Source organism: Heliomarina baculiformis, from assembly GCF_019966545.1.
Classification (GTDB): Bacteria; Pseudomonadota; Alphaproteobacteria; order Rhodobacterales; family Rhodobacteraceae; genus Heliomarina; species Heliomarina baculiformis.
Window position 1 is genome coordinate 228,638 of record NZ_JAIMIC010000003.1, and the last position, 55,799, is coordinate 284,436.

A 55,799-nucleotide genomic window follows, 5' to 3' on the forward strand; every position below is an offset into this window, starting at 1 on the left:
GCCTGGACCGGCTGCCAGTCCGCAACCCATTCTCCGTCTCGAAGCATGATCGTCTCCTTAGTTCCTGAGCGTGATGCCGGTGCCCCAGGGGTCGTTCAGGGTCAGTCCATCCGCGGTGCGGGTGCTGGCAATGTCGGCGCTTTCGGCGCGGGCGGCAATGCCCGTGATGTCCCCGGCGTTCTGGACAATAATCTCGACGGAATCGAGACCCGCCATTCCCTCGGGGCGTTTGCCGGCCCGGCGGCTGTTCCAAATATTGCCGGCAAGCTGGTGGTGGTAGCCGCCGCTGCCGTAGAAGCTGGCGCCGGGATAACTCGCGGCGATATCGAGGCCGAGCACGTCGCGGTAGAAGCGGTCGGCCTCGCCCGTGTCGCCCACCTGCAGGTGGACATGGCCGATGCTGCCATCCTCGGGGAAGCCTGACCATTCAGTGCCTTCGGCGCTTTGCAGCAAGTCCTGCAGGTCCAGCGGATCGGTGCTCATCCGGATCTCGCCGTCGTCGCCGTGCCAAGCCGAGACCGGGCGGTCCGCATAGACCTCGATTCCGTTGCCCTCGGGATCGACGAGGTAGAGCGCCTCGCTGACGAGGTGATCCGACGCGCCCTGGAGCGGCACGCGCGCCTCGGCGGCATGCCCGACCCAACGGGCCAGGTCGGACCGCGTCGGCATCAGGAAGGCGGTGTGAAAGAGCCCGGCCTGCCGCGGATCGAGCGGGGAAAGGTCCGGGTCACCCTGAAGCTCCAGAAGCGGCACGTCGCCGGTGCCGAAGGTGATGCGATCATCGTCGGTCGCAACCGGGACGAGCCCGAGCACTCTCTGGTAGAAGGCGGAGACCGCATCGAGGTCACGCACCTTGAGCCGGACCGCGCCTATGCGCATCGGCGCGGTCGTCATGTCGAAGAAGTGGGTGGCGGTGGTCATGGCAAGGTCTCCTTGGGATAGAGTGCGGCCGCGGGAGGATCCCGGCGGCCGACGGGGAAGGTCAGGCGAACTGGCCGAGACGGCGGTCGGGTTCCGGGATACGGAGGGCGAAAGCGCCGCGTCCCAGGACAGCAACGACGCCTTGCACCACCGTCCAGAAGAGCGGGTATTCCCAGCCGCCCCCTTCGTTCGAGTAGCTCCAGCCGAAGCCTGAATGGGCCCAGACAGAGCCGAGCAGAATCGCGACGAGCGGGATCGAAACGGCGCGCACACCGACGCCAAGGATCAGCGCGAGCCCGCCGCCGAGTTCTCCGAGAATGGTCAGATAGGCAAAGAAGCCGGGCAGGCCGAGGCTTTCGAAGAAGGCCACGGTGCCGGGGATGGTGAAGAGGCTCACCTTCATCCAGCCATGGGCGAGAAAGGCCACGCCACTCGTAACGCGAAGGACGAAAGCAGCATAGTCTGCATTGGTTCGGGTCGTCATGTCATTTGCTCCGCTCAGAAGGTTCAGGAAAACTGCCAGCGCGGCGCGATCCCGGTGCCGTGACCGAAGACGTAGCCGAACTGGATGTTGAGGAAACCGATGGGCTCCAGGTAGCGGGCGTTGGCGAGCGGGCCGGCATCGACCGGCTCGAGGCCGATCTCGGCGGCCAGGGCCTTGACCCTCTCGCGTGCGGCCTCGTCATCGGCTGCGACGAAGGTCTGGATAAGCCGGCCATTCACCTTGAGGCCCGTGCCGTAGTGCTGGGCGAAGACCGTGTTGAACGCCTTCACCACCGTCGCGCCAGGCAGCCGGGAGGCGATCTCTTCGGCAGCCGAAGTCTTATGACCGACCTGGAGACCCGAAAAGTCCTCGGTCACCGGGTTCGAGACATCGATGACAGTCTTGCCGCTGAAGTTCGCCTTGCCGGCAAGATCCGCCACGGCCCCATAGGGCGTGGCCAGGACCACCAGTTCCGCCTGGGAGACGGCGGCAGAGAGATCGTCGTTGCGGCCGATGGTGGTTAACTCATGGCCGGCCTGGCTCAGCACCTTGGCGAGACCGGAGCCGACGTTTCCGTTTCCGATAACTGCGATACGCATTGCATTCTCCTTCAGTTTCCCGCCCCTCGGGCGGCCTGTTGTTCACTGAAGTCAAAGTAAGGCTTCCCCATCTTCCATAAAATGACGATGTTATTGAATGACTATCGCGATTTTGTTCTTAAAGGGGGCGATATGGATATCGTGGACGAACTCAAGGCTTTCGTGGCCACCGCGCGGACCGGCTCCTTCACTGCCGGAGCCGAGCAACTGGGGGTCTCGAACCGCCTGACTTCGAAATACGTGGCCGAACTGGAGGCGCGCCTCGGCACGCGGTTGCTCCAGCGGACGACTCGGAAGGTCGGGTTGACACCGGCCGGGGAGGATCTCCTTGCGCGGGCGCCGGCCGTCCTCGACGAGCTTGATGCTCTCCTGAGCAATGTCTCGGAAGGATCGCGCGGCCTGAGCGGGATCGTCCGGGTCTCGGCGCCCGTGACCTTCGGCGAAGTCTACGTGGCCGGCATGCTGGCCCGGTTCGCCGAAGCGCACTCGAATCTGACCTTCGACCTGAGGCTGGATGATCGCTACGTCGACCTGGCCGCCGACGGCATAGACCTGGCGTTCCGGATAGGCGTGTCAGAGACACTTTCGCTCAAGACCCGCAAGCTTGGTGTCTTCCATAGCTGCCTGGTGGTCCATCCCGACTACGTGAAATCCCAAGGAGCTCCGCAATCACCTGACGAACTCGTGCATCACGCCTGCATCGTCGACATGAACCGTCGCCAACCGCATCGGTGGGTGTTCAAAAAGAACGACACCGAGATTGTCACCCAAGTGCGGGGCCGGTTTCATGTCAACTCGGCCAGGGCAGCAATCGAGCTGGCCGCGGCCGGCATGGGGATCGCCTTTCCGCCCCGGTTCGCCATTGCGGACATGCTTGAGACGGGCCGCCTCGTTCCCCTGCTGGAGGATTTCGACATGGACATGGGACCGGTCAGCGCCGTCTATCTCGAAGGTCGGACCCTGCCTCGAAAGATACGAGCCCTTATCGACTTCGCCGCCGAGGATATGCAGACCACTCACTTGCTTCAAAAAGCGACGACAAGCTGATCAAGGCTGGCGGAGCTACACGTGGGCAACCTTCGAGATGTGCCGGTGAGCGTCTGCTTTTCTTCGAAGCCTTCGTTTCCGAGGTTGTGCAATATTGGGTCTTGTTCCGGATGTGTCCCGCCGATGACCCAGACATTTGCCTTGCCGCGACCAGACACACATCGGGTTGCAGGCTTCTGCAGCCCCGCCGTTTCCGGGTCAGGCCGGACGAATGAACATGCGGTCATCCTCATGCGCGGCAGCGTCGTCTGAGCGGATGGCGCGGTAGCAATGCCACGTCGCATGTCCCAGCAACGGGAACACCAGGATCAGCCCCAGTCCGGCCGTGAGTAGGCATAGGACAAACAGCACCACCACGATGGCACCCCAGGCGATCATCACCCCGAGGTTGTTCCAGACCATCGCCATGCTGATCCCGAGCGCGGAGAGCGCGTCGGTCCGTTCCGTCAGCAGCATCGGAAAGGCGAAGACGCTGATGGCGAAGGAGAAGGCGGCGAAGAGCGCACCGACGGCAGAGCCGACCAGCAGCAGGGCCCAGCCAGTGGGAGTCAGGAGAAGCATCGGCACGATCTCCTCGGTGCCGGGAAAGGCCACCATGCCGAAGAACAGCGCATAGATCAGAACCGCCGCGCGCATCCACAGCAGGAAAAGCCCCAGAAGCATGACCCCCATAAAAACGCCGGCCCGGCCGGACCGAAGCCGGACGAAGAGCATCGGCGCGAGGCCGACGGGTTCGCCTGCCTCCAGTCGCCGACTTTTTTCATAAAGCCCGCCGGCGATCAGCGGCCCGACCACCATGAAACCCGCCAGCGCCGGGAACAGCGCATAGTCGAACTCCAGACGAAACAGGAACCAGACCACGGCGACCGAGACGAGGAAAACGCCGAGGCCGTAGACCAGACTCGGAAGCGCGTGGGTCCAGAGATCGCGCCACCCGGTACGCAGCCATGTGAAGGCGGTGCGCCACGGCAGATCGCGGGCGTGCGGGCTCGGGCGCGCCAAGGGTGGGACAACCTTCGGAATGACGCCGCCGGCGTGCGGATTGTCGGGCGGCGGCGGGGTGTTGTTCTGGCTCAGCATGACGGTTTCGCCGGGCGGTGGGTGCCGGCGCCTTCCTTGGCGGTTTCAACGCAGCTCGGTTGCGACGACAGCGAGACCGAGACGAGATGGATATTGGCGGCCACAAAGACGGCCACCACCAGCAATGCGGCGGAGATCGCCAGAACACGAGGCCGCTCAATGGTCATTCCGGGTCCCCGTCAGCCAGCGAGGTGATGTAGATGGCAAGCATCTTGCGCTGCGCCTCGGTCAGACGGTTTTCCCATGCGGGCATCCAGCCCTGTCGGCCACCATAGATCGTCTCGAACAGCGCTTCATCCGAGCCGCCGTAGATCCAGTGGGTGTCCGTGAGGTTCGGGGCACCGAGGTCCTGCATGCCCGCACCATCCTCGCCGTGGCAGCTTGCGCAATTGTCGGCAAAGAGCGTGGCGCCTTCCTCCAGCCGCTCGGGCGAGGCGCCGCTGTCGAGGCCCGCCAGCGACTGCACGTAGTCCGCTGTGATGCGGATCTGGTCCCGGTCGAGCATGCCGTCGCGGCCGAACGCCAGCATCTCGGCATAGCGTGTGTCGGGATGCGGAGCGTTGATGCCGACACGCAGGGTTTCGAGGATCGTTTCGTCGTCGCCGCCCCAAAGCCAGGCGTCATCGATCAGGGAGGGATAACCGGGGCCGCCTTCGGCGCGGCTTCCGTGGCAGGCCACGCAATTGTCACCGAAGAGTGCGGGTGCTGTCCGGTCGACGTGGGCCATGAGCAGGGTGTCGTCACGGATTCTGTCCAGCGGGAGCGCGGCGATCCGGTCCGCCCAGACGCCACGGGCGGCATCTGCGGCTGCCACGCGCTCTTCTACCTGTTCCTGCTGATCAATGCCCAGCAGCCCGCGGGTATAGGTGTTCACCAGAGGCCACGCCGGCATGAGCACCCAGTAGACCAGCGCCCAGACGTGCGTGACGATGATGAAGAACCAGACCGCCCGCGGCACGCGGGTGTTCAGCTCGGTGATCCCGTTCCATTCGTGACCCGTGGTCTGGTGCCCGGTGAGGGGATCGCGCTCCTTTACCGACATGGCCCATCCTCGTCATCCAGGATGCTGTTGGCGGCTTTGTCGAAGCGTTTGCCGAGCGACGGCCAGTAGGCGTAGACGGTGATCCCCACGGACAGGGCGATGAGGTAGAACAGCCCGAAGGACTTGGCGATCAAAGAGGTCAGGTCATGGGTAAGATCCATCCTGTCACTCCTCCCCGAGTGGCTGATTTGCGAAGGCGGCGTCCGTGAGCCCGCCGAGGATCTGGAGGTAGGCCACCAGGGCATCCATCTCCGTGACGCGGTCCCGCTGTCCGTCGAAGTGGCGGACGCTGGTCGCGTCGCCATATCGCTCGCTTACCACGTCGGCTGCGTCGGTGCCGGGCCGCGCCTGGCCGCGGGCGTCGGCATCGGCATTGGCGATCTGTTCGTCGCTGTAGGGCACGCCCACCGCCCGCAGGGCCGCAAGGCGATCCGGCAGGCTCTCTGTCTCGAGCGTCCTTTCCAGCAGGAATGCATATTGCGGCATGACCGATTCCGGCACCACGGCGCGTGGATCGACGAGGTGTCGCACGTGCCAGTCGTCGGAATACTTGTTGCCCAGCCGGGCAAGGTCCGGCCCGGTCCGCTTGGAGCCCCAGAGCATCGGGTGGTCGTATTGGGATTCCACAGCCAGCGAGTAGGGCCCGTAGCGGTCCACCTCGTCCTGAAGCGTGCGGATCATCTGGCTGTGACAGGCATAGCACCCCTCGCGGATGTAGATGTCGCGCCCGGCCTGTTCCAGAGGTGTGTAGAGCCGCATGTCCGGTGCGGCCTCGACCGTTTCGTCGATGGTGAAGAGCGGCGCGATCTCGACGAAACCGCCCACACCGGCGGCGACGATGATCCCGAGGGTCAGGGCCATCGAGTGCCGCTCGGTGCGGTAATGGGTCCGGGCGTGGAACTCGAACAGTCGGGCGAAGGGGGAGAGGATCTTGCGAAACATCAGGTCACTCCGCTGCCGGAACGGCAGGCTCGGCCGCTTCGGACGAGGTGGGGTAGTCGCGTTCCGGGTGTTTTTCGGGGGCGTGCCGGATCGTCATGTAGACGTTGTAGGCCGCCAGGATCGCGCCGGTCAGGAACAGGGCACCACCGCAGGCCCGCGCGACGTAATAGGGATGCATGGCCACCAGCGTGTCGGTGAAGGAATAGGCCAGCGTGCCGCTGTCGGTGTAGGTGCGCCACATCAGCCCCTGGATGATGCCGCTGTTCCACATCGCGAAGACGTAGATCACCGTGCCGGCCAGCGCGAGCCAGAAGTGCCATTCCACCAGCTTCCAGGAATACATCGTCTCGCGCTTCCACAGCAGTGGGACGACGGAGTAGATCGAGCCAAAGGTGATCAACGCCACCCAGCCCATCGCGCCGGCATGGACATGCCCTACCGTCCAGTCGGTGTAATGCGACAGCGAGTTCACCGCACGCACAGCCATGAACGAGCCTTCGAAGGTGGACAGCCCGTAGAACACCGCCGCCACCATCATGAAGCGCAGCGTGGCGTCGTCGCGCACCTTGTGCCAGGCGCCGTTCAGCGTCATCAGCGCGTTCCCCGCGCTGGCCCAGGAGGGCACCAGCAGCATGACCGAAAAGGTCATGCCCAGCGTCTGCACCCATTGCGGCAGGGCGGTGTAATGCAAATGATGCGAGCCGGCCCAGATGTAGAAGAACACGATGCCCCAGAACGACAGGATCGACAGGCGGTAGGAATAGATCGGCCGCTCCGCCCGCTTGGGCAGGAAGTAATAGAGCATGCCGAGGAACCCGGCGGTCAGGAAGAAGGCGACCGCGTTATGGCCATACCACCATTGCGTCATCGCGTCCTGGACTCCCGCGAATGCCGAGTAGCTCTTTGCTCCTGTCAGGCTGGCGGGGACGGCGAGGTTGTTGACGATATGAAGGATCGCCACCACCAGGATGAACGCCATGTAATACCAGTTCGCCACGTAGATATGCGGCTCGTTCCGGCGCGCCAACGTGCGGATGTAGAGCACGAAGTAGACCACCCAGACGATCACCAGCCAGATGTCGGCATACCATTCGGGCTCGGCGTATTCCTTGGATTGGGTGACGCCCATCAGGTAGCCCGAGGCGGCGACGATGCAGAACAGGTTGAAGCCCAGCAGCACGAACCACGGTGAGACATGTCCCGCCAGCCGGGCCCGGCTGGTGCGTTGCATGACATGATAGGACGTCGCGATGAGGGCGTTGCCACCGAAGCCGAAGATCACCCCCGACGTATGAACGGGGCGAATGCGGCCAAAGCTCGACCACGCCGCATCGAAGCGCAGGTCCGGCCAGGCCAGTTGCGCCGCGACCCAGACGCCCATGCCCATACCGACGACGGCCCAGAACAGGGCAATTACCAGCCCGGCCTTGGTCGGGTCGTCATAGTAGTTGACCGTGCGATCCTCGGCCGGTTCGGGCTCGCCAATCGCACGCAGGACGAAGAAGGTCGTGATACCGGCTGCAATCAGCACGATCGCGCCGTGGCTCCCCATCGGATCGCCTCGACCCGCTGCGGCCATCACCAACCCGACAGTCGCCATGACGACACAAATCATCAATGCGATCTGGCGTTCGGCACCTGTCAACCGCTCCATCATCTGGCAACCTCCCGGTCAGTTCTATGTCTTGGTGGCAGCGGACGGTCCTCCGTCTGGAGTATCCGGCGGGCATCGCCTTCCGGGTCGTCGAACTGGTCGGTCTTCATCGCCCAGAAAAATGCTCCGAGGCCGATTGCACCCATCATCAGCGTCACGGGTATCAGCAGTAGAAGGATGTTCATGTCCGCCCCACCGGCGTTTGCCGGCCTGATGCGAGGCGAGCTTGAGCCTCGGCACACAGGGTGTTCAGGCGCTGCGCCGCCGGGACAATCTCGTCGATCTCACCCGCTCCGGTGCCGCAATAAAGCGGCATCTGTTCAAGATCTCCGGTCGTGGTGCGCAGGGGCGAGTCCGTGCTCTGGCGCAGCCGCGGGATGAGGCCGTCGCGGGCGATCACCTCATGTGCGATCCTCTCGGGGTCATGTCCCATCAGGGCCGGGCCAAAGGTCTCGGTGACGCTGTTGCGGAGGACGCGCACGACCGATCCCTTGGGCCAGTTCAGCACGAAGCCGTCGGTCAGGACGGTATCCTCTCCCTGGGCGGTCACGACCCGTTGCTTGTGGTAGTCGTGGGCGAAGGATTCGGCCGTGGCCAGGAAGGCGGTACCGCACTGGACGCCCTGCGCCCCGAACGAGAGCGCCCGGGCCAGCCCCTTGCCGTTGCTGATGCCGCCCGAGGCGACAACCGAGAGAGCCGTTGTTTCCAGCACGGCCCGAAGCAGGTCGAATGTCGGGGTGCGCCCGTGAACGTGGCCGCCAGCATCCTGCCCCTGTGCGATCAACACATCCGCCCCGGCGGCTTCGGCCTCCCGTGCCGCGCGCAGCGTGCCCACCTGGTGCAGCAGGAGAGCGCCTGCCGTCTTCACCCGGGCAACTGCCTCGGGCACCACGTCCCAGAAGAACGAGAACACCTCGACCTCCATCGCAAGGCAAGTTTCGATTTGCTGGTCCAGCAGGCCTGGGTCGGTGGCTGCGGGGATGAGGTTGACGGCAAAAGGGCGGTTTGACAGCCGGCGATAGGCCCTGATCTCCGAGGCGATCAGTGAAGGCGCTTCGCGCACCATCCCCAGCGTCGGGAAACCGCCGGCATTGGCGACCGCGGCGGCCAGTTCGGCGCGCGCGACGCCTCCCATACCGGCCAGGATGATGGGATACTCACATCCCAGCAGATCGCAGAGGGGGGTGCGAAGGGACCCGGGTTCAAGCGTCATGACTTGCTCCCCTTGAGTCGCTGCTTCAGGTAGTCCCGCAGGACCACAGCCTGGTTGTGGTCCCGGTCCTTCGCGGCGAAGAGCAGAGTAACGGGGCCAGCTCGGCACCATGCGAGGCAGTGCTCGACAGCGTCCGTGTTGTCAGCCAGTTCTTGCAGGTAGCGGTTGCGGAATTCTCCCCATTTGTCCGGGTCGTGGTCGAACCATTTCCTGAGCTCGGTGGTCGGCGCGATGTCCTTGATCCAGTCATCGTGCCCGAGACAGGTCTTCGAAATACCTCGCGGCCAGATCCGATCCACGAGCAGCCTCGCGCGGTTCGTGCCGGACGTCTCGTCGTGAACGCGGGCAATATCGATATCGAATTGCTTCGCCATGCGAGGGTCAAACCAGTTTCGGGATGCCGGTGCCTTTGGCATCCTCGACCGCGAAGTTGAGCGACCGGGCGATGCGTTCTGCCCGCTCGATGACATGGGAGGCGCCTGCGGGTGTGCAGATCTCCTTCGCGGTCTCGCGAAAGATGGTGAGCCACCGCTCGAAATGGCCCCAGTCAATCGGCAGACCGACGTGCTTGGGTACCGGGGCGCCATGATAGCGGCCTGTCATAAGGGCAACGGAGGACCAGAATGCAGTCATCCGCTCCAGATGCGGTGGCCAGTCATCGATGCGCGCCGCGAAGATAGGGCCAAGAACAGGATCCTTGCGGACCTTGCCATAGAATGCATGGACCAGCTCGCGCAGCACCGCGTCATCGAGTCCGGTCCGTGCCTCGAGATCGGCGGTGATCTCCGGGCGCGCGGAGGGGCTGCGCGATGAATAAGGCTGGATGGAGGTCATCGGTGTGGCACCTTGGTCGCAGTTGTATTGACGGGGTACGTCACCCAAGTGGTATTGTAAATACCTATTGTGGTCGAGCGCAATCGCGCGAAACCGCGCAGAGCTTGACTGGCGGAGATCGGCGCGGGATCAGGGCATGGGAGACGCTGGGATGAGTGAAGTATCCAAAACCGACAGCGGGTTCGTTGTGGAAGCAGCCGCCATCGCGCGGGCCTTCAAGATCACGGAAGAGCAGGTCCGGGAAGAGATGCGGAACGGACTCATCAGCAGCCGCTCCGAGAGCGGGGCGGGCGAAGACGAAGGACGTTGGCGCATGACCTTCTACCGTGCAGACCGCGCGTTCCGTCTCGTTGTCGACGCAGAGGGAGAGGTGCTGTCGCGGGGAAGCTTTCCCGTCACTCCGCGATCGCGGTCAGCGCGCCGGGATTGACACTCGACGGGCGGCAAGCAACGATCAATCCATGGTCAGGTATCAGATCAAGTTCCGGTTTCTTCTGCTGAACCGCCCTTAGCCCCGGGCGGTTCGCGGGCGTTCTATGCGCAGCGATCTCCCGGGGACATCTCGAGAAAAGTTCAGAGATTGTCGGAGGCAACTCCAGGGGGAAACATGGCCATACCTGACGTTACGGGATCAACGATACCGCGACACGGAAAGCCGGAAGCGGGTAGCGGGGATTGCAAGTGCCGCCTGACAAAAGCCGATCGGCTGGGAATCGAGAGATTTCTGAGCTTCGCCGGCAACAGCAGTGTCGCCTACTCCCAGCTCATGCTGGATCTTCTATACCAGAAACTGCAGGTCGCCGTTGCCATAGAGGGTGCGGCACCGTCCGATGTTGCCACATTTGGCAGCTACATTTCCTGCGTGGTGGATGGGAAAGATATCGAAAGTGGGGTTCTCAGTTTCGGCCTGGTGACGCGTGCCGGAGAAATCCCGATTCACTCTCTCCTGGGGGCCACGCTCATCGGAATGTCGACCGGGCAACGCACCAAGCTGCTGTCCGAAGACGGCACCACCCGGTCATTGGTGGTAACCCAGGTGGGGGCGCCTTTTACCGTGTAGTGACGGGTTGCAACTAATGCGGGCGCTGGAGCATCCGAAGCGGGGACTATCGGCATCAACGGCTTGCCTGGAGGCGGGACGGCCTCACTGGTCTTCATTTTCCGACTCTCGGAAAGGTTTCCCGCCTCGGCCTGAAAGAGTCAGCGCGGCGGGTGGTGGTGGCATCTGCTGTTCCGAGGACCCGGCAAAGTTTGACTTGGCGCCGGAAACTTCATAGCGTGGCTCGATGTTTGTGTTCTCATGCAAAATCAGAGGCCGGTCGTTTCCGGGATCTCTGCTGAACCGCTCCCTGCCCCGAGCAGGGGGCCGCATGCGCTGACCTCCACGCTCGGGGATCTTCTTCACCAACAACTTTGGATTCTTGAGGCTTGCGTCGAGCAGGCCGAGGAGAAGATATGCGAACATCAAATGAAATGGCGATTTTCGCTGGAAGATCAGGCAACGAGGCTGCCGCGATTGATAGCCGGGCGTTCGCAAGCGTCGAGACCATGCGACCGCTCCAATCGTTCCTTTCCAAGCGGGACTTCTGGCACCTGCAAGAACTGCGGAGGGAATGCGCAGCTATCGAAGGCGGTGTCTTTCCTCTGCTGTCCCACCTGATCCGGGCAAAGCTTCAGGATGCATATATTCTGAATCCCAAAGAAGAGGCCGGAAACGTCGCCACCCTGGGCTCACGTGTGACCTACTCTATCAGGGGGACGGCACCACAATCGAGGACACTCTTTGACCATGGTTTTGCACATGATCAGGGAGGTATCCCGATCAAGACATTCCTCGGGGTCACCTTGCTCGGAATGAAAGGGGGACAGACAGTGCAGCTCCTTAACGCAAGTGGGACGACAGAGCCGCTCGAGCTTGTTGCGATACCGTGGCAAGTCGAGGCGAAATAGCAGCGAGAACGTATCTGACTTGCGCAGGACGACGGATCGCGAAGACCTTTGCAACTTGCCCGCCGACTTAAACCAGGTCGGCGGGTCGATCCTTTTCCATCGCAAAGGTGCTGTCCGTCGTCAGAGTATTTCGGAGATCGCGAGGCTTCTCGTAGCGAGGGTTCCGGTTCGGTTTCCGTTTGAGGTTATGCGGCAGCGTTCTGATGCTGCAAGCGGCGTTTTCTGATGGTCTGCTTCTTGATCTCCTCTCTCATTGACAGGATTTGCGCGCCGCGGCCGTGGTAGACATCGGCGGGCGTCAGGTTGCCGAGGCTCTCGTGGTATCGGCGGTTGTTGTAGTAATCGACGAAGGCTTCGATCTGCCGTTCCAGGTCGCCGGGCAGGTAGTAGTTCTCCAGCAGGATGCGGTTCTTCATGGTCTGATGCCAGCGCTCGATCTTGCCCTGGGTCTGGGGATGATGCGGTGCGCCCCGAACGTGATCCATGCCCTTGTCTTCGAGGAAGTCCGCGAGATCCCCGGCCACATAGGACGACCCGTTGTCGGAGAGCAGTCGCGGTTTGTGCACGACCGTGACGTCATCGCAGCCTGACGCTTCCAAGGCCAGTTCCAACGTCTCGGTGACATCGCTGGCCTTCATCGTCGTGCAGAGCTTCCACGCGACGATGTATCGGCTGTGATCATCGAGGATCGTGCTGAGATAGAACCAGCCCCAGCCGATGACCTTGAGGTAGGTGAAGTCGGTCTGCCAGAGCTCATTGGGCCGGGTGGTCTTGTCCCGGAACTCGTCGGCGGCTCGGATGACGACATGCGCCGGCGCGGTGATAAGATCGGCAGCCTTGAGAATGCGGTAAGCCGATGATTCCGATACGAAGTACTGCCTCTCGTCGGTGTATTTGACCGCCAGTTCCCGAGGCGTCAGGTCCTCGTGTTCCAGGGCGAACTCGACTACGTCCTCGCGGATCTCGTCTGGAATGCGGTTCCACACCGACTTCGGCCGCGGGGACCGATCGGCCAGCGCATCCAGCCCGCCTTCAACCCAGCGAGCATACCACTGGTAATAGGTGCTGCTGGGAATGTCGATCATGGCCAAGGTCTGCTTCGCCGGCAGGTGCGATGCTTCGACTGTGCGGATGATCTCAAGCTTTTCAGGCGCAAGATACCTCATTCCTCGTTGCCCCCATCCCCGATCATACTTTTTTTCAGAAGTCGGTTCTCGAGCGTCAGCTCGGCGACCACCTCCTTGAGGGCGGCGGCCTCCGAGCGGAGTTCCTTGACCTCCGGCGCCGTCGCCTGACGGACAGTGTCTCCAGCCAGGCGTTTCTTGCCGGCCTCGAGGAACTCTTTCGACCAGGTATAATAGAGGCTCTCGGCGATCCCCTCGCGGCGGCACAACGCGGCGATGCTTTCCTCGCCACGGAGGCCCGCCAGCACAATGCGGATCTTCTCCTCGGCCGAGTAGTGCTTGCGGGTCTTCCGCTTGATCCCCCTGACCAGCTTGTCAGCGGCATCCTTCGATGTTCCGGGTGTCTGTTTCATCTTATGGAATGGACGCCCCTTGCACCCAAGCCGATAGTTTTCGGGACACGTGGCAAGCAGAAGGAGTTCATAAAATGCAGTTGCTCGCGATCGATTTGGGAAAGCAGTCTTTTCACATCCACGGGATCACGAATGAAGGCGAGGTGATCTCGAGGAAGGTAACCAGATCAAAACTTGAAAACGCCGTTCAGGAAATTTCTCCTGAAGCCATTGCTATGGAAGCCTGTGCCAGCGCCCATCATTGGGGACGGCGTTTCGAGGCTATGGGATTTCCGGTTCGCCTCATTCATCCGCGCTTCGTTATGCCATTCGTCAAAGGCGCGAAGAATGACGCGGTCGATGCGGAGGCGATCCACGAAGCTGCATTGCGGCCGACCATGCGGTTTGTCCCGGTGAAGACGACGGAGCAACAGGATTTGCAAATGTTGCACCGAACACGCGACCGGCTCATCACGCAACGCACCGGCCTGATCAATCATATTCGTGGCCTTCTCGGGGAATACGGCGTTGTCATTCCTGTCGGCGCGGTCCGGTTCCGCAAGGACATCAGGGCAGCCGTCGCTGAAGCCAAGCTGTCGACCTTGGCGAAGCAGAACTTCACCGCACTCATTGCTGAGTTTGAGGCATCGGACAAACGTGTGGCCGAGATCGATCGAAAGTTGATCGCAATCTGCAAAACCGATGATCGCTGCAAACGACTGGCGACACTTCCCGGCGTCGGGCCGGTGATCGCCACCGCTTTGATCGCCGCCGTCGATGACGGGCGACACTTCTCGTCAGGCCGGGCTCTCGCGGCATGGATCGGACTGGTCCCCAGGCAATATACGACCGGAGGCAAACCTCGGCTTGGCGGGATAGGCAAACGGGGTAATCAATACTTGCGCCGCCAGTTCATCCACGGTGCGAGGTCGGTCCTGATCAGGATCGCCGGACGAAGTGATCGGCGTGCCAAATGGGCGCAAGGTCTTCTTGCTCGGGCGGGCCACAACAAAACACTCGTAGCAATCGCTAACAAGACAGCACGAATTGCCTGGGCAGTGTTGCGCAGTGGGGAAACCTACAAAGCCGCATAGCAGAGGCGCACGGCGCTTCGAGGCTCAAGAATGCGAGGTGTATGACGATGGTGTAACGGCATGGGCCGCCTATTCACAGCCTGTAAGGAGCGATGGCCATCAAAGGCCGGTCATCTTGGAAGGCACGAAGACAAGCGGATCCCATCGAGGCCAGAAGCAAGAAAGCTTCGTAAAAGGCCGGATAGATTCACGCATCCAATGCCGTTGGAACCGAAGTTGAAAAACACCTTGCGCAGGGGGCGTCCATAGATTCGCTCCTTGGCGGCTTCGATGAACCAGAACCCTCCGTTGCTCAAACCCCTAAATCTCTCCACAGGGTGCTGACGTCAGACAATGCCCACGATGACGCACTCCACTGCCGCATTGGCAGATGCATTATTCCGCCACTTGAAAGACTGGTGCGCAAACCCAATTTCGATGCCATTCGCAAGAACATGTGGCCAAAGAGCGGCAACCGAGTACCCCTGACAGACCGAGCTTGTAGCCACAAATGCAGCGCGACAAGCGTTGCCATGGATAAATTTTGAAGCCTTGAAGAACCAAGCCGCCACGAAGTCGAAAGCGGCATAGCTTTTAATATGCCCATCGAATACATGAGCGAGATCTGCCTTTTGCTCCCTGCTCTGATAAGTCGACCCGAGGAATGGGGGATTGCCTGCGATAAACACCTCTCCCTCTTTCATGGGAGAGCAGACGTCTGCCCATGAAATTCGAAGCGCATTCTCGTTCCGGATGTTGGCGCCGCCCTTCAACGGGAGGGCAGCCGGCTTGCGCCCGAAGGCCTCACCGAACATGGCGTTGGCCTGATACTCGGCGATGAACATGGCGAGCTTCGCGGTCTCGGCCGAGAAGTCGGTGATCTCAATGCCGTAGAAGTTCGTGATCGGGATCTGCGACCACATCTGCATCTGAATCTGGGTCTGCCCCTCGATCTCGCCGAGGCGCCGCAGGATGCGGATCTCGCGGGCGCGCAACTCGCGGTAGGCGACGACCAGGAAGTTGCCGCTGCCGCAGGCCGGGTCGAACACCCGGATCGCCGACATCCGGTCCAGCACCTTGCGCAGCCCGTTCGGCCGGTCCCAGGCCTTGTCGATCTCGGCATCGAGCTCGTCGAGGAAGAGGGGGCCCAACACCTTCATGATGTTGGGCACGCTGGTATAGTGCATGCCGATCTCGGCGCGCGCCTTCGGGTCGGCCACGGATTGGATCATCGAGCCGAAGATGTCCGGGTTGATCTCTTTCCAGTCGAGGTCGCAGGCCTCGCGCAGGTAGCGGAAGGAGATCACGTCGAAGCGCGGCGCGTCGATCGTGCCCGCGAATAGGCCGCCGTTGACGTATTCGAGGTCGTGGCTCCAGGCCGGCAGGTCAGCCCGCTTGTTTTTGGGCAGGTTCATCGCCTGGAAGGCGGAGATCAGGACGCCGTGGGCTTCCTCTCCCTTGTCGCCAGCATGGGTGAAGATCGCGCGGGAAAACTGGTTCTCCGGGAAGATCCCGACATCCTCGGCGAACATGCAGAAGATCAGCCGCGTCATGAACTGGTTCATGTCGTGGCGCCGGGCATCGGCGGCCCAGTCGGGGTTGGCCTTCACCAGGGCGTCGTAGAGCTTCGCGAGCTTGCCCGTGGCTTTCACATCGACTGGGTTCTCCTCGGCCGGGCGATACCGGTCCTTGCCGGCGGCCGGCAGGAAGAACCCGAAATGGTCGCCGATCTCCGAGAAGGCGCAGTGCAGCCGCTCGCCGCTCTTCCAATGCTCGGCCGCGACTGTCTCGCCGTCGGTGGCGATCAGGATCGCCGGCTTGTGCTTCGCGGTCCGCTTGCTGCCCTTCAGCGCATCGAGGGTGGCCTCGACCCCAAGCGCGTCGGCCGGGGCGTAATGGAACTTGAGGTTCATCAGGACACCGCCCTCGATGTCCGACCTGTTCAATGACCCGCCGCGGAGCTTCGAGACCGTCGCCTGGGCATTGTCGGTTGCCTCGGCGAAGGAGAACCCGAAATCCGCCGGATCGAAGGGAGCCTTGGCAATGGCATCGAGAGCCTCGAAAATGTCTGTCGGGTTCATGCGCTCACTCGGAAAATCGTTGCTGAAATGAATATTGCTCGCGGCGGAAGGCGTCTCAAAGGCGGACCTCCTCCTGCACGGCTGATCCCAAGGTGTCGAGGGCAAGCGCCCGCGACGCATGCTCGGTGCCGGAAAGGGCCTTGATGAACCGCCGGTCGGCGGTGATGAGCTGGCGATCCATGCGTTCGGCAAGCGCCAGGTAGACGCAATCGTAGATCGGGTGCTCGAGCGCCAGCGCGAGGTCGAGGGCACGTCGCTCCAAGAGCTCGTCGGCGTCGATGATCGTCACCGGGGCCGTTTGCAGAAACAGGAAGAGGTCGATCGCGCGCTCGTTGGCGAGGACCTGCTTCGAGACGAGGGTGCGAAGGACGTTGCTGGCCTCGATCCGGAAGAGGGCGGGGGCCACCATGTCGGCGCCCTGGAGGAGCTCTGCCTTGTCGCTGTCCTCTTCGTCCACGATCCATTTGATCGCGACGGAGGTGTCGACAACGAAGCTCTCGCCGCCTGTCATGACGCCTCGTCGCGATCACGATCCGCGCGCAGGATCTCGGTCGTGGTCGGAGCACCAGGGGCCAGTTTCACGCGCTTGGTGCGCGCCTCGGCAAAGAAATCAGCCCTGTGTCCGGGGCGGAGGGCTTCCTCGAGGATCCTGCGATGCTCCGCCTCTGCGGATCGCCCCGCTTTCGCCGCGCGCTCCTTGAGGGCCGCGGAAATTGCATCGTCGACATTTCGGACGGTGAGTTGTGCCATGACGCATCCTGACTGCGAAATGATGGCATTATGAAGGCAGTTCGGAGATCTGGCAAGTTTCCTCTGTATTCGAGGATCCTGTCAGTTGGCTGGGGCCGCCCCTATGACCTTGATACCCGCGCTTTCGAGCCGGTGGTAAGGCGCCTCGCGGATACATGCATCGAGGTCGATCTTCGGTCGCTCGTCCCTCGGTGGACGCAACATGATGACACTCGCGATCATCACCAGGCCGCTGACGCCGAGCAGGCCGCACCCGACGATGATCTCCGTCGTGAATATCTCGGTCATGCGGTCCTGCCTTCCATTACAAATGTCACCTGATGCTCGGCCGCCTTCAGCCAGCCTCGAGCGAGACGCGCGCTGTCCGGCCCCGCCCGATGCGGGGCAGGGCGTCGCTCCACCGTCTCGTAGAGCAGGTCCAGAGCATATCCCTCGAACATCGCGAAAGATGCGCCGTCGAAATCTTCGACCGAAGGGTTCTCTGCACGCCCGGCAGCTCGGAACAGGCGGTCCAGCCATCGTGTCTCGAACTCAGGGGCGTCAGAGACGAGTCTGCGGCCTCCGAGGACCTTGAAGAAGGTTTCGGCCACTTCTGTTGCCGAGGGCGCCTCTGAGAGCTCGGACAGGGGAATGCCGTGAACCGCTGCGCTCTGCGGCGACCAATCGTCGATTTCCCAATCGTGAGCCGGTTGGATAAGGGAGGACCAGGTGCGCACTTCTCCGTGCTCGAGCCACGAGAGTCCGATTTCTATGGGCCAGCTGGCCCCCGACAGGCTTGATGCCTCGAAGTCCAGGATCGCGAATTTCTCAACTGCAGCATCCATGGTCTCACTCTTTGCGCGCCGTTGAAGGACAATAGCTGGATCTCTTGGTGTGCGCTTGCTTCACCGCTCGACGAACGCGGGCGATATCTGCCAGGCGGGCATGGGCGGATTGCGCTTGAGACGGGCGATGGAAGGTTGAGCGGACATCGCGCCCTTCGGGCTTGAAGGACCATCCGAGTGCCGTGAGCGCCTTTTCCGCGGCATCGCGTGCTTCATGCCGCCTGAGGCGATCCGTCACCCGTGGTTCAACATGTGCTATCTCGTTGTCTTCGCAGCTATGATGTCGCTGCAGTTCCATGATGATAATCAGACCAGGGAATTCCGCATCCAGCCAGCAAGTGACAGCAAGTGCATCATCATCAAGCCGCTGTGCGGCCTCGCGGGTCCGCTGCATTGCCAGTAGGTCCTCAGGCGACCTCTGGATCGGCGATATCGTAGCTGCTTCGCTGTCGTCCGGCATGATCGGATCTCCGGTTATTTTGCCCCTGTTCAGTCTTCTTCGAATGGTGCGAGAAGGTCGATTTCAACATCCTCGACCAGGTCGGCGGCGCGCTGGACGATGTGCCCGCCGAAAGGCCGCAGGCGCTGCGGGTCGGACGCGGCTTCCTGCTCGAGAAAGCCCAAGAAGGCCTGAACCGTTGGGTCGATTGCCGGTATCATCCTTCTAACCTCCTCAAGTCGAGCCTCTCGCGGCGGGGACCATGAGGGTGGTTTTTTCGACCCCAGCTCAGATGATGGCTTCGATGCCTTTCCGATCGATGACGTCGAGCAGCCTCGCCGATGAACCACCCGGGGATTTCTTGCCTTGTTCCCACTGAGCGACCGTTGTCGCACCGACATTGAGAAACTGGGCAAAAACGGGCTGGCTCATACGGCTCTTGGCCCTGATCTTCTTGATCCTGGCCGGCGTAAAGGAAGGTTTCTCCGGAACGCAGACCCGATCCATGACGCGCATGGTGATGTCGTCCATGGCGCCGACCTCGTGCAGGTCCTTCGCCATGTCGTGGGCCATATCCAGAATGTTACTCATGCCTTGCACTCCAGCTCTGCGATGGTGCCCTTCGCCTTCAGCGCATCGATCTGGCTGTCATCAGCCTCGATGAGCACCTTGGCGTTGACCGAGAGGGCATCCTTTTCCCGGCGCGTGATGTTCGATCGGCTGCTCTTCGGAAAGCCGTAGAGGAAGAAGATCCTATCGGATTTCTTCTTCCGGAAGCCGATGATGGTCCGGAAACCACCCGACTTGCCTCCGCCTGTGCGCGCGATCCTCTTCTTGAAGAGGTAGCCGCCAAGGTCCGCTTCGACGTTGCCGTCAAACGCTTCCTTCGCGGCCGCACAGAGGTCCTCGTCCGATATCGCCTCGGACCCGGCCCACTTTCTGAACGCCTTTCCAACGAATACTCTCACGCTCCTCCCTAACACTTAGTGTTACACTTGTCCATTTCAATCAGCTCTCGGCGGTCTCGGCTGCAACCTGAGACAGGTGACGATCGAGAACGAAGTCGACGAAGGTGCTGGCGGCCCCGATCGCGAGCCGCGCGTGCCGCGGCTGGAGACCCTTGAAGTCGCGCCCGCGGCCATGGCCCTTGCCGTAGGCGTTGCGCAACGGAGCGAGAGAGTGCGCGATATTTCCAAGGCTGGTCAGGATACCCCTAATTTCGTTCGCGCCCTTGGCGTTCTCATCGATCCCGTCCGGCATGATCTTAATCTCTCGGCGGAGAAGCTTCAGCAGCTCGGGGATCTCCGCCTTTTCGGGATAGGCGACCTTCCGATCGTCGAGGATCAGCTTGCAACAGCTCTCGACGATCTCCTTTGCCAAGGCGATCGCCTCGCCAGGCTCGCTGTCGCCGATGCGCTCGAGGCGTCGCAGATCCTCGTAGAGCGTATCCGAGTTCAGGGTTGCTGCCACGGCCTTGATGCGCTGGACAGACCCACCCAAGGCGTGAACCTTGCGTTGTGGCACATAGGCCGGTCGGCCATCGATGATGGCGTCCTCGACGAGTTCCCATCCGTCGGCCCGCAGGTGACCATTGAACGCCCGGGCGAGCGCATCCTGCTCCGCGTCGTCCTTCCGGACGATGGGATGAAGAATCTCGCAGATGAACTTCAGGAAGGTATCCTGATCAGCGGCATAGAGACGGAAGCGCGGGTCGCTGTAGACCCAGTCCTGCGACCAGTCGAAATTGTTGATGCAGTGTTGCCAGATGTCCTGCTCGGCGTTCTGGAACCGGCTGTCATAAGAGGGCAGGGAGGTCAGATCGAAGATCCGGCTGAGGAAGGCAATCTCATCCAGGGCGCCGTGCCAGGCAGTCTCCCTGGCACGCATCTCGTCGAGGATGGCGGCGCGTGTCCGTTCGCTGATCTTCCCGTCGGGCAGACGCCGCCCCGGCGGCGCGGCGCGCATCGGCGAGATCTCCGCGCTCACCCAGTATCCATTGTCCTTGCCTGTGACGAGTTCGAGGTTCTTCGAGATGATCCCGGCGATCTCGTTCCGGCTGTCCTCTATCCACACGAAAACACTGACCGGGACGCGTAGAAAGACGGTCCAGAGCTCGGTGCCGCCGTTCCAGTTGTCGTACCCGACCTCGTCGATCTCGATATCTGCCTGACTCATGGCGCGGAGGGCATCATGTTCGCCTTTCTGGCGAAGGAGCTCTGCCACGGTGGGCAGGCTCCCCTCGATTTCGCGTCTGATGCTCAGGTATCTCATCGGCGTAGTCTCGAACAGGTTGAGCCGAAGGACCTCAGTTGGCAGCTGCCAACCTCATGCGCCTTCGTCTTCCAGGGGATCTTTGCTGCGCATTTTGGTGAGGTTACGTGCTGACTTCACGCAGTCACCAATCGTGTTCAGGACGGCGTCTTTATGATCTCGATTTATGTCCACCGCCAGAAGCCCCGGGGAAATAATGTGGGTAGTGCTTCTCAGGAGCGGGGGGAGCTTGATCATTCGGGCGTTTCTCTGCGCCTTCGCGACCGCCGCGGCAACTGAATCACCAAGCATCTTGATCGCCGGGCCTTCACCCAATCGCTCTGAGAGCTCTTCAAGCATGAAGGCGGCATAGGCGACGCAACGCGCTCCATCGTCCGTATCGTCCCAGAGTTCCAGAAGGCTGGATCCGATCAACTGGGCAACACTCCAGGGGGCGTTCGTCGGCAGGGCGATATGATCGAGGAATTGCTTCAGCCAGAGCGACGTTTCTTTGCGCTCCCACTCGAACTGCGTCGTATCTCCGTCGATGCTGACGTATCGGTAATTCCCCTCCAGCATAGCGCCGAGGGCATCAGAATATGCTTCCTGCGAAATCATGCGCTTGTTGCGCGCGATCTGTAGAGCGACCTGGCTCCAAGCCGATGAAATACCATCCAGGCTCGCAAACAGCCGGAGGGAGGTGTCATCCGCAAGCAAGGTCCACCCTCTCTCCTTGGCGACTACCAGCGTATCTACGAAGCACGGGCCCACATCTTCGAAAACCGCTTCGAAGTCCGGATGAAGGGCAGTGCCTTCTTCCGGCATGGCGATTTTCAGGCCTCGTGCCAGGTCGAGGGTTCGCCCGAGGTCCGATATGAGAAGGTCGGACATCTCTCGGGACAGCTCGATGATACGCGCCCCATGCTCGTCCGCTACGAAGCTACCTCGGCGTCCTTCTCCCCCGATGGCATCCACCCTGTCCCGATAGGCTTCGTGAAGCAGATCGATGCTGCTCTGGGTGATATGCAGGTCCGGGCAGGCCTGAAGGAGGGTGTCGGCGAAGCCGAGCGTCTGGGCGCTGTATAGGGTGATTGGATCGACGATCACGCCGGGCGCAGCCATAGCCGATTGCGTTGCCGCCTTCCGTTCTACAGCATTACCGAGGGCCATCTTGATTTTGATGCTGCCGTGGTGCCGCAGAAAATCCCAGAAATCGAAGACCGTGCCTCCACCTGCGGCGGCCAACAGAGCTATCGGGGCTTTCCCTGACTCGTAGGCCTCCTCGATGCGCTTGACCTGCCCCGCACGCTCCCTGGCGCTTTCGAGGATGGGACGAATACTGCCTTCCAGATCATTTTCATCGATCCGAAGCGCTCCGAATATCTTGCTCTCCGGAAACAGGCGCTCGAAGTCCTTCTGAGACCGATGATACGCATGGGCATACTTGGACAGGATCTTTGTGACGGTGGCGTTCAGCTTCCCGACAGCGGAATCCATCGGGAGATTGTCACCCACAGCCTTTCCCATCAGGCGAAGAGCCAGCGGGTCTTCAGGGGAAATTTCGTCGCGGTCCGCCCGCGGGGCAGGGGCTGTCTCGATGATCTTCGTGAGCGGGTCAGCGTGATCTCGCGAGACCACAACGACTGTATCCTCCTCAACGACTTCGTGGTCGAAATCGACATGTCGCCCAGAACGGCCTGTCAGGATCAACCCGACCATGAAGCCGAGATGTATCTGTGGGTCTTCATAGCCGTCGCGCAACGCGCGGTATCCGATCTCGAGCGCCCTCTGGAAGTCGTCCGTGTAGTGATCGAGCTTGTGCGCAAGGTGCATGCGCATCCGGGGATCGCCGGAAATGTCCACCGGCACGGTGTCGAGATACCGGATGATTGAAGAGATGTCCGGCAGACGCTCGCAGATATCGATCCAGCGAGCACGGTCTTCCAGGGTTTCATCCCCTGTGCCGAACACGTGCTCGAGTTCCTTTCTGGCGCCCTTCAAGTTGCCAGCGCATTGAAAGATGACAGCGCCGATCCTGCGCATGCTGGCGGTATCTTTGATCCTGGCGTCGAGCTTCCCATAGAGTTCTCGGGCTTCTCGAATCCTGCGGCAGTTCACCAGTGTCTGGAGTGCCATCCTGAGTTGGGGCGTATCCGTGTCAGGACTACAGAGATCGAGATAGATGTCCGCGGCTTCGGAGTTCCGGCCGACCATGGCAAGGGCATGGGCCGCACGGTCACGTGCGAAGCTGTTGGTTTCGCGCTCTGACAACTTGGCAAGGCGATCGATGACTGCGGGATCGTCGAGATCGCCAGGATGGTTGAACACATAATAGGCCAAGAGCAGTGTGGAGTCCGGATGCTCCGTCAAGATGTCATGGGTGACTTCCTTGAAGAGATCAGGGTTGATCTGCGCAGCCGCCAGGATACGGCAGTTGCCAAACGCGACACGCAAGCCGGCGTCTTCTGCTGTTCGATATAGGAAGTCGGCACGTGCGAGAGCTGCTTCTGGGTCCCCTTCATTGATGCGCGCCTGGAGGAGCATGAGCTCATCATTCGGATCCCGATCGCCTTCGGGAATCCTCGACAGCGCATCGGCAACCGCGGCATCCTCACCCTTGTGCATCTGATAGGCGGCGCGGAACCGGAGCAGTTGCGGCGTATTTCCAATCCTCCGGAAGGCCTCTTCGATGAGCTCTTCGGCCTTCTCTTCATCCCCAAGCATCAGGGAGGCCGAGAGGGCATTCATGACGCAGGTTTCAGCCTCTCGCGCCCACCCGCTTGCCTGAAGAAGATCCCAGGCAACGAGAAAGTGTGCTCTCGCATCCTCGACGATCTCGATGTCGCTTTTCCGCACGAGTCTGAGGCTGCGGATGTCGTCTCGCTCGGCGACTTCCTGGAACCTGAGGTAGCCCGCATATGCGCGCACGCGCCAATTATCGGGATCTCGATTGACCGCATCCTTGGTCAACCGCCGGCAGTCCTTGATCTGACCCGCTTTCTGCGCGTGCTCCGCGAGCGCCAGAAGGAACTCCGGGATCCGCTGGAACTGTTCCGGAAGCTGAGCCTGAAGCTCTTGCCATTGCGTTTCCGCCGGAGCCGTCTCCAAGAACACTCCGGCTGCCCGCTGCTGTGGCTCTCGCATCGCCATGGCGCTGGCGGCCAGTTCAGCCGCCTTCTCACGATTGCCTGCGATGGACTCGGCGGCCGCGAGTATGGATAGCGCTTCGGATGTATCGGGATACTCGTCGTGAGCCTGACGATACCAATCTACGGCTGCATCCTTGTCTCCCTTGGCAAAATGGGCGGATCCAAGGTTGGCCTTGATGCGGAAACGGTCTCGAGCGCTGGCAGTGCGGCCCTCATTTTCGAGAAGTCGTTCAAGCCGGGTGATGGCGGTTTGCGCCGGGCTATCGTTCAGGAGGTCGGCGGCGTCGGTGATGCGCTGACCGAGCGCGTCTCCAGTCGGCTCACGCTCCAAGCCCGCTACGACTGACCTCTGGAGATCGAGGATACTGGACGTGAGCCCCGCCAGATCTCGGGATACGTCACCGCGCAGATCGTTCATTGCTGCAGATATCTGGAGGTCGGCGACCGTCGACACGCCCGAGCAATGAATGGCCGCAACGCGAGGATGGCGATTGAGAACAGCCTTGATCTCGTCCCAGCCCATGACATCGACTTCGAAGAGAAGCTCCTTTCGGTTCTTCTCATTCAGCTCTCGCGCGACTTCCTGTATTCGCGCGTCATTGGGGGCTGTGGTGGCGAGGATGAACCTGTCGAGAGGAGGGTGAAATGACTTGGCTTTCTCGACCTCCTCGCGAAGATCCTTTTCTTTAAGCGCCTTCCCGTAGCCTCCGGAGCGGCCTTTGCACTGGACGCCGACCCATTTTTTGTGAACCCGGTCCGTGCCGTAAACATCGACACCATGCTGCTCCTGACCAGACCGGCCATTGGCGCGCGCATCGTCTGTCTGCCATTCGCTTTCGAACAGATCCCTCGTCAGCCGCTCGAATGCCTGCCAGTCGGCAGGTGCGGGAAGATTTACGCTCGTGACGTTGACCATGCTGCTCGTGTCTTCTTATGCCTTTGCTAAAAGAGATGGGTTCGGACGGCAAAAATCGAAAGCAGGCATTTGCCTGATCTGATGCAGCTTTCAGCGGTCACAGCCTGCTCCGCACCTCCCGGAACAGCGCCTTGATTTCCGTGACGGCCTTCGAGCTCGGCCGATCGAACTCCGTAATCGCCTGGCCCGAAATCAGCGCCTGCATGAAGGCCTTGCGCTGCCAGAGCCGCGCCTTGGCTACCGGCACGTCCGGGTAGAGTTCCTGCAGCACCGCCGCGGTGTCGTCGCCCTGGGGCCCGACGGCCGCCACCTGGCTCAGGACGAATCTTCCCTGCCGACCGTTCTGCTTCATGATCTCGACCGTGCCCGCGGCCACGTTGATGTGGAAGGGAGTCGACCGAATGGGAATGATGAGCAAGTCTGCGGCGCGGATCGCGGCGTCGATCGTGCCGCCGGCATGGGGCGGCGTGTCGATCACCACGCAGTCGGCGTCATCTTCCTCGGCTTGTGAGAGATAGGCGATCTGCCCTGCCACCGCGCCGGAATTGACACTCGAAGGCCCCTTGGGTGTGAACCTCTCGGTTGGGGATCGAGTTGAGAGCTTGCGACCTGTCATTTGTTCCCTTCAGCTTCCTCTATTCGCATAGCATGTCAGCCGTCTTCTTCACCATCGTCTTGCCATTTCTTTTCAAAGTTGGCGCGCGCTGCACGATGGCGCTCCTCGATGATAGTGGCAATGTCTGTAAGCATCATGAGACGAGCTGCCTTCTGACGTTCGTCGAGCCGAAAGTAGGGTACTCGAACCTCCCCACTGTCGGCTTTCCTGGCCAATGTGTCTGCCTCATAGCCCCAGTATTGAGCCGCCACCTCAAGAGGAATTACGGGTGTGCCGCCGAAGTGGGCCAGGAGCATATCAAGTGTTGTCATCATTACCTCCGCATGGTTCCTGCATAGGAATTGAGATCGAACTGCAGGACGCGGAAAAGTTCCTTTGCGGAAGTCTGCTGTGCATGACGAGCGTGATCGTTTCGCGACGGTGGTCGGAGATCGCGAGTGGCGTCATTTCGGGGTGGTGCAACACCCCACCCAACTGGAGACGGCGAGCACCAGGCAGATCACGCCAAGACGGAGATTGCCAAGACCGTGCCGACGCTGCCCTGGGCTGTTCGCGTCGTGCCAGTTCCAATCGGGGAAGGTTGACGATCGGAAAGCCCTGCCTTAGCCAAGTACACTTTTCCTCCTTGCCTTATAGGCGCCGAACCTCCAGCTGGTCAGTGCAAGCCGCCAAGGAATTCCCAACAGACCTGAGTCACGACTCAGGTGTGGCCCTGTCGCCAGAGAACGCGCCGAAGTCACGGAGTCGGCAGGTGATCAGGTTCTGGCCCAGTATGCCAGAACCCAGTCCAGCCAGTGCCAATTCTTGAATTTATCGCCCTTCTTTTCGACATTCACATACCGATCCAAGCAGCTTCGAGACTGATGCCCTGAGGTCTTCATCACGAAATGGTCACGCTTTCCCTTCTCGAACAGACGGCTGATACCTTCGTGCCGGAGATCGTGAAAACGCAGATCGTCAATCTTGACGCGCTCCCGGTGGCGTCGAAAAGCGGTGCCCACTGAACGCGGATTGTATGGGAAAATAAAGTCCGACGTCCTGGGCATGGAAAGGATGATTTTCATGGCCTGAGGGGTGAGCTTCACCCAAACGTCGTTAGTTTTCTTCTTGCGGGGGTGCTTCATCTCCCGCACCAGAATCTTTCGATCAGTCACGTTTAGGTCACTCCAGCGAAGACGACAGATCTCACTGAGGCGGCGACAGGAGAAGATGGCGAACACACTTATCGTGATAACAGGGATCTTTTGCCTTTTGTTCGCAAGCACTGCGTCAAAGATCAGATCGAGCTCATCGAGAGTGGGGCGCCGTTCACGCTCCTCGGACCGTGCCAAGATTTCATCGTGCCACAATACTTTCATGGCGCGAACGACGACATCGTATGGAACATCCTCGTCGCGTTCAGCTGCCCATTTCAAAGATGAAGCAAGCATTGTCATGTAGGTCGCCGCGGTTTGCGGCATCATTTCCAACTTGAGCAGGTCCTCTGCCGCGTTTTGGAACCACTTCAGGTCTATGGTAGACGCTGGCTCCTGACAGCGTGGGTGATTGATCCAAAATTCGAGATTTTGGGTTGCGGTCTTCTCGACGCTCCGCCCCTTGTCCTTCCTTTTTTGAATTAGATCACAGACACGAGGTGCCGTTTTTGAGCCTTCTTCTTGCTTGGGAGCAAGTAAACCCAGTTGTATCTGGGCCAACGTGTCATCTCGCCACTTCTTGGCGTCCTTGAGGCTTGTGAATGTCTTGCTTATATTGATTGGACCACCGTCGGTCCTGCGACGGATTTGTGCGCAGTATCTCGGGAGGCCGTCTTTCGGAGCGCGTGCCGAAATGAAGGGTTCGTCCGAACAGTCTTCTACTGTGGGCAAGTTATCCGCTTTGGTCGACACTTGCGTCCGCTTGGTCTGTTTCGGCTTTCGCAAAGAGTCTTTCTTGCTGGTCCCGGAACTTTCGGCAGGTCGCGGCTGGGCGGGCAGTTCTGCGCGGAAGGCAAATGGAGAACCCGCTGCGCGGTCACGCGAGATTTGCTGGAGTATATTTTTGGAGCTAACTTGTGTCGTGTGAGACATGACCGTCCCTTTCTTGTTGATCGTCGAGAACGTGGTGTCACTTCGATCTGGCCGGAAACCGTCCGGATGGGGTAAGTCGAGGCGCAGCCAGAATCAGGTGGGTCGCCTGACCCTGGCGGAGCTCTGGCTCGGACATGATTGGCGGGATGGATGTTGCTACTCGGTAGCAAGCTGTCTTGGAAAACCCACGGAAACCAGGGAAAACCCCCGGGAATCACGAGAAATCCCGTTAGGTGGCTGTCTGCGTATGCGGAGAGTAAGTGTATGAAAGTAAATGCAAAATATGCGTCACGGCTTGCCGTGGCACCCATGATGGATTGGACCGATCGGCATTGCCGGTTTCTTCATCGCCAGTACAGCCAGCATACGCTGCTTTATACCGAAATGGTGACGTCACCGGCGCTGGTGCGGGGACAGGCGCTGCACCTGCTGGCACATCACGACTCCGAACATCCCGTGGCGCTGCAGCTTGGTGGCTCCGATCCGGCCGAACTGGCCGAGGCGGCCGTGATGGGGGCGGAGGCAGGCTATGACGAGATCAACCTGAACTGCGGCTGCCCGTCGGATCGCGTCCAGTCGGGCAGTTTCGGCGCGGTTCTGATGGAAAGCCCCGATCTGGTCGCCAGATGCGTGACAGCGATGAAAGATGCGGTGGATGTCGATGTGACGGTCAAATGCCGCATTGGTGTTGACGATCAGGACCCGGAAAAAGTCCTCCCCGACTTCCTGTCCCGGATAGAGGCGGCTGGCTGCTCAAGGGTCACCATCCACGCCCGCAAGGCCTGGCTTCAGGGGCTGAGCCCAAAGGAAAATCGCGATATTCCGCCTTTGGATTATCCGCTTGTCCTGCGCATGGCCGAACAGTTTCCCGACCTGCATATTTCGGTCAACGGCGGCATCAAGACACTGAAAGAGGCGGTCTCTTTCCTCGACGCGGGCCTTGACGGCGTGATGATCGGGCGCGCGGCCTATCACGACCCGACCACGGTGCTAAGCACGGCCGACGCTGAAATCTACGGGGATGGGTCCGCCCGTTCACCCGAAAAGGTCGTGCGCGCCATGCTGCCCTACATCGCCGCCCACCTCGCCGAAGGGGGCAAGCTACACCAGGTAACGCGCCACATGCTCGGCATGTTCGCGGGGCGGCCGGGTGCGCGGGCATGGCGGAGGACGCTCTCCGAAGGCGCGCATAAGCCCGGAGCGAATGGCGATCTGGTCATTGCAGCGCTTGCGCAGGTCGAAGAAGCCGTCGAACTCGCAAATGCAGGATGATGCGGCCGGTTACGTGTCCGATCTGCGTATTTTTACGGGAACATAATCTTTGACAAAGTCGCAAGAGCTCGCAGATCTGGGGTGGTGCCTGTTTGACCATGATCCCAAGTTGGTCGACTGGGCTTTGGCTGCTCTTCCTTCAGCACGACTTGCCATACGCGATCCGTCGCTTGCTCATCTGCTCCAGTGCGAAGGCACATGGTTCGTCGGTCTGGACGCCTTGCCCAATGATACCGAGGGACGCATCGGCGGCTCAGGTCCCCTGCAGGGCCATGTCGTCGACGTCCTGCGCAGCGCCGGGGTCTGGTCAGACCTTCACCCTGCGCAAATTTCGGCCACCTATCCCGGCTATCCGAAACCGAGAGATGGCGAAACACCGGCAGCCTTCCGCTATCGCCTCAAGCGGGATGCCGCACATATCGACGGGATAATTGCCACGGGGCCTGAGCGGCGTCGCTTTATCAGCGAACCTCACGCGTGGATCTTGGGCATTCCGCTAAGCGAGGCTGATGCGAATGCCGCGCCGCTCGTGGTCTGGTCGGGCAGTCCAGCCATTATCAGGCATGGATTGCTTAAGGCGCTTTCACCTTATCCGCCAACCCAATGGGAGAGTATCGACGTGACCGACGCCTACCAATCTGCCCGGCGCGAGGTTTTCGAGACTTGTCCGCGAGTCGAACTGCCCATGAAACCGGCGCAGGCGGTTTTGTTGCACCGTCTGGCGCTGCACGGCGTGGCGCCTTGGCAGCAGGGCGCCAAAGCGTCGGCAGATGGCCGTATGATCGCCTACTTCCGCCCGCCGATGCCGGGCGGTGTCTCCGCGTGGCTCGAACCGAACTAGCGTTTCAGCCGGGCGGCCCGGCCGCCGCGTCGTTTTGCTAGCTTTGGCGCACGCGACGGCAATTCCTGCATGATCGTCCGGCGTTCTTCCGGTTCCATCCGCGACCAGCGAGCGATTTCGTCAATCGTGCGATAGCAGCCGGTGCAAATCCGCTCTGCCGGATGGATGACGCAGATCTGCACGCAGGGGCTTTCGATCTCGTTGCGCGTCCAGACCGGCGGTTTCACGATGCATTCTCCCGCTTCAGATGTCCGATCCGGTCCAGCGCGCCTTGCAGGATATAGCTGGCGGCGACGTGGTCGATAACCTCGGCCCGGCGCTTGCGCGAGGTGTCCGCCTCGAGCAGCGCGCGCTCGGCTGCCACCGTGCTCAGACGTTCATCCCAAAAGCCGATGGGCATCTCGATCAACCGCACGAGGTTTCGGGCAAAGGCGCGGGTCGACTGACAGCGCGGCCCTTCGGTGCCATCCATGTTGCGCGGCAGGCCAAGCACGATGGCGCCGATCTGCCGTGCCTCGACCAGTTCTACCAGCCGCGCCGCGTCCAGCGTGAACTTGCGCCGTTTTACCGTCTCAAGCGGCGTTGCAACGGAACCGAACAGATCGGACACCGCAACACCGATGGTCTTGTCGCCAAGGTCCAGACCCATCAGCCCGCGCATCTGTGGGCAGGCCGCAGCGAATTGCTCGAAATTGTCGTAGATCATTCGGCAATCCCCGCTCTTTCCGCCGCCGCTTCGATCTGCGCAAGTGCCGCATCCTCTCCGGCAAAGGCCGACCGGGCATTATCATAGATCGCCCGGGCCTGATCGAGATCGCCCAGAACACCAAGGGCGGAAATCAGCCGCGCCCATTCCTCGGGCGGTCCGCCCTCATCGGCAAGGCGCGTGGCCAGACCCTGCACCATGCCTTCGATCATCGCCTGACGGTCTTCGGGCGTCATATCTTTTGTCGCCTCGACGTCTTCTGCGCTGGGGCCGGGCAGTTGGGGGCCGCCTGTCTGCGGCTCAGGCGGCAGGGTAAAGTTCGCACCCGCTTCTCGCGCAACGCGGGTGATCTGCTCGCGGATCGGCGGTATCCAAGGCGCATCTGCCGGGCTCTGTGTCAGCAGGTTGTTCCATATCCGGAAGGCCTGATCGGGACGGCCGGTCTGCACCATCATCAGACCCCAGTAATACTGAGCCGCGCCATTTCGCGGGGCAAGCGACAGCGCCTTTTTCAACGCGTTTTCCGCCTCGGGTGACACGTAACCGCCCGCCGCGAGGATCAGCATATCCGCAAGATAGGTGAAATCCTCCGACCCGGCATCTTTGCCTTTAAGCGCGATGACACGCTTTTGCGCCGCATAGGCCGCTTCAAAGTTTCCGCTGGCGGCCTCGTGGCGTGCCAAAAGGGATTGCCCGGTCAGGTCGTCGGGGCGGGTCGCAACGGTTTCGCGCAGCTCCGCGACAAGGTTCTTGTATTCCTCGGTCAGGTTCGCAGGCGCAGGCTGGTCGGGTACGCTCGCTTCGGCGGTGGCCTGATCGGGCCGCGATGCCCGCAACTCCTCGGCCATGGCAACCCGGCGATCAAGGCTCAGGTCTCCATATCCCGGCGCGCCAAGATCGCGGTAAAGGAAAAAGCTCCCCGCCACGACAATCGCCACCAGCACCGCCGCCATGGCCCACGACAGGATCGGCGCGGCCTCGCTTTCCGCAGGCTTGCCCCGTTTGTCGGCATCGGCGGCAAGAATGCGCCTGGAAACCTCTGTGCGGACGCGCTCTGCATCCTCGGGACCGATCACGCCGCGGGCCAGGTCGCGTTCCACTTCGGCCAACTGGTCGCGATAGACCTGCACGTCATAGCCTTCGCTGTCCGCGGACGCCCGCATCCGCGATCCCCGCAGCAAGGCCAAAGCCAGTAAAAGCGAGACGCTCAGCGCCAGCAACAAGGTGATGATCCAGAATGTCATGCGTTCTCCTGCTCTGACGCCTATCTAGACCCCCGACGTCCGGCGAAAAAGGGACAAAGCGGCACATGTTCCAATTGATCACGCCGAATTATGCTTGGCAAAGAGCCGCTCCGGCAAATTTGCGTGACCTCGGGTCTTTCGTTCCCGGCCCACAGACGCAAGAATGGAGCGACCAGCATTCGAATCCAATCCGGGAGCTTCTGAATGAAACGTTACTCTGCTTTTGCCATCGCCCGCGAAGCTCTTCGATTTCATTCCGGTTGGGAACGCGCCTGGAAAAGCCCGGAACCGCGCCGCCGGTACGAAGTGGTTATTATCGGGGCAGGTGGGCACGGGCTGGCAACGGCCTATTATCTTGGCAAGAATTTCGGCATCACCAATGTCGCGGTGATTGAAAAGGGCTGGCTTGGCGGCGGTAACACCGGGCGCAACACGACGATCATCCGTTCGAATTACCTTCAGGATCCTTCGGCCGCGATCTATGAAAAATCGCGCAGCCTCTATGAAACGCTCAGCCAGGATCTGAACTACAATGTCATGTTCAGTCCGCGCGGCGTGATGATGCTGGCGCAGACACAGCACGAGATACGCGGCTATCAAAGAACCGCCCACGCCAACGCGCTGCAAGGCGTCGATACGCGGTTTATCTCCGCGCGCGAGGTCAAGGAACTCTGCCCGATCATGAATATCGATGGGCCGCGCTATCCTGTTTTGGGCGCGCTCTGGCAGCCGCGGGGCGGTACTGCGCGCCACGATGCGGTCGCCTGGGGATATGCCCGCGCCTGTTCCGACATGGGCATGGACATCATCCAGAAATGTGAAGTGACCGGCATCCGTCAGGAGGAGGGGCAGGTGCGCGGGGTCGAGACATCGAAAGGCCCCATCGACTGTTCCAAGCTGGGCATCGTCGTCGCGGGTCATTCCGGTCGTCTTGCGGACATGGCCGGTTTCAGACTGCCGCTGGAAACCGTCGCCCTTCAGGCGCTGGTTTCCGAGCCGATAAAGCCCTGCATGGACGTGGTTGTGATGGCCAACACCGTGCACGGCTACATGAGCCAGTCCGACAAGGGCGAAATGGTGATCGGTGGCGGCACTGACAGTTTCAACAGCTACACGCAGCGCGGCAGTTTCCATCATATCGAGGAAACCGTGCGTGCCCTCGTCGAAACCTTTCCCATGATCTCCCGGCTCAAGATGCTGCGCCAGTGGGGCGGGATCGTCGATGTGACCGGCGACCGTTCTCCGATCATTTCCAAAACACCGCTTCAGGGATGTTTCATCAATTGCGGATGGGGCACCGGGGGATTCAAAGCCATTCCGGGCTCCGGCTGGGCCATGGCTGAACTCATGGCTGCAGGACAGTCCACGCTGGCGGAAGAATTTTCTCTCGACAGGTTTCGCGTCGGGAAATTCATTGACGAAAGCGTTGCCGCCGGAGTGGCCCATTGATGCCTCAGCACGCATATTCTGCCTGTGGCGTTGGCGCTCCTGATGCGGAACAATGGAACTTTGCTATCGAAACTCACGTTGGATCGTCGGGGCGAAGCAATAGGGCAAGCAAATGTTTGGGCCGACTCTTCTCAAAAAAGTCAATCCGTACCGTCGCGGACCCCAGTGGAGAGCGCGACAGTACAGTCGTTCGATCGCCAACAAGGCTGTGTGGCTACTCCTGTCAGAATTCGTATTCGCCGCGGTCCTCGCATACCTCTTGCACACGCTCTGAAAACGGGGAAATCCCCCAACTCGCGAATTTCGCCAAGTGCCTGATCCAACAGAGGAACTCGGCGCCGCACTGTTCTACTAAGCACGGCCGCATAAATTTTGAAGCTCCCGGGAACCGGACGAATTCAAAAATCGTTATGCTAGCGAAAACAAGCACAGGAGGGCCGAAATGGCTCATTCATCGGAAACGGGACGGTCGTCAAACGGCGCGCTCGCATTCATTCTTGGCGGCGTCGTCGTGGCGCTTGGTGTTCTCGGCTGGATCGTATTTGGCGGCGGCATCCCCACTGCAGACCAGCCTGATGTTCGGATCGAATTGCCCAACGGGCAGGCGATCGAAGGAGAGGTCTCAGGAGACTGAGTACTGCCGCGCTGATGCGGCTCTGGTTATATTAAAGAGTATAAGATGGGCTTGCCTCGTGCCCATCTTTTTTCATTTCAGGGGTGCAGAAGCCGACGCCTGGCACAGCTTAGGGTGGCATTTGGCCGGATTTCTGGTTCTGTGGATAAAATTTCGCGGCTTCGTTAACTTCCCGTTTCAAACTGTTGACAAATCAATCGAAACCGGAATTTTTTCCGTTTCCATTTTGAAACGTCGGGCCTTTGTCGGCCCCTTTCCCCATTCCTACCGGTACAAGATACCCCCTATACCCGCTAATCGCTGCTGGTTCTTCGGATCAGCATTCAATCGCGCTATCGGTTCTCTTGTCCGCGGCCGTCAAAGACAGGAGATACGCCTATGCTGACCCTTCAATGTCCCTATTGCGGCGTTCAGGCCGATGAGACGGAACTGAGTGCTGGCGGCGAGGCGCATATCGAACGGCACGGTCCCGGCTCTTCGGACGAGGCGTTTGAAGAATATCTTTTCGCGCGGGAAAACCCCTTTGGCGTACACTTCGAGCGCTGGCGGCATTCCTATGGCTGCGGCAAGTGGTTTCATGCCGCGCGCAATACTGTGACGCTTGAAGTCTATGGTACCTATCCCGCGCAGACCACCGAACCCCCGGCAGATATCCGCAAACGGATTTCCGGGGTCGCGCCTGGCTGGACATGGAGGTTCCTTGGATGAACCGGACCGTCGAAATATCCGAACCGGAAAGGAGCCCCTCATGAGCCACCGCTACTCCAAATCCGGTCGCCTGATTGACGAGAACAGGGAAATATCCTTTACTTTCAATGGTAAGACCCTGCGGGGCTTTAAGGGCGATACACTTGCCTCGGCCCTGCTTGCCAATGACCAGATGTTGGTCGGGCGGTCGTTTAAATATCACCGTCCGCGCGGCATCGTGGCCAGCGGGACCGAGGAACCCAACGCTCTTGTAAACATGGGCGAGGGCGCCCGGTTCGAGCCGAACCAGCGCGCCACGACGACCGAACTTTTCGACGGGCTGGTGGCACGTTCGCAGAACCATTGGCCGACGCTCGACTTTGACGTCGGCGGGATCAATGCCAGCCTTTCGCGGCTGCTCCCGGCAGGGTTCTACTATAAGATGTTCATGTATCCACGGGCCTTCTGGAAACATGTCTACGAACCCTTCATCCGCCAGTCCGCCGGTCTGGGTCAGGCCCCCAAAGAGGCCGACGCGGATACATACGAGCATTTCCACGCCTTTACGGATGTATTGGTGATTGGCGGCGGGGTCGCTGGCCTTGTCGCGGCCCGTTCGGCTGCCGAAACCGGCGCACGGGTGCTGGTTTTGGAACAATCCGCGCATTGGGGGGGCAGGGGCCCGGTTGACGGCGGTCGTATCGACGACCGACCTGTGGATAACTTCGTGGAAACTTTGGTAAGCGATCTAAGCGCGCGCGCCAATGTCACGCTGCGCACGCGCTGTATGGGCGCGGGCGTCTACGATCACGGCTATGCGCTCGGGTATGAGCGGCTCACCGATCATGCGCCCGACATCAACGGCCCACGGCACCGGCTCTGGCGGATCCGTGCCAAGCAGATCATCACGGCAACCGGGGCCATCGAACGCCCGCTGGCATTTGCGGGAAATGACGTGCCCGGAGTCATGCTCGCCTCGGCGATGCGCGACTATCTCGTGAACTACGGCGTCGCCCCCGGCCAGCGGATTATCGTCGCCACCAATAACGACGATGCCTATCGCACGGCCATCGAGCTGAAAAAGGCCGGGCTTGATGTGCTGCGCATCCTCGATGCCCGCGAAACAGGGGGCGGCGCCCTTATGAATCAGGCCCGTCAGCTTGGTATCCGCATCGATTGCGGACGCGCGATTGCCAAGGTTTCCGGCGGAAAACGGGTCCGCAAGGTACAAATATGCGCCCAGATCGGCGCAGGCGGCGCGCTAGAAGAGGTCGGCTGCGATGCTGTTGCCATGTCCGGTGGCTGGTCTCCTGCTGTGCACCTCTGGTCCCATTGTGGCGGCAAGCTGCTGTGGGATGATACCCATGCACATTTCCGCCCCGATCCCGAGCGTCCGCTGATCGGTGCAGATGGCAAGGGGTTCGTCCTGCCTGCAGGCAGTGCCAATGGCATCCTGTCCCTTGACGGTATCGTGCCGGATGCGATCCAGACCGGGCGCGAGGCAGCCAAGGCCGCCGGGTTCCGGCTGCGCAAAGCACCGGAGTTTGCCGTTGTTCAAAACTCCGAAGCCCCGCTCGAACCGGTCTGGCTCATGCCGCAGGAGGCCCGCGTCGGTCTGAGAACAAAAGCGTGGCTGGATTTCCAGAACGACGTCAAGGTCAGCGATGTGCAACTGGCCGCGCAGGAAGGCTATGAAAGCGTCGAACATACCAAGCGCTACACGACCCTTGGCATGGCGACAGATCAGGGCAAGCTGAGCAATATCAACGGTCTCGCTACGCTGGCCAATGCGCTCGGCGCGCCGATCCCGGCCGTCGGAACGACCACCTTTCGCCCGCCCTATGCGCCGATCTCCATGGGTGCCATCGCAGGCGAGGCGCGCGGATCGGTCTTCCAGCCCTTGCGCCGCACGCCTATGCATGAATGGCACCGCCAACATAACGCCGAATGGGAACCGGTCGGCCACTGGCGCCGACCCTATGCCTATCCGCGCACGGGTGAGACGACCCATGACGCGGTGATGCGCGAGGTCAGCAATACCCGGCAGAAGGTCGGCCTGCTCGATGCGTCGACCCTTGGCAAGATCCTCGTCAAGGGGCCGGACGCGGGCAAATTCCTCGACATGCTCTACACGAACATGATGTCGACCCTGAAACCAGGCAAATGCCGGTATGGGCTTATGTGTTCCGAAAACGGCTTTCTCATAGACGACGGCGTGGTTGCCCGCATCGACGATGACACATTCCTCTGCCATACGACCACCGGCGGCGCCGATCGCATCCACGCCCATATGGAGGAATGGCTGCAGACCGAATGGTGGGACTGGAAAGTCTACACCGCGAACCTGACCGAACAATTCGCCCAGATCGCCGTGGTCGGCCCCAAGGCGCGCGAGCTGCTCGACAAGATGGGCGGCATGGATCTCTCTGCGGATAGTTTCAAGTTCATGGAATGGCAGGACGGCCAGATCGGCGATTTCACCGCGCGCGTCTTCCGTATCTCCTTCTCGGGTGAGCTGAGTTTCGAAATCGCCGTTCCGGCCTCGCAGGGGCTGGCCTTCTGGTCGGAACTCATGAAAGCGGGGCAGGGGCTTGGTGTCATGCCTTATGGCACTGAGGCGTTGCATATCATGCGGGCCGAAAAGGGATTTATCATGATCGGCGACGAAACCGACGGCACCGTGATCCCGCAGGATCTTGGCCTGAACTGGGCGATATCCAAGAAGAAAGAGGACTACCTTGGCAAGCGCGCACAGCAGCGCGACCACATGACCGACCCGACGCGATGGAAACTCGTCGGTCTCGAAACGCTGGACGGATCGGTGCTGCCCGACGGGGCCTATGCCGTGGCCGAGGGCACGAATGCCAACGGCCAGCGCAACACGCAGGGCCGCGTGACCTCGACCTATCATTCGCCAACCCTGTCCAAAGGCATCGCAATGGGGCTGGTTCTGCACGGGCCCGACCGCATGGACGAGGTGCTGGAGTTCCCCGGCACCGACGGCAAGACCTATCAGGCCCGGATCGTCGATCCGGTCTTCTATGACAAGGACGGGGAGAAGCAGAATGTCTGAGACGATCAGCGCCCTGAACAACGCGGGCTATTCCGGGCTCGTCCGCATCGATGAAACCGGCCTGCAGGGCATGATAACCCTGCGCGGAGACCTGTCGCTCACCACCGTCAAGAAGGTGGCGACAACCGCCTCCGGCGCCACCTTCCCGGGACAGCGCCAGATCACCGTCTCCGACACCGGGGCGCTCGCATGGATGTCCCCGGATGAGCTGCTCATTCTCTGCCCGTACGAGGAAGTCTCCGACCGGCTTGCCAAGATGACCAAGACCCTTGGCAATACCAACGCACTGGCGGTCGATGTTTCGGACGCACGGGCGATATTTGCGATCTCGGGCGAGGATGCCCGCGACGTGATGGCCAAGCTCTGCCCGGTCGATCTCCACCCCGAGGTGTTCAAACCCGGAGAGATCCGTCGCACCCGTCTTGCACAGATTGCCGCTGCGATCTGGATGGAGGATGACGACAACTTCCGCCTGATCTGTTTCCGCTCGGTCGCGCAATATGCCTATGACGTGCTCAAGGTGGCCGCGGCCGCCGGGTCTGCCGCGGGGTTCCATGCGGCACAAGACCCGGTCTGATACCGCGAACATCCCCGGCCGTGAGCCCACCAAGCCGAATACAATCAGGCTGGAACATGAAATGCGCGTATTTCAAGGGCTTGGCCTGATCCCGGAACTTACCAGATCACCTCGCGTTTTAGATTGAGCCTTGACGATAGGGGCCAACGCGCTCAGTTACGTCACAGGACATTCACCATGACCAAGGGAGGCCGAAATGGCTTTTGAACTACCTGATCTTCCATATGCTCACGACGCGCTTGCATCGAACGGCATGTCCGCGGAAACCCTCGAATTCCACCACGACATTCACCACAAGGCCTATGTCGACAACGGCAACAAGGCGATTGCCGGGACCGAGTGGGAAGGCAAGAGCCTCGAAGAGATCATCAAGGGCACCTATGACAGCTCTGCCGTGGCTCAGTCGGGTATCTTCAACAACATCAGCCAGCTCTGGAACCACAACCAGTTCTGGGAAATGATGGGCCCGGGCGAAAGCAAGATGCCGGGCGATCTGGAAAAAGCGCTTACCGAAGCCTTTGGCTCGGTCGACAAGTTCAAAGAAGACTTCTCGGCAGCCGGTGCCGGTCAGTTCGGCTCGGGCTGGGCATGGCTGGTCAAGGACACCGACGGTTCGCTCAAGGTCACCAAGACCGAAAACGGCGTGAACCCCGTTTGCTTCGGCCAGACCGCACTGCTGGGCTGCGACGTGTGGGAACATTCCTACTACATCGACTTCCGCAACAAGCGTCCGGCCTATCTGACCAACTTTCTCGACAACCTGGTCAACTGGGAAAACGTCGCTTCGCGCATGTGATCCGCGACGGATACATTATAAGAAGGCGTCCCTCGGGGCGCCTTTTTCATTAGCTCAGTTTGCAGCTCACAGCAGGCCAATACCTCGATTGCCAGTGTAAAACAGACCGGATCGTTCTGGTAAACTGCAGCGAAGGTCGAGTTTGAGCCCAAAATATCGACCTTCCACAGGCACGCGTCTGTCCGGAATAGAAACGTGGTTCACAATGATAATGGTACCACTTACCTATTTAGGTTGCTTTTGATAGGTGTAGCTATCTGATGCGGGACATCGAAACGTTTCGCCGTTGAGGAGCGAGTATCATTTACGTTGACATGCTACGCCAGATTGATCCTGCAGAAATTGTTGCGAGCCTGAGAGAGAGCCTTTTGGTTCTGACCGAGGATTTGGTGGTTGAATACGCCAACGACCGGTTTTTCGCTACATTCGAAGTCGACCGCGATGAGACGATCGGGGCAAACCTGTCGTCGCTTGGGAACGGGCAGTGGAATATTCCGACGCTGATCGGCGCTCTGGACCGCATTCTGGACGAAGGTCACAAAGTTGAAGATGTGGAGGTCGATCACGTCTTCCCGCACATCGGTCGTCGTGTCATGCGGCTTAACGCGCGCAAGACGATCCGCCCCGGCAATGGGTCGCGGCGTATTCTATTGGCCATAGAGGACGTGACGGCCGAAAGCGACGCAGGCGCAGCGCTTGAGCGGGAGCGATTGTTGTCCACGGGTATCGTCGATACCGTCCGCGAACCTCTCTTGGTTCTCGATGAGCAGCTCGGAATTATCAGTGCCAGTCGGTCTTTTTACGCCACATTTCATGTAGAGCCTGGTGAAACCGTCGGGCGCAAATTGGACGATTTGGGTAACGGACAGTGGGCGATCCCCGCTCTCATTGACCTGCTCACGGACGTCGTGCCACGAAATACCTCCGTCGAAGACTTCGAGGTCAAGCACGTCTTTCCCAAGATCGGCGAACGTAACATTCTGCTAAACGCGCGCAAAGTTCATCGTGAGGGAAACCACACCCATATGTTGCTGCTGGCCATGCAGGACATCACGGAACGTCGCCGCCTGGAGGCCGAGCGTACAGCGGCACTGGATCACGCTGAACGCCTTCTGGAAGAGCTCAACCACCGTGTCATGAACAGCCTGTCCATGATCGGGGGTATCATAGCGATGGAAGCGCGAAACCTCAGCGATGAGGATTGCAAAGCTGCCTTCACACGCATGAGAGCACGAGTGGACGCTGTTGGTAAGCTCTACAAGACCCTGTCCCGGGCCGGCGCCGTCGATCAGGTAAATACGCGGCAATATCTATCTTCGCTGGTTGAGGATCTTATTACATCCTCGGGCCATCCGAAGCCGCCGGAATTAAAGGTCGACGTCGTCGAACTGCCACTGTCGACACGGGTCGCCATTCCCTTGGGGCTGATCGTGAACGAGCTTGCCACGAATAGTCTCAAATATGCATTCAACGAAGACGGGGGTGGTCATCTGTCCGTTCTTCTTGGGGTCGAAAACGACATGTTCCAGTTGTCAATCTCTGACAACGGTGGCGGAATTGATCCCAACGCACGCGTGGATTCCGGGTTGGGCCAGAAACTCACCGAAGCCTTTACGACTCAGCTTAGTGGAAAGATGACAACGCAGAGCGATGAAACAGGCACCCGCCACAGGCTGGTGTTTCCGCATAATTTCACGGAAGCAACAACTTAGGTGCCGTTCTTGCCGATCCGGATGGAAGCACGCTGTCCTCCCTGCTCGCGCTGTGAATGTCGAGAAAGCCTCGCATAGGCGACCAACCCGGTCTGCCGACCCCAAAAAGTGCGTCTATCCCGCTGAGACTTGTTCGAAAATTGGTGCAAGTACATAATTTCTGGTCTTAACTGAATCATCAGTTTTCGTTTTTCCTTCGCGGTACAAAGCGATGCAACCCACAACAGCGGCAGCGGAATACACCGACGTCACCCTCGCGACGCTAAGCCTCACCAGCATCGCGATTATTGTCGTTATCGGTCTGCCCGTCGCGCTTGTCGGGGGATACTGGCTTGGCGTTACCGGACGGCGTCGCCTGATGGCAAAGGGACAGCAGGTGGAAAGCCACCTCGGCGAAACCACACAGGGCGCGTTCCTAGCGCTCCTCGGCCTTCTGCTTGCCTTCACCTTTGGCAACGCGCTGTCCATATCGCAAGCGATGAAAGCCGCCGCCACCGACGAAGCCGCCGCCATCGGCACCGCTTTCCTGAGAGCGGACTATCTGGCTGACCCCGGCCGGACAGAGCTGAAGACCGCAATTTTCGACTATGCAAAAACGCGCATCGTGCCGGCGCATCAGCAGATCGACACCCGCGAAAAATTCGATACATGGCTCGAGGCCAGCCTGATCGCGCAGTCCCGGCTCTGGCCTGCCACCCTCAAGGCCACGAAAGAGCCGACGCCACCACCCATTCAGGCATTCGTGGCAAGCGCGGTCAACGACGCGCTCGATGCGCATCTCTACCGCGTCGCGACACAGGCCGTACCCATCGCGCCTTTCTCGCAGATGGTCGTCCTGATCGCGACAATCACTGCGGTGTTCCTGCTTGCCAACCGCACCGGCATGTTGGGGCGGTCCCTGACATGGCGCACCTTTGCCTTCTCGATGCTGACAGGGCTCGTGCTCTACATGGTTGCAGACATCCGCAGGGGCTATCAGGGCTTCATCAGGGTCGAACAGAGCGAGCTGTTCGCAACGATCTTTGAAATGGAACAGGCGCTGCGGGCAGAATAACCTGCCCATGGATATGATCCTCTTAGACTGAAGGGACTCATGCCGTTTCCCCGGTCAGTAACCGGATCATCATTAACTTGATATGTATTTTCCCAAATCGATCCGCCCGGCTCTTGCAACCGTCCCGGTTCAAGCGCAGGAGTGTCGGACGAGGGGATCGGGATGAGCGAGACATACAAGGGACTTCTGGCGATGGTGGCCGCCTGCTCCATCTGGGGGCTGTCTCCGATCTATTACAAACCCCTGAGCCATGTGCCCGCGACCGAGGTGCTCTGTCACCGCCTGTTCTGGTCGCTGGTTTTCTTCGTCGGCATTCTCGCGATACAGGGGCGGCTGCGCGCTATACCAGAGGCGCTGAACTCACCGCGCCGGGTGGGGATCATCGCCATCGCCTCGGGGATGATCTCGGTCAACTGGTTCCTCTTCATCTACGCCACCCAGATCAACCGCAATGCCGAAACCAGCCTTGGCTATTACATGTTCCCGCTGATGGCTGTCCTTTGCGGGCGGTTCGTGTTCGGCGAAAAGCTCCGTAAATCTCAGATCGTTGCCATTGCGATGGCGATATTGGCGGTCTCGATCCTGACATGGGCGCTGGGCGCGGTGCCTTGGATCTCGCTTGCGCTGGCGATTTCCTTTGCGATCTACGGCGCGATCAAGAAAACACTACCGGTCGGCCCGATGGTCTCGGTCACCTGCGAAGTGTTACTCTTCATGCCCATCGTGATTGCGATCCTGCTGTCCATCTACACCCAGCGTCCGGGCGCTTTCGGGCAGTCGTGGCAGGACACTCTTCTGCTGATTTTCGCAGGCCCGCTTACCGGCATGCCGTTGATCTTTTTCAGCTACGCGGCCCGACGCATCTCGATGTCGACAGTGGGCGTGATGCAATACATCAACCCGACGCTCCAGTTCATCTGCGCCTTCGTGCTCTTCAGCGAACCGTTCACGTCGGTGCACGCGGTGGCCTTTGCGCTGATCTGGTCGGCGCTCATAATCTATTCGGTCGCGGCTATCCGTCAGGACAGGGCTGTGCGCAGGTCTTCCATGGCCGCCGCCGGAGAATCCACGACCCTGACGTGATCGCGCAGCGAGGCATCGGCAAATCCCTGTTCGATCACATGGTCGATCAGCACCAACAGCGGGTCCCAGTACCCGGCGGTATTCAGCAGCAGGATCGGCTTTTCGTGCAGCCCAAGCTGCGCCCAAGTAAGCACCTCGAACAGCTCGTCCAGCGACCCGGCACCGCCCGGCAACACAACCACCGCATTGGCGTTCATGAACATGACCTTCTTGCGCTCGTGCATCGTCTCGGTGACGATATAGCGGGTCAGATCGGTTTTGCCGACTTCCCATGCCACAAGATGGGTAGGGATAACGCCAAAGGTATCGCCCCCCGCGCTTTGCGTGGCGCGGGCCACTTCACCCATCAGCCCCACGTCTCCGGCGCCGTAAACCAGCCGCCAATCAGCCGCTGCAATGGCGGTTCCCAGCTCGCGCGCGTGCTCGGCATACGCGGGAATTGCGCCGGAGCGTGATCCGCAATACACACAAACTGACTTTACCGACATGAATGAACCTTTCAGGAGGGGAACCGATATTCGGGTTTTGACCCCTGATATCCCGGTTGCTAGGCTTGCTCAATGCAGCGGCGCAATTTGCCGCATCTGGGACGATGGCGTGCGGGGGCACGCTTTTGGGGATACAAGATGACTGAAACGAGCGGGCCGACCGGCCGCAGGGTAATGATCGTGCTGGGCTGCGTTCTGATCGCCGCCTGTGGCGGCGGCTTGTACTATGTGTTTTTCGAACATCCAGGCCGTGGTGAACTTGCAGCGGTTGTCGGAACCTCCGAACCCGCCGATCAAGCCGACACCAATACGACAACTGCCGTTCAGACGCAACCTGATACCGGTGAGAGTACAGACGCAGTCGCAGCGCCGGAAACCACCTCAGCAGAGCCTGCCACTTCTGATCCAGCTGAGAAGACAGCAGAACGCGCTAACGCTGAAACCGCAGAGACCGCAGAGACGGCCGCGGTCAAAGAGGCTCCGTCCGCACCGGAACCAACCGCGCCCGCCGTCGATATCGCCCGCGTCGAACCCGATGGCAGCGCCCTGATTGCCGGATCAGCAGAGCCGGGGGCCGAAGTAATCGTTCGTCTCGATGGAGAAGAGGTCGGGCGAACCACCGCTGGGGCAGATGGCAAATTCGCGGCTTTTCTCGATCTCGACCTCGGTAGCGCCCCGCGCCTGCTGACCCTGATGTCCGAAGTCGACGGGCAGGAGCTCGCCTCCACCGACCGTCTGATCCTCGCCCCGACCACCCTTGCCACAAACGAAACAGATAATAGGCCGGATTCCGGCAGCGCAGCTCCGGTAGCAGGAGATGCGCAGGGCTCGTCGGGCGAAAACGGATCCGATGACGGAGAGGCGACCACCACAACGGCGGAGGCCGAAACTTCCCGAGACACACCAGCCGATGACGACGCTTCGACCGAGGTGGCAATTGCGGAGAATGCGCAGACCAACAACCCGGCAAGCGAACCAACGGCAAGTGAGGAAGCAACCTCTGCCGCCGGGCAACCGGACGCGAGCGCAGCGCCGGGCGAAGGCGCCTCGCAGGATACTACGGAGCAGGTCGCAACGGCACTCCCGACCCCTTCCGAAACGGCCTCGACCGAAACAGGCGGAACGCAAACCGCTGCGCCAGCCACCGCGGACGTAAATCCGGCCCCCGTGGCAATCCCAACGACCACGACTGATACGGTCACCGCAGAGACTGTCCCGGCGATAGAGCCGAAGGTCGAAGAGCAAACCGCCAGTGTCGAGGCCAGCACCGCGTCAGAATCCGCCACGGCAAGCACCAGCACGACGGAGCAGAACGCCGCAGTGGACACTGAGAATGCGGAAGGCAACCCGGTATCGGCGGTCCCGGTGGTGGAAGCTCCATCAGGCGCCGTGGCGGTTTTGAGGGCGGGCAGTGACGGGATCGAACTGCTGCAACCGGCAATCCCGGAACGGTCCGATGCCATGACAACCATGGCACTGGATACGATCAGCTATTCCGCAGCGGGGGATGTACAGCTGAGCGGGCGTGCCCGCGATTCCTCCGTCGTCCGGGTCTATCTCGATAACCGAGCGGTCGCCGATATTGATACCGACACACAAGGGTCGTGGCGCGGCGAATTGCAGGACATCCGTCCGGGGGTCTACACGTTGCGCCTTGACGAACTGACCCGCGAGGGTCGTGTGCTCAGCCGCGTGGAGACGCCGTTCAAGCGGGAACCGCCTGCCGTGCTCAACCCGCCCGCGCGTGACAATTCGGAAACCGGGGCCCCCCAGCCGCCGATCCGCGCGGTTACCGTGCAGCAGGGCGATACCCTGTGGGCGATCTCCGAGGACCGCTATGGCGAGGGTACGCTCTATGTGCGGGTTTTCGAGGCAAACCGCGACTCGATCCGCGATCCCGATCTCATCTATCCGGGGCAGATTTTTACCATTCCAGACTAGGGCACAGGACGAAAACCTGATCCTTTGGGTGTGGTGACTACGGGGGAGAGAGGGGGCCAGCCCCCTCTTGGCCCTTCGGGCCAATTCACCCCCGGGATATTTTTGACCCAAAGAAGCTGAGAGGATATGTCCTGTCACTTGGGTGGGGGTCTGTTGGGTCTGGTTTCTGCGGAAACTGTGAACGTCTGTGGCAGGACCATGCGTAATTGGTAGACGCTATGGTCATTTACGGCCCGGGATCCTATTTTCGGGCCAGCTGACAAGGATCGTTCATGTCTCAAGCCAAATCGGGTGCACCCAACGAAACCCGGCGTTCGGGAATTCGCATCATTCGGGCCGTCGCCCCTTATCTCTGGCCCGCGGATGACCGGACCCTGCGGATCCGGGTTGTGCTGGCGATGGTCATGCTGGTCAGTGCCAAGCTGATCGCCGTGTCCACGCCGGTTCTGTACAAAGGAGCCGTGGACGCGCTTGCCGGGGAAGGCGTGCCGCCGCTTGCGCTTGGGGCGGTCGGTCTGACCGTTGCCTATGGCGTCGCGCGGGCATTGAATGTCGGGTTTCAGCAGCTGCGGGATGCGCTTTTCGCGCCGGTTGCCCAGCGGGCCCTGCGGCGGCTGGCGCTCGAGACATTCCGGCATATGCATCAGCTGTCGCTGCGGTATCACCTGACGCGCAAGACCGGAGGGCTCTCGCGGATCATCGAGCGCGGGGTCAAGGGCGTCGATTTCCTTCTGCGTTTTCTGTTGTTCAGCATCGGGCCCTTGCTTCTTGAGCTGATCCTGATTGCGATCATCCTGACGGTAATGTTCGACTGGTGGTATCTGGTGATCGTTGTCGGGGTGCTGGTGTCCTATGTCTGGTTCACCTTTGCCGTCACCGAATGGCGCGTCAAACTGCGCCGCGAAATGAATACGCAGGATACGGATGCCAACCAGAAGGCCATCGACAGCCTGCTGAATTTCGAGACCGTCAAATATTTCGGCGCCGAAGAGCGCGAGGCGCAGCGCTATGACGGGGCGATGCGGGGATACGAGCGGGCGGCGCTCAAGACCTCTTATTCGCTGTCCTTCCTGAATTTCGGCCAGTCGGTCCTGATCACCTCGGGTCTGGTCGGTGTCATGGTGCTTGCGGCCATCGGAGTGCAGGCCGGTACCCTGACGGTGGGCGATTTCGTCATGGTGAACGCCTATATGATCCAGATCACCGTGCCCCTGAATTTCCTTGGCACTGTCTATCGCGAGATCCGGCAGGCGCTGATCGATATGGGAGAGATGTTCGACCTGTTGGAGCAGCCGCCCGAGGTGGAGGACAAGCCCGGCGCGTCCGATTTGCAGGTTTCCGGTGGCGAGATCACCTTTGACAAGGTGCGCTTCAGCTATGACCCGGCGCGCGAGATCCTGCGTGGCGTGTCGCTGAGCGTCGGTGCGGGGCAGCGCGTTGCAATTGTCGGGGCGACCGGGTCGGGCAAGTCCACCGTGGGCCGTCTGTTGTTCCGGTTCTACGATGTGACCGGCGGGGCGATCCGGATCGACGGTCAGGATATCCGCGATGTCACGCAGGAAAGCCTGCACAGCGCCATTGGCGTGGTGCCGCAGGACACGGTGCTGTTCAACGACACGATCCGCTACAACATCGCCTACGGACTGGACGACGCGACGCAGGACCAGATCGAAGAGGTCGCCCGCGCCGCCCAGATCCACGATTTCATCCGCTCCCTGCCGGAAGGATATGAGACGCAGGTGGGGGAACGGGGGCTCAAGCTCTCTGGCGGTGAGAAACAGCGCGTCGGCATTGCGCGCACCTTGCTGAAAGATCCGCCGATCCTGCTGCTGGACGAGGCCACAAGCGCGCTGGATACGGATACCGAGCAGGAAATAAAATCGGCGCTGGACCGGGCCGGGCAGGGGCGCACGGTTATCACCATCGCGCATCGGCTCTCGACCATCGCGGAATCCGACCTGATCGTGGTGCTCGAGGCGGGCGAGATCGTCGAGCAAGGCAGCCATGCCATGCTGCTGGTCCGGCGTGGCCGCTATGCGCAGCTCTGGAACCGGCAATTGGCCGATGAAAGCGCGGCCTGACGGCTCGCGCTATTCGGCTGCCCGCATCGGCTTGCTCAAATCGGGAGGCGCGGAGTCGGCATCATCGGATACCGGGGCAAAGTTGCTCTTCATGTCGTCCCATATCAGGTCGCCCACCGGCATCTTGCGGGCGGTTTTGCGCAGCCGCATGTCGCGGGCGATCCGGCTTGAGCGGCCAAGGGTCAACCGCGCCAGCAACTGTCCGATCCAGCGCGCATAGGTCGAAATCCAGACCCGCAACGCAAGGAAGGACGGGGTGACGACAAGCGTGAGCACCGTCGCGATTCCTAGGCCGAACACCACCGCCGTCGCGAGTTGCTTCCACCAGAGCGAGGTTGGTGAGTTGATCGAATAACCCCCGCCGATGAAGTCGAGGCTGAGGCCGAACATCATCGGCGCCAGACCGGCCATCGTCGTGATGGTGGTCAGCAAAACCGGGCGAATGCGATCCTCGGCCGTGCGGATGATCGCCTCTACCCGCGGCATGAACTGCGCGTATTCCTGGTAGGTATCGATCAGAACGATATTGTTGTTCACCACGATCCCGGCCAGCGCGACAATGCCGGTCCCGGTCATGATGATCGAGAACGGTTGGTTCATCACCATCATCCCGATCAGCACGCCGGTGGTAGAGAGCACCACCGCAAGCAGCACCAGCACCGAGTTGTAAAAGCTGTTGAACTGCGCCAGCAGGATGATGAACATCAGCCCCAGCGCACCCAGAAAGGCGTTTTGCAGGAAGGCACCGGATTCCGCCTGTTCCTCCTGATCGCCGGTCCACTGGGTGGTGACTGACGACGGCAGTGGATCAGTCTCCAGCCATTCGGTCAGCGCCGCGATCCGTTCGTTCGGATTGATCGGTACAAAGCGGGCCTCTCCCGAGGCCAGCGCCTCGCGCACCGCGTCCAGACTGCCTGCCTCGCCCAGCGACACCAGCGTAAAGCTGTTGCCACCGGCATTCTCGACAGTGGGACGGTCGGTCGTGGTGCCTTCGGGCACCTCGTGTACCACCGCCAGCACGCTGTCATCTGCGCCGGTGATCCGCGACAGACCCGGCGCGACATCGGCTTTGACATCGAAATAGCGCTGCTGGTCGAAACGGCTGATCGAGGCCAGCTTGGCCACCGGTTTGCGCGTGATAAAGTTGGACAGCGGCACAAGACCATCGCTGGTGCGCACCTTGAGCGTATCCAGCGTAGACAGAACCCGATCCTGCTGGGGCAGGCGCAGGCGGATCTCGATTTCTTCGTCGGAGGTGTCGCTTGGCATCGTGTCAAGCAGCAGACCCCGCGTGATCAGCTGCACCATCGCGCCCACTGTCGCGACGTCGGCACCGAACCGGCCTGCCTTTTCCACGTCCACGTCGATCTGCCAGTCGATACCGGGCAGGGGCAGCGTATCTTCGATCTGGATCAGTCCGGGCGTCCCCTCGAACTGCGCACGCGCCAACTTGGCCGCTTCGGTCAGCTCGTCCCAGTTGTCGCCCATCAGGCGCAGATGCACCGGCTTGCCCGAGCCCGGACCCTGTTCCAGCGGTTTGATCTCGGCCTCGAACCCCGGCAGCTTGGCCAGCTCCGCATTCAACTCTTCGATCACGGTGTTGCCGTCAAATTCGGGCGCGGTGACATGTTTCTCGAACCGCCCGCCAAGGATCGGTTCGTTGACGGTGGGGCGGTCTTCCCATGGTACGATCTCGAACTGGACCTGACCAACCGTATCGGCAGGCTGCTGTCCCGCCGCCGGTCCGCCCACGTTCAACCCGCCGTCCCCGGCAAAGGAAAACACGTTGGTGACCGCCGGGTGCGCCTTGATGACGTCCTCGACCTGGCGCACCAGCGCGTCCGATTCCATAAGAGAGATATTGCCGCGCGCGCGCACATAGACCGAGGCCTGCTCGGGCTCGGTTTCTACAAAAAACTCGACGCCGCGCGAATTGGCCGGGAACAGCACGAAGGCGACGTAGATCACCCCGGCAAAGACCGATCCGATGGCGACGATCGGCATGATCGGGTTGCCCGCGATCAGCTTGATGACCCAGCCGAAGGGCGAAAGCCGGTGGCCCGAGCGCACGCGTTTCTCGCGCCGCTCGATCCGCGCCGCCCCCAGCGTGACCGAGGCCGCGAAAGCACCGAAAAGGAAGACCGCCGCGCCGAAAAGCGACCCCGCCACATCCGGCGTGCCGGCAGGCAACAGGTAGGTGGGGTTCAGGACCTGCATTGCGCCAAGGAACATCAGGTAAAGCGAGGGCGGCACCAGCAGCGCCCGCACGACCCAAGGCAGTCTCGCCCGAAGAAACTCGGATATACCGTTGAAAACGCGCGACATCCGCCCCGTGACGCCCCCCATCACCGGCAGATAGATCAGCGCCACGATCAGCGAGGCAGACAGGACGAAAATCAGCGTCACCGGCAACATGCCCATGAACTCTCCCGGTACACCGGGCCAGAACAGCATCGGCAGAAAGGCGCAAAGCGTCGTCGCGGTCGAGGACACCACCGGCCAGAACATGCGCTGCGCCGCCTCGACATAGGCATGCATCGGGCCGATCCCGTCCTTGATGCGCTTGTCCGCGTATTCGACGATCACGATGGCCCCGTCGACCAGCATCCCTACCGCAAGGATCAGGCCGAACATCACGATGTTGGAAATCGACACGCCCATCACCGCAAGGAAGGCAAAGCACAGCAGGAACGACGTCGGAATCGCAAACCCCACCAACAGCGCCGCCCGGCTGCCAAGCGCGGCGAGCACCACGATCATCACCAGTGCGACCGCCGTAAGGACCGAGCCTTCCAACTGCGCAACCATGGACCCGACCACGCGGCTCTGGTCGTTCGACGTGCCGATGTCGATGGCTGCCTGCAATTCCGCCGGCCATTTCGCCCGTGACGCCTCCAGGGTTTCCTTGACCAGATCCACCGTGTCGATCAGGTTGAACCCCTTGCGCTTGACGACCTGCAAGGCAACCGTGCTTTCACCATCGAAACGTGCCGTTCCGATGCGGTCTTCAAAGGTGAAATTGATCTCGGCCAGATCGCCCAGCGTCACGACCCGGTTGCCATTCGTCTTGACTGGAAGCGCATAAACGTCGCGCGGCTCATCGAAAGAAGACGGAATCTTGACGCTAAAAGTGCCCTGCGCGGTTTCGACCTCACCCGCCGCGATCAGCTGGTTGTTGTTCTGCACCGTGTTGATCAGCTCGATGGCTGTCACGTTGTAGGACTCCAGCCGCAGCGGATCGATGATGACCTCGAGCATCTCGTCACGGTTGCCCGCGATCCCGGCCTCAAGCACCGGCTCGAGCGCTTCAAGATCATCCTGCAACTCCTTGGCGACACGCGCCATCGTGCGTTCCGGCACTTCGCCCGTCAGGCTGACGATGACGATGGGAAATTCGGAAAAGTTGATCTCGGCGATGGAATACTGCTCGGCTCCTTCGGGGAACTTGGCCTGCGCCGCATTCATCGCATCGCGCACATCGGCCATGATCGCCGTCTTGTCCCAGCCGAACTCGAACTCCATGACCACGTTGGCGTAATTCTCCGACGCGGTCGAACTCATCTTGTCGAGCCCGTCGAGATCGGCCAGCTCGGTCTCCATCGGCTTGACCAGCATCTTCTCGCTGTCTTCCGCCGAGATGCCCGGGAACTGCACCGAGACGATCAGGGCGGGGATCTCGATATCGGGCTCGCCCTCCTTGGGCAGGCTCCAATAGGCGAACCCGCCGATCACCAGCGACAGGACTATAAAGGCGATGACCATGCGGGCACGGTCAGCCGCCCAGTTGACGACCCCGATCATCAGAGCGGCTCCTGAAAGCTCGGCTGCACGTGAACACCATCCGTGACAAAATCCGTTCCCACGGTGATCACGTCGGTCTCCTTCGGCAGGCCCGACACCCAGGCGCCGCCGGTTTCGTCGCGCAACAACTTTACCGGCACAAAGGCGACAATATCGCCTTCGTTCACCACGCGCACACCAAGCTGGCCATCATTGTTCAGCGTCAGTGCCGATTGCGGCAGTTTGTGCGCCTTTGCGCCCTTGGCGGCAATGGCGATGGTCGCCGTCTGACCGTCACGAATGCTCAGCTCTTCGTTGGGCAGGGTGATCTCGGTCAGAAAAGTTCGCGTCGTTGGATCGGCGGAACGGCTCAGAAAGGTGACCTTGCCGGTCACCTGCCGTCCGTCGATCAGCTCGGCCCCGGCCTGCGCGCCAACCGACACCCGGTCGACCTCGGTTTCGGGCACGTATCCGACCAGCTTGATCGGGTCGAGCTGAATGACGCTCGCACAAAGCGACCCGGCCTGCATCAGGCTGCCCAGCTCGGCGGTGTCCGATTCCAGAACACCGGCAAAGGGCGCCTTGATCGTCAGCCGATCAATCTCGCGTTCCGCTGCGGCAACCGCCGCGGCCGCGGATTCGATACCCGCCTGCGTGGTTTCCTGAGCCGTGGTGGCGCTTGCGATTCCCGCTTCGGCCGACCGGACCGAGGCACGGGCAGATTTCAGTTTCGTTTCAGACGCATATCCCTCGGTGCTGAGTTTTTCAGACGCGCGATAGTTGATCATCGCCTCGTCCAGCCGGGCACGGGCCTCCTCCAGCCGCGCATCGGTTTCGGGCACCCTTGCGCGGGCCTCCTTCAACCGGGCGCGCGCCTCTCCAAGAGCCGCCTCTCGCGTGCCGGGATCAAGCTCGCAGAGCACATCGCCAGCCTCTACGAAAGTCCCCTTGCGCAGCGGTTCGGAAATTACCGTGGCCGAGGTCTCTGCACGCACCTCGACCTCACGTACCGCCGCCGTTTCGCCGCGCAGAATCACCGCGTTGTCGATGGTCTTCGCAGAAGAATGCTGAACGACCACCCGGATACGTTTTTCCGGCGTTTCGGACGCGGTCTCGCTCTCTGCCGCCATTTCCTCTCCGGCTTCCGGGCTCGCAGCCTCGGTCGATTCCGATCCGCGCGCAAAAGCCAGCAGCGCCTCCCGCTCGAATACGATCGCATAAAGCGCAAAGGTCACCAGCAGCGCTGTAAAAACCGGAATGAGGCGCATCTAGGTCTTCCTCAAGAAACTTGCGCGACAGAGGCTGTTCCTTTGGCGCGGCTATGATTGCTTTTAAGAGATATACGGCGGACTAAACTGATCGGTTCACTTTACGATTTTTCCCTTACGTTCGCAAGGGCAGGCAGGCCCGTTGTCCCGCATGCACTTGGCTTGCGCGTTCATGCAGGTTAATAGGGGGCAATCTGCTCGGATCATAGGCACTTTCTGCGGCCGCCGGGATTGGGAAAACAAGGGGTTGGCCGCCATTGTCGCAGCTTTGACGGCGGCGGGATAAACGGCACAGGAAAAGCGAACAGGCATGAGCGATACCGACAGTTTCATCGACGAAGTGAACGAAGAGGTCCGTCGCGACCGTCTTTATGCGTATTTCCGCCGCTATGGCTGGATTGCGCTGGTCGTGATCATCGCCGTCGTCGGGGGCGCCGCCTGGAACGAATATCGCAAGAACGAAGCCGAAGCGCAGGCACAGGCGCTTGGCGATGACCTGCTGAACGCAATGCGCCAGAACGAGGCCGAGCAACGCGCCGCAGACCTGTCGCTGATTACCGCCGACACGCCCGGTGGCAACGCAATCGTGGAATTCTCGCTGGCGGCGGCCCAGGCCGAGTCGGGCCAGACCGATGCGGCTGTTGCCGCGCTCAACAATATCGCGACGCAGGGCGATCTTCCTGAAATCTACCGCCAGATCGCGGCTTTCAAGGCGCTGACACTGCAGACGGAAACGCTCCCGGTCGAAGAACGCCGGATCGGATTCGAAGCTCTCGCCGTGGCCGGTGCGCCGCTGCGGCTTCTCGCCGAGGAACAACTGGCGCTACTCTCGGTTGAATCCGGGGATGCGCAGGCCGCAATTGACCGGTTCCAGTCGATTCTTCAGGACGCCGAGGCGACTGCCGACTTGCAACAACGCGCCGCGCAAGCAATTGTGGCGCTCGGCGGCACGCCGGAACGCCGCCCCGAGACGCAACAGGGTTAACGGACATTGAAGGCAGACGCCCGGGTCAGACTGACCCCAACGGCGGATGGAAGTGACAGGACAGGCAAGACGTTATGATTGGACCGTTTAATTTCTCGCGGGCGCTGCATTCTTCCATCGCGATTCCGCCTCGCCAGAACCGCAGGCTCGCGCAGCGCGGTCTTGGTCTCTGCGCGGTTGCCCTGCTGACCCTGTCGGCCTGTGGCGAGAAAGAAGTCATCCTCCCCGGTGAGCGTGAAACCATCCGCCCCGAGGTTCAGGACGGTCCGCTTACCCCGAAGCCCGACGAAATCGACAATGTGTCGCGTGCCATTTCCATTCCGGGTCAGGTGGGCAATGCCAGCTGGCAGCAGGCGGTCGGCACCCAGTCGAACCGCGTCTCGAACGCGCGGCTGCGCGTCGCGCCGCAGCAGGTCTGGTCCACCAGCATCGGCTCGGGCGATGGTCGCCGCGTGCGCATCACCGCCGACCCGGTGGTCGCGGGCGGTCTGATCTACACGCTCGACAGCGGTGCGCTGGTTTCCGGCGTGACGCCCTCGGGGCAGGTCGCATGGCAGACCAACCTGATTCCCGCTACCGACAAGGAAGAGCAGGGCACCGGGGGCGGTATCGCTTATGACAACGGTACACTATATGTTTCTTCCGGCTATGGCCGCCTGACCGCGCTCGATGCCAAAACGGGCGCGATCCGCTGGCAGCAGAAACTCGGCGCCACCGGCAGCGGCACGCCGCTGATCGACGGTGGGTTGATCTATCTGGTGGCAGGCGACGACACCGGCATGGCGATCCGTACCTCCGACGGCAGAATCGCTTGGGAAATCAAGGCCGTGCCCAGCGTTGCGAATGTGCTCGGCGCACCCGCACCGGCCATCGCCGGCCCCTACGTCGTCTTCGGGTTCGGCTCGGGCGAACTGATCGCCGCCTTCCGCAAGGGTGGCACCCAGCGCTGGAGCGCCACCGTCGCCGGCAAACGCATCGGCAGCGCCGCGAGCCGTATCGGCGACATCACCGGTGCGCCGGTTGTTTCGGGCAACACGCTTTACGCGGGCAACAAATCCGGCCGTACCGCAGCCATCGACATCAACAGCGGCGCGATCCGCTGGACTGCCCGTCAGGGCGCGATGAGCCCGGTCTGGCCGGTAGGTGGCAGCGTCTTCGCGGTGACCGACCTCAACCAGCTTGCGCGGCTCGACGCCAGCAGCGGTGACACGATCTGGGTCCGTGACCTGCCTGCCAACGTCAAGGAAAGACCCAAGAAACGCGGCCCCGTCTATGGCAACTACGGCCCTGTCCTCGCGGGCGGACGGCTTGTCGTGGCCTCGGGCGACGGCTACCTGCGCTTCTACGCACCCGACAACGGCGCGCTTGTCGCCACTGTGCCGATCGCGGGTGGCGCCACCACCGGACCGGTCGTTGCGGGCAATACGCTCTACGTAGTCAGCTCCGACGGAAAATTGCACGCTTTCCGTTAGGCGCGATATGCGCTAAAGGGCGCATTCGTCTTACTCGAAAGTGCTCAAGGCCATGTCCTTTACTCTCGCCATCGTGGGCCGTCCCAACGTGGGCAAGTCCACTCTTTTCAATCGCCTCGTCGGCAAGCGTCTTGCGCTGGTCGATGACCAGCCCGGTGTGACCCGCGACCTGCGCGAAGGCGCGGCGCGTCTTGGTGACCTCAAGTTCACGGTGATCGACACCGCCGGTCTTGAAGAGGTCAACGACGACAGCCTTCAGGGCAGGATGCGCCGTCTGACCGAACGGGCGGTTGATATGGCCGATATCTGCCTTTTCATGATCGACGCCCGCGCCGGGGTGACGCCAACCGACCAGATGTTCGCGGAAATCCTGCGCAAGCGTTCGGCCCATGTCATTCTTGCCGCCAACAAGGCCGAAGGCTCCGCCGCCGATGCGGGCGTTATCGACGCATGGGGCCTCGGCCTTGGCGAACCGATCCGGCTCTCCGCCGAGCATAACGAAGGTCTGAACGACCTCTATGCCCAATTGATGCCGCTGGCCGACGCCTTCGAGGAACAGGCCGAACAGGACGCGCCCGAAACCGACGTGACCCTCTCGGAAGAAGTGGACGAGGACGAGGCCGCCATCGGCGCGCCCAAGCCCACCAAGACCAAGCCGCTGCAAGTGGCCGTGGTAGGCCGCCCGAACGCGGGTAAATCCACGCTCATCAACAAGATCATCGGCGAAGATCGCCTGCTCACAGGTCCCGAGGCGGGCATCACACGCGACTCGATCTCGCTTCAGGTCGAATGGGGCGGCACTCATATCCGGCTCTTCGACACGGCGGGGATGCGCCGCAAGGCCAAGGTGCAGGAAAAGCTCGAAAAACTTTCCGTCTCCGATGGTCTGCGTGCGGTGAAATTCGCCGAAGTCGTCGTGGTGCTCCTTGACGCGGCGATCCCCTTCGAACAGCAGGATCTGCGCATCGCCGACCTTGCCGAGCGCGAAGGCCGCGCGGTGATCATCGCTGTCAACAAATGGGACATCGAAGAGGAAAAGCAGGAAAAACTGCGCGACCTCAAGGAAAGCTTCGAACGCCTGCTGCCCCAGTTGCGCGGTGCCCCGCTGATCACGGTCTCAGCCAAGACGGGCAGGGGGCTCGACCGCTTGCATGACGCGATCATGCGCGCTTATGATGTCTGGAACCGCCGCATCACGACGGCCCAGCTC

The 55,799-nt window shown here is 61.1% G+C and carries 56 protein-coding genes (2 of these 56 running past the window's edge); 21 read left to right on the forward strand and 35 right to left on the reverse strand.

Annotated features, from left to right (window positions below):
• The 4 genes from MF268_RS08185 to MF268_RS08200 all read right to left on the reverse strand — a co-directional run.
• Positions 1–47: the beginning of a glutathione S-transferase family protein gene (locus tag MF268_RS08185; RefSeq protein ID WP_238370395.1), read on the reverse strand. The gene continues 892 nt to the left of window position 1, outside the view; 47 of the gene's 939 nt are visible here — the first part of the coding sequence; it begins with the start codon at positions 45–47; its stop codon lies off the left edge, out of view.
• 10 nt (positions 48–57) lie between these two features.
• On the reverse strand, positions 58–921 hold the full coding sequence (locus MF268_RS08190) for a VOC family protein (protein WP_238370396.1): 864 nt from the start codon (positions 919–921) through the stop codon (positions 58–60).
• A gap of 61 nt (positions 922–982) precedes the next feature.
• Positions 983–1,405, reverse strand: a complete 423-nt coding sequence (locus MF268_RS08195; RefSeq protein WP_238370397.1) for a DoxX family protein — start codon at positions 1,403–1,405, stop codon at positions 983–985.
• 23 nt (positions 1,406–1,428) lie between these two features.
• Positions 1,429–2,004 carry an NADPH-dependent F420 reductase gene (locus tag MF268_RS08200; protein ID WP_238370398.1) on the reverse strand — a complete coding sequence of 192 codons (576 nt, stop codon included), beginning with the start codon at positions 2,002–2,004 and terminating at the stop codon, positions 1,429–1,431.
• A 132-nt stretch (positions 2,005–2,136) separates the two neighbouring features.
• Here MF268_RS08200 and MF268_RS08205 point away from each other — a divergent pair, with 132 nt between their 5' ends.
• Positions 2,137–3,051, forward strand: a complete 915-nt coding sequence (locus MF268_RS08205) for a LysR family transcriptional regulator (RefSeq protein WP_107978708.1) — start codon at positions 2,137–2,139, stop codon at positions 3,049–3,051.
• Positions 3,052–3,249: 198 nt separating this feature from the next.
• On the opposite strand, the gene MF268_RS08210 is transcribed toward MF268_RS08205, so the two are convergent.
• The 10 genes from MF268_RS08210 to MF268_RS08255 are packed head-to-tail and all read right to left on the reverse strand — an operon-like array spanning position 3,250 to position 9,816.
• Positions 3,250–4,131: a DUF2189 domain-containing protein gene (locus MF268_RS08210; protein WP_107978707.1), complete on the reverse strand. Its 882-nt coding sequence runs from the start codon at positions 4,129–4,131 to the stop codon at positions 3,250–3,252.
• Positions 4,125–4,298: a hypothetical protein gene (locus MF268_RS08215; RefSeq protein ID WP_170121110.1), complete on the reverse strand. Its 174-nt coding sequence runs from the start codon at positions 4,296–4,298 to the stop codon at positions 4,125–4,127. The genes MF268_RS08210 and MF268_RS08215 overlap by 7 nt, the downstream gene beginning before the upstream one ends.
• Positions 4,295–5,173, reverse strand: a complete 879-nt coding sequence (gene ccoP, locus MF268_RS08220; protein ID WP_107978706.1) for a cytochrome-c oxidase, cbb3-type subunit III — start codon at positions 5,171–5,173, stop codon at positions 4,295–4,297. The genes MF268_RS08215 and ccoP overlap by 4 nt, the downstream gene beginning before the upstream one ends.
• Positions 5,164–5,334 carry a cbb3-type cytochrome oxidase subunit 3 gene (locus tag MF268_RS08225; RefSeq protein ID WP_107978705.1) on the reverse strand — a complete coding sequence of 57 codons (171 nt, stop codon included), beginning with the start codon at positions 5,332–5,334 and terminating at the stop codon, positions 5,164–5,166. Before MF268_RS08225 ends, ccoP begins: the two co-directional genes overlap by 10 nt.
• Positions 5,335–5,338: 4 nt before the next feature.
• The gene (ccoO, locus tag MF268_RS08230) at positions 5,339–6,115 is read right to left on the reverse strand and encodes a cytochrome-c oxidase, cbb3-type subunit II (RefSeq protein WP_107978704.1); all 777 of its coding nucleotides are present in this window, start codon (positions 6,113–6,115) and stop codon (positions 5,339–5,341) included.
• Positions 6,116–6,119: 4 nt separating this feature from the next.
• The gene (ccoN, locus tag MF268_RS08235) at positions 6,120–7,730 is read right to left on the reverse strand and encodes a cytochrome-c oxidase, cbb3-type subunit I (RefSeq protein ID WP_238370701.1); all 1,611 of its coding nucleotides are present in this window, start codon (positions 7,728–7,730) and stop codon (positions 6,120–6,122) included.
• A 38-nt stretch (positions 7,731–7,768) separates the two neighbouring features.
• Positions 7,769–7,954, reverse strand: coding sequence for a cbb3-type cytochrome oxidase assembly protein CcoS (ccoS, locus tag MF268_RS08240; protein ID WP_107978702.1), 186 nt, complete (start codon positions 7,952–7,954; stop codon positions 7,769–7,771).
• Entirely contained in the window at positions 7,951–8,982 is a 1,032-nt protein-coding gene (locus MF268_RS08245; protein WP_107978701.1) for an NAD(P)H-dependent flavin oxidoreductase, read from the reverse strand. Before MF268_RS08245 ends, ccoS begins: the two co-directional genes overlap by 4 nt.
• Positions 8,979–9,356, reverse strand: a complete 378-nt coding sequence (locus tag MF268_RS08250; RefSeq protein ID WP_238370399.1) for a DUF488 domain-containing protein — start codon at positions 9,354–9,356, stop codon at positions 8,979–8,981. Before MF268_RS08250 ends, MF268_RS08245 begins: the two co-directional genes overlap by 4 nt.
• Before the next feature lie 7 nt (positions 9,357–9,363).
• Positions 9,364–9,816 (reverse strand): group III truncated hemoglobin, encoded by a 453-nt coding sequence (locus tag MF268_RS08255; RefSeq protein WP_107978699.1) that lies wholly within the window; start codon positions 9,814–9,816, stop codon positions 9,364–9,366.
• A 151-nt stretch (positions 9,817–9,967) separates the two neighbouring features.
• On the opposite strand from MF268_RS08255, the gene MF268_RS08260 reads away from it, so the two are divergent.
• The 3 genes from MF268_RS08260 to MF268_RS08270 all read left to right on the forward strand — a co-directional run bounded on the left by MF268_RS08260 (position 9,968) and on the right by MF268_RS08270 (position 11,766).
• A complete protein-coding gene (locus MF268_RS08260; RefSeq protein ID WP_238370400.1) occupies positions 9,968–10,246 on the forward strand; it encodes a DUF6522 family protein in 279 nt (92 codons plus the stop codon).
• A 177-nt stretch (positions 10,247–10,423) separates the two neighbouring features.
• Positions 10,424–10,876, forward strand: a complete 453-nt coding sequence (locus tag MF268_RS08265; protein ID WP_107978697.1) for a GreA/GreB family elongation factor — start codon at positions 10,424–10,426, stop codon at positions 10,874–10,876.
• A gap of 395 nt (positions 10,877–11,271) precedes the next feature.
• Positions 11,272–11,766 (forward strand): GreA/GreB family elongation factor, encoded by a 495-nt coding sequence (locus MF268_RS08270; RefSeq protein ID WP_238370401.1) that lies wholly within the window; start codon positions 11,272–11,274, stop codon positions 11,764–11,766.
• Between the two features lie 185 nt (positions 11,767–11,951).
• Here the strand turns inward: MF268_RS08270 and MF268_RS08275 are convergent.
• A protein-coding gene (locus tag MF268_RS08275) for an IS3 family transposase (RefSeq protein ID WP_238370402.1) occupies positions 11,952–13,303 on the reverse strand; the annotation gives its coding sequence in 2 pieces (ribosomal slippage) (positions 11,952–12,965 and positions 12,968–13,303; 1,350 coding nt in all).
• A gap of 74 nt (positions 13,304–13,377) precedes the next feature.
• Between MF268_RS08275 and MF268_RS08280 the strand changes: the two genes are divergently transcribed.
• Entirely contained in the window at positions 13,378–14,376 is a 999-nt protein-coding gene (locus MF268_RS08280) for an IS110 family RNA-guided transposase (protein WP_238370403.1), read from the forward strand.
• A gap of 326 nt (positions 14,377–14,702) precedes the next feature.
• Here the strand turns inward: MF268_RS08280 and MF268_RS08285 are convergent, their stop codons facing one another.
• The 14 genes from MF268_RS08285 to MF268_RS08350 all read right to left on the reverse strand — a co-directional run bounded on the left by MF268_RS08285 (position 14,703) and on the right by MF268_RS08350 (position 27,446).
• Positions 14,703–16,436 carry a DNA methyltransferase gene (locus tag MF268_RS08285; RefSeq protein ID WP_238370404.1) on the reverse strand — a complete coding sequence of 578 codons (1,734 nt, stop codon included), beginning with the start codon at positions 16,434–16,436 and terminating at the stop codon, positions 14,703–14,705.
• Positions 16,437–16,491: 55 nt separating this feature from the next.
• Positions 16,492–16,947, reverse strand: a complete 456-nt coding sequence (locus tag MF268_RS08290; protein ID WP_160382719.1) for a type II toxin-antitoxin system VapC family toxin — start codon at positions 16,945–16,947, stop codon at positions 16,492–16,494.
• Entirely contained in the window at positions 16,944–17,186 is a 243-nt protein-coding gene (locus MF268_RS08295) for a FitA-like ribbon-helix-helix domain-containing protein (protein ID WP_238370405.1), read from the reverse strand. The genes MF268_RS08290 and MF268_RS08295 overlap by 4 nt, the downstream gene beginning before the upstream one ends.
• Before the next feature lie 81 nt (positions 17,187–17,267).
• Positions 17,268–17,474 carry a hypothetical protein gene (locus MF268_RS08300; protein WP_238370406.1) on the reverse strand — a complete coding sequence of 69 codons (207 nt, stop codon included), beginning with the start codon at positions 17,472–17,474 and terminating at the stop codon, positions 17,268–17,270.
• Positions 17,471–18,010: a 3'-5' exonuclease gene (locus MF268_RS08305; protein ID WP_160382722.1), complete on the reverse strand. Its 540-nt coding sequence runs from the start codon at positions 18,008–18,010 to the stop codon at positions 17,471–17,473. Before MF268_RS08305 ends, MF268_RS08300 begins: the two co-directional genes overlap by 4 nt.
• A gap of 4 nt (positions 18,011–18,014) precedes the next feature.
• Positions 18,015–18,470, reverse strand: a complete 456-nt coding sequence (locus tag MF268_RS08310; RefSeq protein WP_160382723.1) for a hypothetical protein — start codon at positions 18,468–18,470, stop codon at positions 18,015–18,017.
• Positions 18,471–18,499: 29 nt separating this feature from the next.
• Positions 18,500–18,670, reverse strand: coding sequence for a type II toxin-antitoxin system PrlF family antitoxin (locus tag MF268_RS08315; protein WP_238370407.1), 171 nt, complete (start codon positions 18,668–18,670; stop codon positions 18,500–18,502).
• A 67-nt stretch (positions 18,671–18,737) separates the two neighbouring features.
• The gene (locus MF268_RS08320) at positions 18,738–19,040 is read right to left on the reverse strand and encodes a helix-turn-helix domain-containing protein (protein WP_160382725.1); all 303 of its coding nucleotides are present in this window, start codon (positions 19,038–19,040) and stop codon (positions 18,738–18,740) included.
• The gene (locus MF268_RS08325) at positions 19,037–19,417 is read right to left on the reverse strand and encodes a type II toxin-antitoxin system RelE/ParE family toxin (protein WP_160382726.1); all 381 of its coding nucleotides are present in this window, start codon (positions 19,415–19,417) and stop codon (positions 19,037–19,039) included. Before MF268_RS08325 ends, MF268_RS08320 begins: the two co-directional genes overlap by 4 nt.
• 40 nt (positions 19,418–19,457) lie before the next feature.
• A complete protein-coding gene (locus tag MF268_RS08330; RefSeq protein WP_238370408.1) occupies positions 19,458–20,720 on the reverse strand; it encodes an abortive infection family protein in 1,263 nt (420 codons plus the stop codon).
• Between the two features lie 54 nt (positions 20,721–20,774).
• Entirely contained in the window at positions 20,775–24,764 is a 3,990-nt protein-coding gene (locus MF268_RS08335; RefSeq protein WP_238370409.1) for a PIN domain-containing protein, read from the reverse strand.
• A gap of 97 nt (positions 24,765–24,861) precedes the next feature.
• Positions 24,862–25,380, reverse strand: a complete 519-nt coding sequence (locus MF268_RS08340; protein WP_160382729.1) for a ParA family protein — start codon at positions 25,378–25,380, stop codon at positions 24,862–24,864.
• Positions 25,381–25,415: 35 nt separating this feature from the next.
• Positions 25,416–25,691, reverse strand: coding sequence for a pyocin activator PrtN family protein (locus MF268_RS08345; protein ID WP_160382730.1), 276 nt, complete (start codon positions 25,689–25,691; stop codon positions 25,416–25,418).
• 444 nt (positions 25,692–26,135) lie between these two features.
• The gene (locus tag MF268_RS08350) at positions 26,136–27,446 is read right to left on the reverse strand and encodes a site-specific integrase (RefSeq protein ID WP_238370410.1); all 1,311 of its coding nucleotides are present in this window, start codon (positions 27,444–27,446) and stop codon (positions 26,136–26,138) included.
• 264 nt (positions 27,447–27,710) lie between these two features.
• Here MF268_RS08350 and dusA point away from each other — a divergent pair, with 264 nt between their 5' ends.
• Together dusA and MF268_RS08360 are read left to right on the forward strand one after the other, a co-directional pair.
• Positions 27,711–28,718, forward strand: coding sequence for a tRNA dihydrouridine(20/20a) synthase DusA (gene dusA / locus MF268_RS08355; RefSeq protein ID WP_238370411.1), 1,008 nt, complete (start codon positions 27,711–27,713; stop codon positions 28,716–28,718).
• Between the two features lie 49 nt (positions 28,719–28,767).
• Entirely contained in the window at positions 28,768–29,559 is a 792-nt protein-coding gene (locus MF268_RS08360) for a hypothetical protein (RefSeq protein ID WP_238370412.1), read from the forward strand.
• Here MF268_RS08360 and MF268_RS08365 read toward each other — a convergent pair.
• From MF268_RS08365 to ccmI, 3 genes are read right to left on the reverse strand one after another with little or no spacing between them, the layout of a single operon-like run.
• Positions 29,556–29,789, reverse strand: a complete 234-nt coding sequence (locus MF268_RS08365) for a DUF1289 domain-containing protein (protein WP_420485426.1) — start codon at positions 29,787–29,789, stop codon at positions 29,556–29,558. The genes MF268_RS08360 and MF268_RS08365 overlap by 4 nt on opposite strands.
• Positions 29,783–30,265 (reverse strand): Holliday junction resolvase RuvX, encoded by a 483-nt coding sequence (gene ruvX / locus MF268_RS08370; RefSeq protein ID WP_238370414.1) that lies wholly within the window; start codon positions 30,263–30,265, stop codon positions 29,783–29,785. The genes MF268_RS08365 and ruvX overlap by 7 nt, the downstream gene beginning before the upstream one ends.
• The gene (ccmI, locus tag MF268_RS08375; protein WP_238370415.1) at positions 30,262–31,509 is read right to left on the reverse strand and encodes a c-type cytochrome biogenesis protein CcmI; all 1,248 of its coding nucleotides are present in this window, start codon (positions 31,507–31,509) and stop codon (positions 30,262–30,264) included. Before ccmI ends, ruvX begins: the two co-directional genes overlap by 4 nt.
• 204 nt (positions 31,510–31,713) lie before the next feature.
• On the opposite strand from ccmI, the gene MF268_RS08380 reads away from it, so the two are divergent.
• From MF268_RS08380 to rarD, 9 genes are all read left to right on the forward strand, one after another.
• Positions 31,714–32,958, forward strand: coding sequence for a sarcosine oxidase subunit beta family protein (locus tag MF268_RS08380; RefSeq protein ID WP_238370416.1), 1,245 nt, complete (start codon positions 31,714–31,716; stop codon positions 32,956–32,958).
• 442 nt (positions 32,959–33,400) lie between these two features.
• Entirely contained in the window at positions 33,401–33,592 is a 192-nt protein-coding gene (locus tag MF268_RS08385; protein ID WP_238370417.1) for a hypothetical protein, read from the forward strand.
• Positions 33,593–33,970: 378 nt separating this feature from the next.
• Entirely contained in the window at positions 33,971–34,300 is a 330-nt protein-coding gene (locus tag MF268_RS08390; RefSeq protein ID WP_238370418.1) for a sarcosine oxidase subunit delta, read from the forward strand.
• 40 nt (positions 34,301–34,340) lie between these two features.
• On the forward strand, positions 34,341–37,352 hold the full coding sequence (locus MF268_RS08395; protein WP_238370419.1) for a sarcosine oxidase subunit alpha family protein: 3,012 nt from the start codon (positions 34,341–34,343) through the stop codon (positions 37,350–37,352).
• Positions 37,345–37,929 (forward strand): sarcosine oxidase subunit gamma, encoded by a 585-nt coding sequence (locus MF268_RS08400; protein ID WP_238370420.1) that lies wholly within the window; start codon positions 37,345–37,347, stop codon positions 37,927–37,929. The genes MF268_RS08395 and MF268_RS08400 overlap by 8 nt, the downstream gene beginning before the upstream one ends.
• Before the next feature lie 196 nt (positions 37,930–38,125).
• Positions 38,126–38,725, forward strand: a complete 600-nt coding sequence (locus MF268_RS08405) for a superoxide dismutase (protein ID WP_088632696.1) — start codon at positions 38,126–38,128, stop codon at positions 38,723–38,725.
• A 314-nt stretch (positions 38,726–39,039) separates the two neighbouring features.
• On the forward strand, positions 39,040–40,437 hold the full coding sequence (locus MF268_RS08410) for a sensor histidine kinase (RefSeq protein WP_238370421.1): 1,398 nt from the start codon (positions 39,040–39,042) through the stop codon (positions 40,435–40,437).
• Positions 40,438–40,648: 211 nt separating this feature from the next.
• The gene (locus MF268_RS08415) at positions 40,649–41,491 is read left to right on the forward strand and encodes a bestrophin-like domain (RefSeq protein ID WP_238370422.1); all 843 of its coding nucleotides are present in this window, start codon (positions 40,649–40,651) and stop codon (positions 41,489–41,491) included.
• Between the two features lie 162 nt (positions 41,492–41,653).
• The gene (gene rarD, locus MF268_RS08420) at positions 41,654–42,574 is read left to right on the forward strand and encodes an EamA family transporter RarD (RefSeq protein ID WP_238370423.1); all 921 of its coding nucleotides are present in this window, start codon (positions 41,654–41,656) and stop codon (positions 42,572–42,574) included.
• Here the strand turns inward: rarD and MF268_RS08425 are convergent.
• Positions 42,511–43,062 carry an LOG family protein gene (locus MF268_RS08425; protein WP_238370424.1) on the reverse strand — a complete coding sequence of 184 codons (552 nt, stop codon included), beginning with the start codon at positions 43,060–43,062 and terminating at the stop codon, positions 42,511–42,513. The two genes, rarD and MF268_RS08425, sit on opposite strands and share 64 nt — an antisense overlap.
• A 138-nt stretch (positions 43,063–43,200) precedes the next feature.
• Between MF268_RS08425 and MF268_RS08430 the strand changes: the two genes are divergently transcribed.
• Positions 43,201–45,003, forward strand: coding sequence for a LysM peptidoglycan-binding domain-containing protein (locus MF268_RS08430; RefSeq protein ID WP_238370425.1), 1,803 nt, complete (start codon positions 43,201–43,203; stop codon positions 45,001–45,003).
• Positions 45,004–45,275: 272 nt separating this feature from the next.
• A complete protein-coding gene (locus tag MF268_RS08435) occupies positions 45,276–47,084 on the forward strand; it encodes an ABCB family ABC transporter ATP-binding protein/permease (RefSeq protein ID WP_238370426.1) in 1,809 nt (602 codons plus the stop codon).
• Between the two features lie 9 nt (positions 47,085–47,093).
• Here the strand turns inward: MF268_RS08435 and MF268_RS08440 are convergent, their stop codons facing one another.
• A complete protein-coding gene (locus MF268_RS08440; RefSeq protein WP_238370427.1) occupies positions 47,094–50,885 on the reverse strand; it encodes an efflux RND transporter permease subunit in 3,792 nt (1,263 codons plus the stop codon).
• Positions 50,885–52,132, reverse strand: coding sequence for an efflux RND transporter periplasmic adaptor subunit (locus tag MF268_RS08445; protein ID WP_238370428.1), 1,248 nt, complete (start codon positions 52,130–52,132; stop codon positions 50,885–50,887). Before MF268_RS08445 ends, MF268_RS08440 begins: the two co-directional genes overlap by 1 nt.
• Before the next feature lie 310 nt (positions 52,133–52,442).
• Here MF268_RS08445 and MF268_RS08450 point away from each other — a divergent pair, with 310 nt between their 5' ends.
• The 3 genes from MF268_RS08450 to der form a co-directional block, all read left to right on the forward strand.
• Positions 52,443–53,117, forward strand: a complete 675-nt coding sequence (locus MF268_RS08450; protein WP_238370429.1) for a tetratricopeptide repeat protein — start codon at positions 52,443–52,445, stop codon at positions 53,115–53,117.
• A gap of 74 nt (positions 53,118–53,191) precedes the next feature.
• Positions 53,192–54,589, forward strand: a complete 1,398-nt coding sequence (locus tag MF268_RS08455) for an outer membrane protein assembly factor BamB family protein (RefSeq protein ID WP_238370430.1) — start codon at positions 53,192–53,194, stop codon at positions 54,587–54,589.
• Between the two features lie 52 nt (positions 54,590–54,641).
• On the forward strand, positions 54,642–55,799 hold the 5' portion of the coding sequence (gene der / locus MF268_RS08460) for a ribosome biogenesis GTPase Der (RefSeq protein WP_238370431.1). The gene runs 309 nt beyond the window's last position; only the first 1,158 of its 1,467 coding nucleotides appear in the window; its start codon is at positions 54,642–54,644; its stop codon lies off the right edge, out of view.

Excerpts from the sequence above, each read along its gene's own strand:
- MF268_RS08190 (WP_238370396.1), bottom strand. The coding sequence starts at position 921 with ATGACCACCGCCACCCACTTCTTCGACATGACGACCGCGCCGATGCGC.
- MF268_RS08195 (WP_238370397.1), bottom strand. The coding sequence starts at position 1,405 with ATGACGACCCGAACCAATGCAGACTATGCTGCTTTCGTCCTTCGCGTT.
- MF268_RS08200 (WP_238370398.1), bottom strand. The coding sequence starts at position 2,004 with ATGCGTATCGCAGTTATCGGAAACGGAAACGTCGGCTCCGGTCTCGCC.
- MF268_RS08205 (WP_107978708.1), top strand. The coding sequence starts at position 2,137 with ATGGATATCGTGGACGAACTCAAGGCTTTCGTGGCCACCGCGCGGACC.
- MF268_RS08210 (WP_107978707.1), bottom strand. The coding sequence starts at position 4,131 with ATGCTGAGCCAGAACAACACCCCGCCGCCGCCCGACAATCCGCACGCC.
- MF268_RS08215 (WP_170121110.1), bottom strand. The coding sequence starts at position 4,298 with ATGACCATTGAGCGGCCTCGTGTTCTGGCGATCTCCGCCGCATTGCTG.
- ccoP (WP_107978706.1), bottom strand. The coding sequence starts at position 5,173 with ATGTCGGTAAAGGAGCGCGATCCCCTCACCGGGCACCAGACCACGGGT.
- MF268_RS08225 (WP_107978705.1), bottom strand. The coding sequence starts at position 5,334 with ATGGATCTTACCCATGACCTGACCTCTTTGATCGCCAAGTCCTTCGGG.
- ccoO (WP_107978704.1), bottom strand. The coding sequence starts at position 6,115 with ATGTTTCGCAAGATCCTCTCCCCCTTCGCCCGACTGTTCGAGTTCCAC.
- ccoN (WP_238370701.1), bottom strand. The coding sequence starts at position 7,730 with ATGATTTGTGTCGTCATGGCGACTGTCGGGTTGGTGATGGCCGCAGCG.
- ccoS (WP_107978702.1), bottom strand. The coding sequence starts at position 7,954 with ATGAACATCCTTCTACTGCTGATACCCGTGACGCTGATGATGGGTGCA.
- MF268_RS08245 (WP_107978701.1), bottom strand. The coding sequence starts at position 8,982 with ATGACGCTTGAACCCGGGTCCCTTCGCACCCCCCTCTGCGATCTGCTG.
- MF268_RS08250 (WP_238370399.1), bottom strand. The coding sequence starts at position 9,356 with ATGGCGAAGCAATTCGATATCGATATTGCCCGCGTTCACGACGAGACG.
- MF268_RS08255 (WP_107978699.1), bottom strand. The coding sequence starts at position 9,816 with ATGACCTCCATCCAGCCTTATTCATCGCGCAGCCCCTCCGCGCGCCCG.
- MF268_RS08260 (WP_238370400.1), top strand. The coding sequence starts at position 9,968 with ATGAGTGAAGTATCCAAAACCGACAGCGGGTTCGTTGTGGAAGCAGCC.
- MF268_RS08265 (WP_107978697.1), top strand. The coding sequence starts at position 10,424 with ATGGCCATACCTGACGTTACGGGATCAACGATACCGCGACACGGAAAG.
- MF268_RS08270 (WP_238370401.1), top strand. The coding sequence starts at position 11,272 with ATGCGAACATCAAATGAAATGGCGATTTTCGCTGGAAGATCAGGCAAC.
- MF268_RS08280 (WP_238370403.1), top strand. The coding sequence starts at position 13,378 with ATGCAGTTGCTCGCGATCGATTTGGGAAAGCAGTCTTTTCACATCCAC.
- MF268_RS08285 (WP_238370404.1), bottom strand. The coding sequence starts at position 16,436 with ATGAACCCGACAGACATTTTCGAGGCTCTCGATGCCATTGCCAAGGCT.
- MF268_RS08290 (WP_160382719.1), bottom strand. The coding sequence starts at position 16,947 with ATGACAGGCGGCGAGAGCTTCGTTGTCGACACCTCCGTCGCGATCAAA.
- MF268_RS08295 (WP_238370405.1), bottom strand. The coding sequence starts at position 17,186 with ATGGCACAACTCACCGTCCGAAATGTCGACGATGCAATTTCCGCGGCC.
- MF268_RS08300 (WP_238370406.1), bottom strand. The coding sequence starts at position 17,474 with ATGACCGAGATATTCACGACGGAGATCATCGTCGGGTGCGGCCTGCTC.
- MF268_RS08305 (WP_160382722.1), bottom strand. The coding sequence starts at position 18,010 with ATGGATGCTGCAGTTGAGAAATTCGCGATCCTGGACTTCGAGGCATCA.
- MF268_RS08310 (WP_160382723.1), bottom strand. The coding sequence starts at position 18,470 with ATGCCGGACGACAGCGAAGCAGCTACGATATCGCCGATCCAGAGGTCG.
- MF268_RS08315 (WP_238370407.1), bottom strand. The coding sequence starts at position 18,670 with ATGATACCGGCAATCGACCCAACGGTTCAGGCCTTCTTGGGCTTTCTC.
- MF268_RS08320 (WP_160382725.1), bottom strand. The coding sequence starts at position 19,040 with ATGAGTAACATTCTGGATATGGCCCACGACATGGCGAAGGACCTGCAC.
- MF268_RS08330 (WP_238370408.1), bottom strand. The coding sequence starts at position 20,720 with ATGAGATACCTGAGCATCAGACGCGAAATCGAGGGGAGCCTGCCCACC.
- MF268_RS08335 (WP_238370409.1), bottom strand. The coding sequence starts at position 24,764 with ATGGTCAACGTCACGAGCGTAAATCTTCCCGCACCTGCCGACTGGCAG.
- MF268_RS08340 (WP_160382729.1), bottom strand. The coding sequence starts at position 25,380 with ATGACAGGTCGCAAGCTCTCAACTCGATCCCCAACCGAGAGGTTCACA.
- MF268_RS08345 (WP_160382730.1), bottom strand. The coding sequence starts at position 25,691 with ATGACAACACTTGATATGCTCCTGGCCCACTTCGGCGGCACACCCGTA.
- MF268_RS08350 (WP_238370410.1), bottom strand. The coding sequence starts at position 27,446 with ATGTCTCACACGACACAAGTTAGCTCCAAAAATATACTCCAGCAAATC.
- dusA (WP_238370411.1), top strand. The coding sequence starts at position 27,711 with ATGAAAGTAAATGCAAAATATGCGTCACGGCTTGCCGTGGCACCCATG.
- ruvX (WP_238370414.1), bottom strand. The coding sequence starts at position 30,265 with ATGATCTACGACAATTTCGAGCAATTCGCTGCGGCCTGCCCACAGATG.
- ccmI (WP_238370415.1), bottom strand. The coding sequence starts at position 31,509 with ATGACATTCTGGATCATCACCTTGTTGCTGGCGCTGAGCGTCTCGCTT.
- MF268_RS08380 (WP_238370416.1), top strand. The coding sequence starts at position 31,714 with ATGAAACGTTACTCTGCTTTTGCCATCGCCCGCGAAGCTCTTCGATTT.
- MF268_RS08385 (WP_238370417.1), top strand. The coding sequence starts at position 33,401 with ATGGCTCATTCATCGGAAACGGGACGGTCGTCAAACGGCGCGCTCGCA.
- MF268_RS08390 (WP_238370418.1), top strand. The coding sequence starts at position 33,971 with ATGCTGACCCTTCAATGTCCCTATTGCGGCGTTCAGGCCGATGAGACG.
- MF268_RS08395 (WP_238370419.1), top strand. The coding sequence starts at position 34,341 with ATGAGCCACCGCTACTCCAAATCCGGTCGCCTGATTGACGAGAACAGG.
- MF268_RS08400 (WP_238370420.1), top strand. The coding sequence starts at position 37,345 with ATGTCTGAGACGATCAGCGCCCTGAACAACGCGGGCTATTCCGGGCTC.
- MF268_RS08405 (WP_088632696.1), top strand. The coding sequence starts at position 38,126 with ATGGCTTTTGAACTACCTGATCTTCCATATGCTCACGACGCGCTTGCA.
- MF268_RS08410 (WP_238370421.1), top strand. The coding sequence starts at position 39,040 with ATGCTACGCCAGATTGATCCTGCAGAAATTGTTGCGAGCCTGAGAGAG.
- MF268_RS08415 (WP_238370422.1), top strand. The coding sequence starts at position 40,649 with ATGCAACCCACAACAGCGGCAGCGGAATACACCGACGTCACCCTCGCG.
- rarD (WP_238370423.1), top strand. The coding sequence starts at position 41,654 with ATGAGCGAGACATACAAGGGACTTCTGGCGATGGTGGCCGCCTGCTCC.
- MF268_RS08425 (WP_238370424.1), bottom strand. The coding sequence starts at position 43,062 with ATGTCGGTAAAGTCAGTTTGTGTGTATTGCGGATCACGCTCCGGCGCA.
- MF268_RS08430 (WP_238370425.1), top strand. The coding sequence starts at position 43,201 with ATGACTGAAACGAGCGGGCCGACCGGCCGCAGGGTAATGATCGTGCTG.
- MF268_RS08435 (WP_238370426.1), top strand. The coding sequence starts at position 45,276 with ATGTCTCAAGCCAAATCGGGTGCACCCAACGAAACCCGGCGTTCGGGA.
- MF268_RS08440 (WP_238370427.1), bottom strand. The coding sequence starts at position 50,885 with ATGATCGGGGTCGTCAACTGGGCGGCTGACCGTGCCCGCATGGTCATC.
- MF268_RS08445 (WP_238370428.1), bottom strand. The coding sequence starts at position 52,132 with ATGCGCCTCATTCCGGTTTTTACAGCGCTGCTGGTGACCTTTGCGCTT.
- MF268_RS08450 (WP_238370429.1), top strand. The coding sequence starts at position 52,443 with ATGAGCGATACCGACAGTTTCATCGACGAAGTGAACGAAGAGGTCCGT.
- MF268_RS08455 (WP_238370430.1), top strand. The coding sequence starts at position 53,192 with ATGATTGGACCGTTTAATTTCTCGCGGGCGCTGCATTCTTCCATCGCG.